Annotated in this window: 60 protein-coding genes, 1 tRNA gene and 2 pseudogenes (1 of these 63 only partly in view); 41 read left to right on the top strand and 22 right to left on the bottom strand. The window is 65.4% G+C overall.

The features are described 5' to 3' along the window. Positions 1-399 precede the first annotated feature (399 nt). Both HH308_RS17935 and HH308_RS17940 read right to left on the bottom strand, forming a co-directional pair. Positions 400-1,911 (bottom strand): PucR family transcriptional regulator, encoded by a 1,512-nt coding sequence (locus HH308_RS17935; protein WP_246284693.1) that lies wholly within the window; start codon positions 1,909-1,911, stop codon positions 400-402. A 31-nt stretch (positions 1,912-1,942) separates the two neighbouring features. Next, positions 1,943-3,286 (bottom strand): NAD-dependent succinate-semialdehyde dehydrogenase, encoded by a 1,344-nt coding sequence (locus tag HH308_RS17940; RefSeq protein WP_170195609.1) that lies wholly within the window; start codon positions 3,284-3,286, stop codon positions 1,943-1,945. A 129-nt stretch (positions 3,287-3,415) separates the two neighbouring features. On the opposite strand from HH308_RS17940, the gene HH308_RS17945 reads away from it, so the two are divergent. After that, positions 3,416-4,105 (top strand): TetR/AcrR family transcriptional regulator, encoded by a 690-nt coding sequence (locus tag HH308_RS17945; protein WP_312870678.1) that lies wholly within the window; start codon positions 3,416-3,418, stop codon positions 4,103-4,105. A 38-nt stretch (positions 4,106-4,143) separates the two neighbouring features. Further along, positions 4,144-4,731: a hypothetical protein gene (locus HH308_RS17950; RefSeq protein ID WP_211188587.1), complete on the top strand. Its 588-nt coding sequence runs from the start codon at positions 4,144-4,146 to the stop codon at positions 4,729-4,731. Between the two features lie 44 nt (positions 4,732-4,775). On the opposite strand, the gene HH308_RS17955 is transcribed toward HH308_RS17950, so the two are convergent. Next, complete coding sequence (locus HH308_RS17955; RefSeq protein ID WP_170195610.1) at positions 4,776-5,726, bottom strand: GlxA family transcriptional regulator; 951 nt, start codon at positions 5,724-5,726, stop codon at positions 4,776-4,778. An 82-nt stretch (positions 5,727-5,808) separates the two neighbouring features. Between HH308_RS17955 and HH308_RS17960 the strand changes: the two genes are divergently transcribed. The 4 genes from HH308_RS17960 (at position 5,809) to HH308_RS17975 (ending at position 10,602) form a co-directional block, all read left to right on the top strand. Beyond that, positions 5,809-5,997, top strand: coding sequence for a hypothetical protein (locus tag HH308_RS17960; protein ID WP_170195611.1), 189 nt, complete (start codon positions 5,809-5,811; stop codon positions 5,995-5,997). A gap of 111 nt (positions 5,998-6,108) precedes the next feature. Continuing rightward, positions 6,109-7,593 carry a hypothetical protein gene (locus HH308_RS17965; protein WP_170195612.1) on the top strand — a complete coding sequence of 495 codons (1,485 nt, stop codon included), beginning with the start codon at positions 6,109-6,111 and terminating at the stop codon, positions 7,591-7,593. A gap of 238 nt (positions 7,594-7,831) precedes the next feature. Further along, positions 7,832-9,652 carry an amino acid permease gene (locus tag HH308_RS17970; protein WP_170195613.1) on the top strand — a complete coding sequence of 607 codons (1,821 nt, stop codon included), beginning with the start codon at positions 7,832-7,834 and terminating at the stop codon, positions 9,650-9,652. Next, complete coding sequence (locus HH308_RS17975) at positions 9,652-10,602, top strand: universal stress protein (RefSeq protein WP_170195614.1); 951 nt, start codon at positions 9,652-9,654, stop codon at positions 10,600-10,602. Before HH308_RS17970 ends, HH308_RS17975 begins: the two co-directional genes overlap by 1 nt. A 51-nt stretch (positions 10,603-10,653) precedes the next feature. On the opposite strand, the gene HH308_RS17980 is transcribed toward HH308_RS17975, so the two are convergent. From HH308_RS17980 to HH308_RS17990, 3 genes are read right to left on the bottom strand one after another with little or no spacing between them, the layout of a single operon-like run. Next, entirely contained in the window at positions 10,654-12,327 is a 1,674-nt protein-coding gene (locus tag HH308_RS17980; protein WP_170195615.1) for a cobaltochelatase CobT-related protein, read from the bottom strand. Further along, on the bottom strand, positions 12,324-13,259 hold the full coding sequence (locus HH308_RS17985) for an AAA family ATPase (protein ID WP_170195616.1): 936 nt from the start codon (positions 13,257-13,259) through the stop codon (positions 12,324-12,326). The genes HH308_RS17980 and HH308_RS17985 overlap by 4 nt, the downstream gene beginning before the upstream one ends. Further along, a complete protein-coding gene (locus HH308_RS17990; RefSeq protein WP_170195617.1) occupies positions 13,256-14,092 on the bottom strand; it encodes an IclR family transcriptional regulator in 837 nt (278 codons plus the stop codon). Before HH308_RS17990 ends, HH308_RS17985 begins: the two co-directional genes overlap by 4 nt. Positions 14,093-14,294: 202 nt before the next feature. On the opposite strand from HH308_RS17990, the gene xsc reads away from it, so the two are divergent. Beyond that, positions 14,295-16,100: a sulfoacetaldehyde acetyltransferase gene (xsc, locus tag HH308_RS17995; protein WP_170195618.1), complete on the top strand. Its 1,806-nt coding sequence runs from the start codon at positions 14,295-14,297 to the stop codon at positions 16,098-16,100. A 783-nt stretch (positions 16,101-16,883) separates the two neighbouring features. On the opposite strand, the gene HH308_RS18000 is transcribed toward xsc, so the two are convergent. From HH308_RS18000 to ald, 3 genes are read right to left on the bottom strand one after another with little or no spacing between them, the layout of a single operon-like run. After that, positions 16,884-17,585: a phosphonatase-like hydrolase gene (locus HH308_RS18000; protein ID WP_376767231.1), complete on the bottom strand. Its 702-nt coding sequence runs from the start codon at positions 17,583-17,585 to the stop codon at positions 16,884-16,886. An 11-nt stretch (positions 17,586-17,596) separates the two neighbouring features. Next, entirely contained in the window at positions 17,597-19,069 is a 1,473-nt protein-coding gene (gene pdxR, locus HH308_RS18005; RefSeq protein ID WP_170195619.1) for a MocR-like pyridoxine biosynthesis transcription factor PdxR, read from the bottom strand. A 55-nt stretch (positions 19,070-19,124) separates the two neighbouring features. Next, positions 19,125-20,246: an alanine dehydrogenase gene (gene ald, locus HH308_RS18010; RefSeq protein ID WP_170195620.1), complete on the bottom strand. Its 1,122-nt coding sequence runs from the start codon at positions 20,244-20,246 to the stop codon at positions 19,125-19,127. A 191-nt stretch (positions 20,247-20,437) separates the two neighbouring features. Here ald and HH308_RS18015 point away from each other — a divergent pair, with 191 nt between their 5' ends. From HH308_RS18015 to HH308_RS18030, 4 genes are all read left to right on the top strand, one after another. Beyond that, positions 20,438-21,817 (top strand): aspartate aminotransferase family protein, encoded by a 1,380-nt coding sequence (locus tag HH308_RS18015; RefSeq protein WP_170195621.1) that lies wholly within the window; start codon positions 20,438-20,440, stop codon positions 21,815-21,817. Then, positions 21,814-22,815: a phosphotransacetylase gene (locus HH308_RS18020; RefSeq protein WP_170195622.1), complete on the top strand. Its 1,002-nt coding sequence runs from the start codon at positions 21,814-21,816 to the stop codon at positions 22,813-22,815. The genes HH308_RS18015 and HH308_RS18020 overlap by 4 nt, the downstream gene beginning before the upstream one ends. Positions 22,816-23,030: 215 nt before the next feature. After that, positions 23,031-24,371, top strand: a complete 1,341-nt coding sequence (locus HH308_RS18025) for a DUF2252 domain-containing protein (RefSeq protein ID WP_170195623.1) — start codon at positions 23,031-23,033, stop codon at positions 24,369-24,371. Between the two features lie 89 nt (positions 24,372-24,460). Continuing rightward, positions 24,461-24,534: transfer RNA gene (locus tag HH308_RS18030), tRNA-Pro, on the top strand. A gap of 226 nt (positions 24,535-24,760) precedes the next feature. Here HH308_RS18030 and HH308_RS30470 read toward each other — a convergent pair. The 3 genes and pseudogenes from HH308_RS30470 to HH308_RS18040 all read right to left on the bottom strand — a co-directional run. Continuing rightward, positions 24,761-25,057: pseudogene (locus tag HH308_RS30470) on the bottom strand (hypothetical protein); the annotation flags it as partial. Beyond that, positions 24,943-25,821: pseudogene (locus HH308_RS30475) on the bottom strand (tyrosine-type recombinase/integrase); the annotation flags it as partial. The pseudogenes HH308_RS30475 and HH308_RS30470, both read right to left, overlap by 115 nt. Further along, positions 25,802-26,344: a helix-turn-helix transcriptional regulator gene (locus tag HH308_RS18040; protein WP_170195624.1), complete on the bottom strand. Its 543-nt coding sequence runs from the start codon at positions 26,342-26,344 to the stop codon at positions 25,802-25,804. The gene HH308_RS18040 and the pseudogene HH308_RS30475, both read right to left, overlap by 20 nt. Before the next feature lie 86 nt (positions 26,345-26,430). Between HH308_RS18040 and HH308_RS18045 the strand changes: the two genes are divergently transcribed. The 11 genes from HH308_RS18045 to HH308_RS18095 all read left to right on the top strand — a co-directional run bounded on the left by HH308_RS18045 (position 26,431) and on the right by HH308_RS18095 (position 30,893). After that, positions 26,431-26,628 (top strand): helix-turn-helix transcriptional regulator, encoded by a 198-nt coding sequence (locus tag HH308_RS18045; protein WP_170195625.1) that lies wholly within the window; start codon positions 26,431-26,433, stop codon positions 26,626-26,628. Further along, the gene (locus tag HH308_RS18050; RefSeq protein WP_170195626.1) at positions 26,628-26,909 is read left to right on the top strand and encodes a hypothetical protein; all 282 of its coding nucleotides are present in this window, start codon (positions 26,628-26,630) and stop codon (positions 26,907-26,909) included. The genes HH308_RS18045 and HH308_RS18050 overlap by 1 nt, the downstream gene beginning before the upstream one ends. Next, on the top strand, positions 26,906-27,247 hold the full coding sequence (locus HH308_RS18055; protein WP_170195627.1) for a hypothetical protein: 342 nt from the start codon (positions 26,906-26,908) through the stop codon (positions 27,245-27,247). Before HH308_RS18050 ends, HH308_RS18055 begins: the two co-directional genes overlap by 4 nt. 1 nt (position 27,248) lies before the next feature. After that, entirely contained in the window at positions 27,249-27,431 is a 183-nt protein-coding gene (locus HH308_RS18060; RefSeq protein WP_170195628.1) for a hypothetical protein, read from the top strand. After that, positions 27,428-27,592 carry a hypothetical protein gene (locus HH308_RS18065; protein ID WP_170195629.1) on the top strand — a complete coding sequence of 55 codons (165 nt, stop codon included), beginning with the start codon at positions 27,428-27,430 and terminating at the stop codon, positions 27,590-27,592. Before HH308_RS18060 ends, HH308_RS18065 begins: the two co-directional genes overlap by 4 nt. Before the next feature lie 12 nt (positions 27,593-27,604). Next, a complete protein-coding gene (locus HH308_RS18070) occupies positions 27,605-27,859 on the top strand; it encodes a hypothetical protein (RefSeq protein WP_170195630.1) in 255 nt (84 codons plus the stop codon). Between the two features lie 76 nt (positions 27,860-27,935). Beyond that, the gene (locus tag HH308_RS18075) at positions 27,936-28,292 is read left to right on the top strand and encodes a DUF2742 domain-containing protein (RefSeq protein ID WP_170195631.1); all 357 of its coding nucleotides are present in this window, start codon (positions 27,936-27,938) and stop codon (positions 28,290-28,292) included. After that, on the top strand, positions 28,289-29,893 hold the full coding sequence (locus tag HH308_RS18080) for a hypothetical protein (protein ID WP_170195632.1): 1,605 nt from the start codon (positions 28,289-28,291) through the stop codon (positions 29,891-29,893). The genes HH308_RS18075 and HH308_RS18080 overlap by 4 nt, the downstream gene beginning before the upstream one ends. Further along, complete coding sequence (locus tag HH308_RS18085; RefSeq protein ID WP_170195633.1) at positions 29,890-30,036, top strand: hypothetical protein; 147 nt, start codon at positions 29,890-29,892, stop codon at positions 30,034-30,036. The genes HH308_RS18080 and HH308_RS18085 overlap by 4 nt, the downstream gene beginning before the upstream one ends. Next, a complete protein-coding gene (locus HH308_RS18090) occupies positions 30,033-30,401 on the top strand; it encodes a WhiB family transcriptional regulator (protein ID WP_170195634.1) in 369 nt (122 codons plus the stop codon). Before HH308_RS18085 ends, HH308_RS18090 begins: the two co-directional genes overlap by 4 nt. Before the next feature lie 129 nt (positions 30,402-30,530). Next, positions 30,531-30,893, top strand: a complete 363-nt coding sequence (locus tag HH308_RS18095) for a hypothetical protein (RefSeq protein ID WP_170195635.1) — start codon at positions 30,531-30,533, stop codon at positions 30,891-30,893. 361 nt (positions 30,894-31,254) lie between these two features. Here the strand turns inward: HH308_RS18095 and HH308_RS18100 are convergent, their stop codons facing one another. Beyond that, positions 31,255-31,494 (bottom strand): hypothetical protein, encoded by a 240-nt coding sequence (locus HH308_RS18100; RefSeq protein ID WP_170195636.1) that lies wholly within the window; start codon positions 31,492-31,494, stop codon positions 31,255-31,257. On the opposite strand from HH308_RS18100, the gene HH308_RS30230 reads away from it, so the two are divergent. The 5 genes from HH308_RS30230 (at position 31,487) to HH308_RS18125 (ending at position 35,432) form a co-directional block, all read left to right on the top strand. Next, positions 31,487-31,981 (top strand): phage major capsid protein, encoded by a 495-nt coding sequence (locus HH308_RS30230; protein WP_170195637.1) that lies wholly within the window; start codon positions 31,487-31,489, stop codon positions 31,979-31,981. The two genes, HH308_RS18100 and HH308_RS30230, sit on opposite strands and share 8 nt — an antisense overlap. Before the next feature lie 25 nt (positions 31,982-32,006). Further along, complete coding sequence (locus HH308_RS30235; protein ID WP_376767232.1) at positions 32,007-32,369, top strand: phage major capsid protein; 363 nt, start codon at positions 32,007-32,009, stop codon at positions 32,367-32,369. 2 nt (positions 32,370-32,371) lie between these two features. Further along, on the top strand, positions 32,372-32,542 hold the full coding sequence (locus tag HH308_RS18115) for a hypothetical protein (protein ID WP_170195638.1): 171 nt from the start codon (positions 32,372-32,374) through the stop codon (positions 32,540-32,542). Positions 32,543-32,970: 428 nt separating this feature from the next. Then, on the top strand, positions 32,971-33,699 hold the full coding sequence (locus HH308_RS18120) for a PaaX family transcriptional regulator C-terminal domain-containing protein (RefSeq protein ID WP_170195639.1): 729 nt from the start codon (positions 32,971-32,973) through the stop codon (positions 33,697-33,699). 92 nt (positions 33,700-33,791) lie between these two features. Then, positions 33,792-35,432 (top strand): acyl-CoA dehydrogenase family protein, encoded by a 1,641-nt coding sequence (locus tag HH308_RS18125; protein WP_170195640.1) that lies wholly within the window; start codon positions 33,792-33,794, stop codon positions 35,430-35,432. 807 nt (positions 35,433-36,239) lie between these two features. Here HH308_RS18125 and HH308_RS18130 read toward each other — a convergent pair. Beyond that, positions 36,240-37,154, bottom strand: a complete 915-nt coding sequence (locus tag HH308_RS18130; RefSeq protein ID WP_170195641.1) for an aminoglycoside phosphotransferase family protein — start codon at positions 37,152-37,154, stop codon at positions 36,240-36,242. 45 nt (positions 37,155-37,199) lie between these two features. Here HH308_RS18130 and HH308_RS18135 point away from each other — a divergent pair, with 45 nt between their 5' ends. After that, positions 37,200-38,081, top strand: coding sequence for a formylglycine-generating enzyme family protein (locus HH308_RS18135; protein WP_170195711.1), 882 nt, complete (start codon positions 37,200-37,202; stop codon positions 38,079-38,081). Between the two features lie 18 nt (positions 38,082-38,099). Here the strand turns inward: HH308_RS18135 and HH308_RS18140 are convergent, their stop codons facing one another. Both HH308_RS18140 and HH308_RS18145 read right to left on the bottom strand, forming a co-directional pair. Then, positions 38,100-39,083: a metallophosphoesterase gene (locus HH308_RS18140; protein WP_170195642.1), complete on the bottom strand. Its 984-nt coding sequence runs from the start codon at positions 39,081-39,083 to the stop codon at positions 38,100-38,102. A 29-nt stretch (positions 39,084-39,112) separates the two neighbouring features. After that, on the bottom strand, positions 39,113-41,557 hold the full coding sequence (locus HH308_RS18145) for a penicillin-binding protein (protein ID WP_376767233.1): 2,445 nt from the start codon (positions 41,555-41,557) through the stop codon (positions 39,113-39,115). Between the two features lie 245 nt (positions 41,558-41,802). On the opposite strand from HH308_RS18145, the gene HH308_RS18150 reads away from it, so the two are divergent. Beyond that, entirely contained in the window at positions 41,803-42,120 is a 318-nt protein-coding gene (locus tag HH308_RS18150) for a WhiB family transcriptional regulator (RefSeq protein WP_170195643.1), read from the top strand. A 591-nt stretch (positions 42,121-42,711) separates the two neighbouring features. Here HH308_RS18150 and bagB read toward each other — a convergent pair. After that, entirely contained in the window at positions 42,712-43,812 is a 1,101-nt protein-coding gene (bagB, locus tag HH308_RS18155; protein WP_170195644.1) for an ArsA family ATPase, read from the bottom strand. Then, on the bottom strand, positions 43,812-44,864 hold the full coding sequence (bagA, locus tag HH308_RS18160; protein WP_170195645.1) for an ATPase BagA: 1,053 nt from the start codon (positions 44,862-44,864) through the stop codon (positions 43,812-43,814). Before bagA ends, bagB begins: the two co-directional genes overlap by 1 nt. Positions 44,865-44,908: 44 nt before the next feature. Here bagA and sp36 point away from each other — a divergent pair, with 44 nt between their 5' ends. The 4 genes from sp36 to HH308_RS18180 are packed head-to-tail and all read left to right on the top strand — an operon-like array spanning position 44,909 to position 46,986. Next, positions 44,909-45,091 carry a Sp36 family protein gene (gene sp36, locus HH308_RS18165; RefSeq protein ID WP_211188588.1) on the top strand — a complete coding sequence of 61 codons (183 nt, stop codon included), beginning with the start codon at positions 44,909-44,911 and terminating at the stop codon, positions 45,089-45,091. 5 nt (positions 45,092-45,096) lie between these two features. Next, complete coding sequence (locus HH308_RS18170) at positions 45,097-45,567, top strand: RidA family protein (RefSeq protein ID WP_312870681.1); 471 nt, start codon at positions 45,097-45,099, stop codon at positions 45,565-45,567. Between the two features lie 15 nt (positions 45,568-45,582). Continuing rightward, positions 45,583-45,819, top strand: coding sequence for an NfeD C-terminal domain-containing protein (locus tag HH308_RS18175; protein ID WP_312870682.1), 237 nt, complete (start codon positions 45,583-45,585; stop codon positions 45,817-45,819). 48 nt (positions 45,820-45,867) lie between these two features. Next, positions 45,868-46,986 carry an SPFH domain-containing protein gene (locus tag HH308_RS18180; RefSeq protein WP_170195646.1) on the top strand — a complete coding sequence of 373 codons (1,119 nt, stop codon included), beginning with the start codon at positions 45,868-45,870 and terminating at the stop codon, positions 46,984-46,986. On the opposite strand, the gene HH308_RS18185 is transcribed toward HH308_RS18180, so the two are convergent. Beyond that, entirely contained in the window at positions 46,935-47,870 is a 936-nt protein-coding gene (locus HH308_RS18185; RefSeq protein ID WP_246284689.1) for a LysR family transcriptional regulator, read from the bottom strand. The genes HH308_RS18180 and HH308_RS18185 overlap by 52 nt on opposite strands. Before the next feature lie 82 nt (positions 47,871-47,952). On the opposite strand from HH308_RS18185, the gene HH308_RS18190 reads away from it, so the two are divergent. Continuing rightward, a complete protein-coding gene (locus HH308_RS18190; protein WP_170195647.1) occupies positions 47,953-48,924 on the top strand; it encodes a DMT family transporter in 972 nt (323 codons plus the stop codon). Here HH308_RS18190 and HH308_RS18195 read toward each other — a convergent pair. After that, entirely contained in the window at positions 48,856-49,515 is a 660-nt protein-coding gene (locus tag HH308_RS18195) for a helix-turn-helix transcriptional regulator (RefSeq protein WP_170195648.1), read from the bottom strand. The genes HH308_RS18190 and HH308_RS18195 overlap by 69 nt on opposite strands. Before the next feature lie 154 nt (positions 49,516-49,669). Here HH308_RS18195 and HH308_RS30240 point away from each other — a divergent pair, with 154 nt between their 5' ends. From HH308_RS30240 to HH308_RS18205, 3 genes are read left to right on the top strand one after another with little or no spacing between them, the layout of a single operon-like run. Next, positions 49,670-49,801 carry a hypothetical protein gene (locus HH308_RS30240; protein WP_281362988.1) on the top strand — a complete coding sequence of 44 codons (132 nt, stop codon included), beginning with the start codon at positions 49,670-49,672 and terminating at the stop codon, positions 49,799-49,801. 45 nt (positions 49,802-49,846) lie between these two features. After that, positions 49,847-50,044: a CsbD family protein gene (locus HH308_RS18200; RefSeq protein WP_170195649.1), complete on the top strand. Its 198-nt coding sequence runs from the start codon at positions 49,847-49,849 to the stop codon at positions 50,042-50,044. Positions 50,045-50,086: 42 nt separating this feature from the next. Then, positions 50,087-50,914, top strand: coding sequence for an MBL fold metallo-hydrolase (locus HH308_RS18205; RefSeq protein ID WP_170195650.1), 828 nt, complete (start codon positions 50,087-50,089; stop codon positions 50,912-50,914). Between the two features lie 427 nt (positions 50,915-51,341). Here the strand turns inward: HH308_RS18205 and HH308_RS18210 are convergent, their stop codons facing one another. Then, positions 51,342-52,016 (bottom strand): Crp/Fnr family transcriptional regulator, encoded by a 675-nt coding sequence (locus HH308_RS18210; protein ID WP_170195651.1) that lies wholly within the window; start codon positions 52,014-52,016, stop codon positions 51,342-51,344. Positions 52,017-52,182: 166 nt separating this feature from the next. Continuing rightward, positions 52,183-52,605 (bottom strand): hypothetical protein, encoded by a 423-nt coding sequence (locus tag HH308_RS29885; protein ID WP_246284690.1) that lies wholly within the window; start codon positions 52,603-52,605, stop codon positions 52,183-52,185. 44 nt (positions 52,606-52,649) lie between these two features. Here HH308_RS29885 and nth point away from each other — a divergent pair, with 44 nt between their 5' ends. The 4 genes in view from nth to HH308_RS18235 are tightly spaced (each overlapping or abutting the next) and all read left to right on the top strand, a layout consistent with a single transcriptional unit that may run on beyond the window. Beyond that, positions 52,650-53,339, top strand: coding sequence for an endonuclease III (gene nth, locus HH308_RS18220; RefSeq protein ID WP_211188589.1), 690 nt, complete (start codon positions 52,650-52,652; stop codon positions 53,337-53,339). Next, on the top strand, positions 53,336-54,022 hold the full coding sequence (locus tag HH308_RS18225; RefSeq protein WP_312870683.1) for a redoxin family protein: 687 nt from the start codon (positions 53,336-53,338) through the stop codon (positions 54,020-54,022). The genes nth and HH308_RS18225 overlap by 4 nt, the downstream gene beginning before the upstream one ends. After that, complete coding sequence (locus HH308_RS18230; RefSeq protein WP_170195653.1) at positions 54,019-54,816, top strand: NUDIX hydrolase; 798 nt, start codon at positions 54,019-54,021, stop codon at positions 54,814-54,816. Before HH308_RS18225 ends, HH308_RS18230 begins: the two co-directional genes overlap by 4 nt. Further along, positions 54,813-55,161: the 5' end (the start) of a MarP family serine protease gene (locus tag HH308_RS18235; protein WP_170195654.1), read on the top strand. The gene runs 851 nt beyond the window's last position; the window shows 349 of its 1,200 coding nt (coding positions 1-349); it begins with the start codon at positions 54,813-54,815; its stop codon lies off the right edge, out of view. The genes HH308_RS18230 and HH308_RS18235 overlap by 4 nt, the downstream gene beginning before the upstream one ends.

The following is a 55,161-nucleotide window of genomic DNA, read 5'->3' on the forward strand; positions in this document are numbered from 1 at the left end:
GGTGCGCTCGGTGGGTGGGGTGCGGTGCTCTGGTGTGCGGGACGCCCGGTTGGTTGCGTTGGGGAGTTCGGGTTGCGGCATCTCGTTACACCGAAGCTCGTGCCTCGCTTCGGCACTCGATGAGCGGGGAAGGTGCGCTCGGTGGGCGGGGAGTTCGGGTTGCGGCATCTCGTTACACCGAAGCTCGTGCCTCGCTTCGGCACTCGATGAGCGGGAGGGGTGCGCTCGGTGGGTGGGGTGCGGTGCTCTGGTTGCGTTGGTGAGTTCGGGTTGCGGCATCTCGTTACACCGAAGCTCGTGCCTCGCTTCGGCACTCGATGAGCGGGGAGGGGTGCGCTCGGTGGGCGGGGAGGGGTGCGGCACTCGATGTGCGGAGAGCGAGCGGGAGGCGGCCAGCCCCTACTCCAATTCTCGCGCCTGCAGTGCCAACCACAACTCCGATCGGTGCTGGGCGTCGTCGACGTCGTGGCCGGTTACCTCGCTGATCTTGCGAATGCGATTTCTCATCGTATGGCGATGAATGCCAAGGGAATTGGCGGAGGTGTCCCATTGGCCGCCGTATCGTAGGTAGGCGTGCAGGGTGGTCACCAGCGTAGTTGCGTTGGCGGCGTCGTAGTCGATCAACGACTGCAGCCCGCTGGACGTGATCAGCGCCGACCGTGACTCGGCGGGCTGGCCGAGAAGCAATGCGAGAGTGCCGATGTCGTCGATGTGGGCGGGGCGGGCCCCCACTTCGTCACGCGCGTGGGCTGCCGCGCGAGCTTGCCCGACGACGGTCCGCACCGTCGACAACATCGTCGGGCGACTGATGCCGATCCGTACCCGACGGCTCAGACCGCGTTGCGCGGCGTCGGCCGTCGCAGCACTGATCCGGTCGGCCGCGTCAGACGAAACCACCAGGGCCACACCGTCGTCCAAGGTCTCGAGCAGGTACGGGTCGCCTGCGGTGTCCACCGGCCGCTGGATCACCTCACGGACCACATCTGCCGACAATGCGCCGGCCGCGACGAACACGACGACGACCTGCGGGTCATTGGGGAAGCCCAACTGCTGCGACAGTCGGCGATCGAGCTCGCCGCCCGACCGGAGCAATGCGAGAGCTGCTGTGCGCAAACGTGATTCGGCGTCGAGAATACCGGTCGGTTTGGCCATCTCCAGCGACAGCAGGGACACCGCGTGGCCGACGAGTAGGCGCCCGGCGGCGTCGAGCGCAGTGGGCGATGCCACGGCGAGGTAACCGTGCGGATCGCCGGTGGCGGGCAGCGGATTGATGGTGATGATCCAACGGTCTTCGGCGAGCACACGTGCTCCACCGATGCGGCCGCTCTCGGCGTCGAGTCGTTCGACCACCCGGCGTCGAAGATCGGTCAACTCGCCGGACCGGGCGATCTGGCCGCCCGAACGGTCGACGACGCACACGCTCGCGGCCAGTCGATTACTGAGTGTTTCCACCAGTACGGTGAGGCCACCGCGTGCCGCTGCGCGGGCCAACAATTCCTGACCGTCGACCACCTCTTGCACGGTACGCAGTTGGTCGGCGGCGAGGTCGTCGATGACGGTGCGGGATACCGCGATGAACGGGGTCTGGGCCGGCACGCGAAGGACCGTGAAGTCGCGGTCGTCGGCGGCGTCGATGATGGCCTGCGGGATGTCGCGCAGGGTGGTGCCGGTGTCGATGGCGAGTGCCGCGACCCCGGCGTCGGCGAGGCGGTAGACGTAATCACGTTGTCCCGCAACGTCGTCGGGCAATGCGATGCCGGTGGTCATGACCAACTCGCCGCCGGAGAGCCAGGGGGTCGGGTCGAGCAGTTCGATGGCGTGGGCCCAGCTGACCGTCCGCCCGGCGCCCGACGACCCGGCGACGATGGACAGTCCCAATTTGGTGCGGGCGGCGAGTTGCCGCACGGTCATCGTCACCGGGTCGAGGCGATTGTCGTAATGATCAGCTGACGGTGCGGATCATCTTCTTGTTGATGAATTCTTCGATGCCGAACCGGCCCAGCTCGCGGCCGAAGCCCGAGCGCTTGATGCCACCGAAGGGCAGCTCAGCGCCCTCGGCGCCGACGCCGTTGATGAACACCATGCCGGCTTCGATCTGCTGGGCGACGCGCTGCGCCTGCTCGGGATCGGTGGTGAAGATGTAGGAGCCGAGCCCGAACGGGGTGTCGTTGGCGACGGACACGGCCTGCGCCTCGTCGGCGACGCGGTGGACGATGGCGACCGGTCCGAACAGCTCCTGGTGGTAGGCATCGGTGCCCGGCTGGACGTTGGTCAGCACGGCGGGCGGGAAGAATGCACCGTTGCGGGGGCCGGAACTGGCCAGTTCGGCACCCTGGGCGACGGCGTTCTGTACCTGCGCCTCGAGGCCTTCGGCGGCGCGCTCCGACGACAGCGGCGCGATGCCGTCGCCCGCGGCGAGCATCTTGGCGGTGAACTTCTCCAGGAAGGCGTCGTAGACGTCGTCGGCGACGATGAACCGCTTGGCCGCGTTGCAGGCCTGCCCGGTGTTGTCGAGGCGGGCGGCGACGGCGGAGTCGACGGTGGCGTCGAGGTCGGCGGAGGAGAAGAGGATGAACGGGTCAGATCCGCCGAGTTCGAGCACGCACTTCTTGAGATTGCGTCCGGCGACCTCGGCGACGGCTGCTCCGGCGCGCTCGGAACCGGTCAGTGACACGGCGGCGACGCGGGGATCGGCGATGATCGTCGCGGCCTGATCGTTCGTGGCGCGGATGTCGACGTAGGCGCCGACGGGGAACCCGGCGTCGAGGAAGATCTTCTCCAGCGCGGCGGCCGACTCGGGGCACTGCGGGGCGTGCTTGAGCAGGATGGTGTTGCCCACGATGAGGTTGGGGCCGGCGAAGCGGGCGACCTGGTAGTACGGGAAGTTCCACGGCATGATGCCCAGCAGCACGCCGATCGGGCCGCGGGTGATGAAGGCGCTGCCGGTGCCGTCGAGCAGCTCGACGGGCTCGTCGGCGAGGAAGGCCTCGGCGTTGTCGGCGTAGTAGTCGTAGATGGCTACGCAGAAGTCGACCTCGCCGAGCGACTCCTCCTTGGGCTTGCCCATCTCGCGGACGATGATGTCGGCGAGCTCGTCACGCCGTTCGGTGTGCAGCTGCCCCACCTTGCGAATCAACGCCGCGCGCTCGGCGACCGTCGTGGACCGAACCCATTGCGCTGCGCCTGCCGCCGCGCTGATCGCGTCGGCGATCTCGCCGTCGGTCGCGGTCGGGTAGGTGGCCACGACCTCGCCGGTTGCGGGGTTGGTGACTGCGTAGGTGGACATGGGATCTCCTGTCGGTGCCGGGGGGTGCAGAGAATGAGGTTGGCTTCGGAGGTGACTCGCCGCTGCATTAAATGAACTTCATTCATTTATAGGCTAACCTTGTGTGGGCGATTACACAAGGGAGCTGATGTGAATCCAAGCACTGATGAGAGCGGTGTGGGGTCGGTTCGGCGTGCTGGTCGCCCGCGCAAGAAAGTGCTGTCTCGTGCGAAGATCGTCGCCGAGGCGATGGAACTGCTCGCCGAGCGCGGGCCGAAGGGACTCACCATCGCGGCTCTCGCGGACTCGCTGGGCGTCGCGCCGTCGGCGATCTACAACCACGTCGGCTCCAAGCGGGAACTGCTCATCTACGTACAGGACCACCTCATCCACGGCGTCGACTATGCCGGTTTTGACGGGCTGAGCTGGGAGGGCGGCGTTCGACGCTGGGCTCGCTCGGCGCGTGACGCATTTGCCGGACATCCCGACCTCGTGCCGATGTACGCGGTGATGCCGGTGACCGACTCGCGTGCCGTCCTCGCGATGTATGACACCGTGATCGCCGGGTTCGCCGCCGCCGGATGGCCCGAATCGACGATCCTGTCCGCGGTCGTCGCCGTCGAATCTTTTGTTCTCGGATCGGCGCTCGACGCCAACGCTCCAGGCGATGTCTTCGACGCGGGCGAACTGACGGCCGAGTACGGCGCGCTCGCCGGCGCGGTGGCTGCCGACGCAACGCGGTCGACGCAGTCGCGCGCCGACCGCGCCTTCGACGCCGGTCTCGACGCACTGATCCTCGGACTGCAGTCGATGCTGGCAGCAACCCGAAACGAGACGTAGGTGTAACAGGTTCACCGCTGACCGGTACGGTGGCCGATGTGAACCTATGGGCATTCTCGATGGGGCTGGGGCTGATTGCGGCGACCGCCGCGATCATCGGATTCGTGCGATATCGCGCGCACGAGTCGGCGCGGCTTCGCGTCGACCTGGGATTGTCGGCAGATCTGCGGGGCGCGGCTGGGGCCGATCCGGTGCGACTGGCCGCCGTGGACGAGTTCGAAACGGGTGTCTACCGTCGGCTGTTCTACGTGAGCGTCGTCGGACCCCGGGTGCGTGGCGCGGCGTGGTCGTTGTTGGGGCTGATTCTGGCGGTCGCCGGGGCGCTCGCGGTGTCACCGCTGCGCGGCGGTCTGGCTACGACGGCGTATGTGCTGACCGGGGCGTTCGCCATTGTCTTCGGGGTCGCCGCCGCGGTGAATACGGGTCTGGCGATCTATCACACCGTCGCGACACCACGCGTGTCGTTCGACGAGGTAGAGACGCAAGAGGTCGAGGCGCAGGACGTCGAGGTACGGGACGTCGACGTACGGTCGGACGACTCGGCGACCGCCGGCGTCGTCGATGATTTCGAGTCGATCGATACCGCGCGTGACGCTCCACCCGGCGACGCAGTCGGCAAGGACTGACTGGGCATGTCCCAGCGAGAATCCGCGCCGCTGGATCACCGCTGCTAGCGCCCGGTGAATCGCTGTCGGTAGTTGCCCGGCGATACCCCGACCATGCTGCTGAAGTGGTGACGCAGCAGCGTCGCCGAGCCGAATCCGCAGCGTTTGGCCACGTCGTCGACGGTGATCGTGGTGGATTCGAGCAGTCGTTGTGCGTGCAGCACGCGCTGCTCGGTGAGCCAGCGGTGCGGTGACACGCCCACCTCGTCGACGAAACGCCGGGCGAATGTGCGCGGTGACAGGTGGGCGCGCCGGGCGAGGTCGTTGACGGCGATGTCGGCGTCGAGGTTCTCGATCATCCAGGCCAGCGTCGCGCCGAAACCGTCGGAATCACAGGTCGGTACGGGTGCTTCGACATACTGTCGCTGCCCGCCGTCGCGATGCGGCGCCACGACCATCCGCCGTGCGATGCGGTTGGCGACGTCGGGGCCGAACTCCTGGCGGACGATGTGCAGCGCGGCGTCGATGCCCGCCGCGGTCCCCGCGCTACTGGTCACGGGTCCGTCGTCGACGAACAGGACGTCGGTGTCGACGGTGAGCGCCGGGTACCTGGTCGCGAGATCGTCGCCGTAGCGCCAGTGGGTGGCACAGCGTCGACCGTCGAGAACACCGGCGGCCGCCGCGAGAAAGGCGCCCGTGCATACGGTGAGGATCCGTGCGCCGCGGTCGACCGCCGAGCGGATGGCGGCAAGCGCGGCGGGGTCGTAGTCGCCGTCGGTGCTGCCCGCCGGAATGGCGACGAGATCGGCGGTCTCGGCCGCCGAGTAGTCGTACGGCGGGACCACCTGCAGGCCGTGTCCACCGTCGAGGGCGACGCCAGCGGTGGGGCCGCAGACCAGGAACTCGAACGGAGGAACGCCGTCGGAGGTGCGGTCGATCCCGAAGACCTCGTGCACCACGCCGTATTCGAACATCGCGACATGCGGCTGTAGGACGGCGGCGACGGTGCGGAGCATGAACACAGTATGGCAGATTCTTTGCCAACATTGTCGATTCAGCCACTGGTGGCAGAATATTCGCGGGAGCACAGTTAGTGCCATGACAACCGTGATCATCCTCAGCATCCTGATCCCGCTCGTCGCAGCGACGGCGACGATCGTCTATCGCGTCGAGCGGCGCACTCAAGGCATTTCCCGTGTGCCGCTCAGGCGGCTCACCGGTCCCGACGCCGGGCGGATCGCCGCCGAACTGGACACACTGCTCTTGCTGCGACGCGATGGAGGGTAATAGGGACACTCCCCAGTCCGACCGTCGATGATCGGGCCGCTCGGCTGGTACGTTGTGTGCCGTTGGTGGTGGACATACCGGGCGTGAGATGTGGAGGTTCGATCGACGGTGATGGCGAGTGGTCGTAGACGGTGGACTCGATCCCGCACGGTGATGGCGGTCGTCGGGTTGATCGTCGTCGTCGCGGCGGTTCTCGCCGCCTCGTCCAACCGCTTCGACGCCGCGCCCGCCGCTGCGACGTCGACCGCCTCCTCGTCCGACGCCGCGACTCGCGTCGTTTACGGCGCTCCCGACGTGCCCGATTCGGTGCTCGTGAGTCGTGAATTGTTCTCGCGCGCACCGACTGTCGTGCTCATCTCGGCCTCGGCCGACAACGCGGCAGCGCAGGCCGCCGGACAGATCGCGCGGCGTCGGCACATCCCGATGTTCACCGTCGACGCCGGAACCGCGGGGCCGGTCCGCGACGAACTGACTCGGCTCGGCGCCCACGATGCGGTGATGCCGGCGGGCGGCAATGCGCTTGGGCTGACCGTCGTGCCGGAATCTGCTGCACAGCAAGCGGATTCGACGGTCGGGGCGAATCCGGACGTCGTGTTGGTCGCCGCCGAGACCGAAGGCGCACTCGCGACGATCGCGGCGGCCGGCGCATTCGGTGCGTCGTCGCCGACCGGAAATCCGCGTGACAGCACGTCGGCGATGGAGCTGCTCAAGGCGCATCCGAATGCGCACGTACTCGGCGTCGGCGGCGAGTTCGGCACTGCGACACTGCTTTCCCAACGTGTCACTGTTGCGCGTGCCGCGCCCGAACTGCCGGGCGGCGGCTACACGATATTCCCCGGGCGTCGACTCGTGGCCCTGTACGGATCGCCCGGGTCGCCGTCGCTGGGGCCGCTCGGCCGACAGGGGCTCGACCAGACCATCGACCGGGCGAGAAAGGTTGCCGCCGAATACGATTCGGTCAGCCCGGTCAAAGTGGTGCCGGCTTTCGAGATCATCGCGACGGTGGCGTCGGCGTCGCCGGGGCCGGGCGATTACTACACGTCGATCATCGATCCGGCCGTCATCCGGCCGTGGGTGGAGGCCGCGGGCAAAGCGGGCATCTATGTGACGCTCGACCTTCAGCCGGGACGCATGGACTTCCTTCGGCAGGCCAAGATGTACGAGAGCCTTCTCAAACTTCCCCATGTGGGTCTCGCCCTCGACTCCGAGTGGCGACTCAAACCCAACCAGGTGCATCTGGCCCAGATCGGTTCGGTGTCGGCAGCGGAAGTCAATCGCACCGCCGATTGGCTGGCAACATTGGTGCGCGACAACGGATTGCCGCAGAAGGCATTCGTGCTGCACGAGTTCGATTCGGATATGCTCGCCGACCGCAACACCATCGACACCAGCCATCCCGAGCTCGCGACGGTGATTCACGCCGACGGTCACGGCACTCCGCCGGTGAAGATGGGGACGTGGCGTCGACTGACCACCGACCTGCCGCCCAACGTGTGGATGGGCTGGAAGAATTTCTACACCGAAGACCACCCGATGTTCACTCCGGCGGAGACCATGCGAGTGGCCCCGGCGCCATGGTTCATCTCGTACCAGTAGGTATCGCGTACTGCACCGATCCGGCCGTTACGCTTCTGTGAACTGTGCGACGGTCTTCTTCCGCCGTGGTCGCCGGTATAGCAGCATGGCGTGCGGACCCATCTGGTACCAGGCGTAATGGGGAATCTGGCGCTAGGTGATCTGTCGATCTATTCCTAGTCTGTGTACCACAGCTTAGGTGATCGATGTCACACCGCCTGGCCTGGTCCGGCGGTCTGGTTGAACTGGAGGAATGTCCATGGGCGCAGGTCCGGAACTCAAGAAGTCGCTCAGTCAGCGTCAGCTGAAGATGATCGCCATCGGCGGCGTTATCGGCGCGGGACTGTTCGTCGGCTCTAGCGTGGTGATCCTGGATACCGGCCCGGGTGCGTTCATCACGTACGCGATGTCTGGCGTGTTGGTCATCATGGTCATGCGCATGCTGGCCGAGATGGCGGTCGCCAATCCATCCACCGGCTCGTTCGCCGACTATTCGCGCCGTGCCATGGGGAACTGGGCGGGCTTCTCCGTCGGTTGGCTGTACTGGTACATGTGGGTGACGATCGTCGGATTCGAAGCGGTCGCGGGCGCGAAGATCATCTCATTCTGGATTCCGAGCATTCCACTCTGGGTGCTGTCGTTGATCTTGTTGGTTGCGATGACCGCGACCAACATGTTTTCGGTCGCGTCCTTCGGTGAGTTCGAGTATTGGTTCGCCGGTATCAAGGTCGCCGCCATTATCGGGTTCATTGTCCTGGGCACACTCTTTGTTTTCGGGATATGGCCGCATAAGCAAATGAGCTTCTCCAACCTGACCAGCCACGGCGGACTGTTTCCGCTGGGGCCGACAGCTCTGACGGTTGGCGTGGTAGCCACGATTCTGTCCATGGTCGGTGCGGAAATCGCGACCATCGCCGCGGCCGAATCCGAGGATCCGGAGAAGGCGGTGGCCAAGGCGGCGAACTCTGTCATCGCACGTATCGCAGTGTTCTTCGTCGGCTCGACGTTCCTCCTCGCGGTGATTCTCCCGTGGAATGAAAATGTCGCGGGATCGTCGCCGTTCGTCGCGGCATTCGGCAAGATGGGCATCCCGTACGCCGACCACATCATGAATGCGGTGGTGCTCACCGCGGTGCTGAGCTGCTTGAACTCCGGGATGTACACCGCGTCGCGCATGCTGTTCGTGCTCGCGGCTCGTCGTGAGGCGCCGCCGCAGTTCGTGTCGGTGACCAAGCGTGGTGTCCCGATGGTCGCCATTCTCGTCTCGTCGATCGTCGGCCTGCTGTGCGTTGTGGCGGCAGCGATATCGCCGGATAAGATCTTCAATTTCATCATGAATTCCGCCGGTTCGATCGCTCTGTTCGTCTATCTGCTGATCGGGATTTCGCAGATTGTGCTTCGATACCGAACACCGGCTTCCGAACTCAAACTCAAGATGTGGGGATTCCCGGTGCTGTCGATCCTCACCGTGGCCGGCATCGGGTACGTCCTCGTGCAGATGGGAATGGACTCCGACACTCGTATTCAATTGATCTTGAGCCTCGGCGCCTGGGCCTTCATCATCCTGATGTATCTGGCCAACAAGTGGTATCTGAGCACTCGTCCGACCGTGGAGGGCGTGTCTTCGACCGAGCGGCCGAACCGCGTATTGGTGCTGGCGAATCAGACGGTTCAATCCACCGAATTGCTCGACGAGTTGCGTCGTATCGGTGCCGATCGCGCTGCCACTTACTATGTGGTCGTTCCGGCGAGTCCGGTGGAAACCGGAGCCGCGGCCGTTCACGGACCATTGGATATCACCGAGGCCACCGAGCGAGTCGCCAAGGAACGACTCGACCACACCCTGGAGACTCTACGTTCGCAGAATTTCGAAGCCGATGGCGCGTTGGGCGACTACCGGCCGTTCCGCGCACTGGCCGCCGCGGTGGACACTTTCCACCCGGACCAGATCGTGATCTCCACACTGCCTCCCGAGGAATCGACGTGGAATAGGTTCGATCTGGTCGACCGTGCTCGCGCCGAACATCAATTGCCGATCACCCACGTCGTGTCCCGCGTACCCACTGCGGAACCGGTCTGATGACGATCATTGCCGGTTTCAGTTCCAGTCGACAGGGCCGGGCGCCCCTGCACTTGGCCATGCAACTCGCGCGGACAACCGGGGAGAAGGTCATCGCCGCGGTGGTCGTCGAACGGTTTCTGCCCGTCGGGATCGATCGATTCGAGGATGAGTTCCAGCAGCATGTGATCACCCGGGCGACACAATCACTCGAGCACGTCGTCGAGTCGGTGCGTGACGATTGCGACATCGAGGTGGTGGTCCATCAGTCGAAATCGATCCCCCGCGGCCTGATGCAACTGGCGAAGAAGTACCAGGCCAGCGCGGTCGTGATCGGATCGTCGTCGTCGGGTCTACTCGGCAAGGTGGCACTGGGTAGTGTCACCGACCGCCTGGTCCACACGGCGTCGGTTCCGGTGGTGATCGCGCCGCGCGGCTACCCGAGGAGTCAACGACCGGTCGAACGACTGACCGCGGCCTACGGTGGTGCGGCGGACACGGTCGGGCTGATCACCACCTGCGCCGAACTGGCCGAACAGTGGAAGGTCGGCATGCGCATCGCGTCGTTCACGGTGCGCCCGCTCAACGCCTTCGGCGGTTCGGTCGAACCCTCGGCTGAGCGTCTCGTGGTCGGCCAGTGGGTCCAGCGGAACATGGACGCGGCTCTGAAGCAGCTCAAAGCGGCTCGCAAGAAGGTGGATATTCCGAAACTGGACGTCGTGGTGGGGGCGGGATCGGACTGGACCGAAGCCATCGGCGGCGTCACCTGGGAGGCGGGCGACCTGCTGGTCCTCGGATCGGGTGCGGCCGGGCCGATGTCCCAGGTGTTTCTCGGCTCAGTGGCGTCGAAGATTCTCCGGCACTCTCCGGTGCCGGTGATGATCGTGCCTCGGGAACGGAAATCCAAGAAGTCGGAGCGGAAGAAGTCGCCGAGTAAGAAGGCGAGCAAGAAGTCGTCGAGCAAGAAGTAGGCGAGCAAGAAGTAGGCGATCGATCGAAGTGCGGTGGTCGGGTAGTCAGGGCTACCCGACCACCGCCTTCGTGATCGTCGACAACACCGCACGGGTCACCGACCGGTTCACGCCGTCGGTGAGATCGACCGCGGTGCAATGGTCGTAATAGAGGCTGAGATCGACGCCGACACCGATGGCGGCGATCGCGACGCTCCGTTCGCGGGAAAGAACGTCCTGCAGGTGCCGGTGCAGGAATTGATCTCCGTTGGCCAGCGACGTAGCGCCGTCCATCGGACTGCCGTCGGAGATGACGACGAGAACTCGGCGGCGTCGCTCGCGGCTGGTGAGCCTGGCGCACGCCCACTCGATCGCCTCACCGTCGACGCCCTCTCGATACAGGTCGAGTTTCAACAGGCCGGCGATCGAGAGCTTTGCCGACCGCCACGGCGTGTCCGCATCTTTGATCACCAGATGGCGAATCTCGTTGAGCCGTCCCGGATTCGCCGGCCGACCGGAGCGCATCCAATCCTTACGTGTGCGACCACCGTTCCATGCGGCCGTGGTGAAACCGAGTATCTCGCAGTCGATATCGGCGAGATCGAAAGCTCGGGAGAAAAGATCGAGCAGGACCGCGACCGACTCGCTGTAGGCCTTCATCGAACCCGAGCAGTCCACGAGAAAGGTCACCGCGCCGTCGGACCGCGGCACCTGCTGCGGCACGCGAAAGATGTTGCGTTCGTTGAAGCTGGTCACCAGCTGGGGTAGTCGACGAGCGTCGAGATGACCGGCTTGATGGCCGCCCTCGGAGCTCTCGGCATGGGGCGCGGCGAACAGTCGCGCCAGTTGGCGCCCGAGGAGGCGGGGGCTGACACCGCCGGCCTGTGCCAGTGCGTCGATTCGCTGCCGATACTCCACTAGCAACTCGGCACGAACGAGCGCCGACATCAGTCGAACTTCGTCGTAGGCCCGGGTGAAAACGTGATAGTCGCTTCCGGCCGACGTCGGTTTGCGGTTCGAACCGGTGGCGACTGCGTTCGGGTCGGCCTCGACGTCGTCGGAATCGAGGTCGATCAACCAGCGGATCCCACTGACGGTGGTCGACGTGGGATCGGATTCGACCTGTAACAGCGGCAGATCCGCAATATCGGCGGCCACCTGCCGAGCGATCGCGCCGAAGCGTCGTTGGGAATGCCGGTTCCTACGCAGGTCGGCCAGGCTCGCGCCGAACGGCGTGAGCATGTCGAATCGCGTCTGCTCGATCACCCCCTGGGTGATCTCATCGATCGGCTCGGCGGTGATGCGGGAGCGGCTGACTTGAGACAGGGCGTACAGCAGCAGACCCGACGCCGTTTCGGCCGAGGGGGAAGCTTCAAACTCGACGGCCCACTGCCGAAACCGATCGCCGACGTTGCGGCGAACCCCAGCCCATTCCGGCGGAACGAGCGACTCGACGCGGAACTGTTCGAGCATCTCGAACACCAGCCGTTCGACGTGGTGCTCCGGCAACAGTTCCCGATGAACCTCGGGATCGGTGTAGAGCAAGCGCAGCGCCACGGCGTCGGCGGCACCGCGTTCGGATGGAGGGTTCAGGTGCGCTACCGACACGGGTATTCGACGCCGCGAGTCGTAGAGGTCCGTCCCGCGGAAGACGACGCCGCGATGTCCGCTCAGCGCCCGGATCGAGGACGCGCGAAGCTCGCGGATGCGCTGTTCGCGTCGGACCGCTGCGGCATCCTTGCTCATGCGACGTGTGTCGACGGCTGGTCCAACTCGCGGTCGAAGCATCGCTGGAAGTATTCGGCCACTATCGGCCGCTCGGCGTCGTCGCACTTGTTGACGAACGACAGCGCGAAGGCGAGCCCGACGTCGTCGAAGATGTCGACATTCTCCGCCCAGGTGATCACGGTGCGTGGCGACATCAGGGTGGAGAGGTCACCGACGCGGAAGCCGTTACGGGTCAGGTTCGCTACCGCAACCATGGCGCTGATCACCGAACCGTCGAGGTCAGGTGCTCGGGCCGACACGATCGTGCACTCCACGTCCGGCGGAAGATGATCGAGTGAGGCGACGATGTTCCACCGGTCGATCTGTGCATGGTTGAGTCGCTGTGCACCGTGGTACATGCCGTTGAGATTGCCGAGTCCGACGGTGTTCGCGGTGGCGAACATCCGAAACCACGGATGCGGGGTGATGACCCGGTTCTGGTCGAGCAGGGTGAGCTTCCCGCCATGTTCGAGGATGCGCTGGATCACGAACATCACATCCGGGCGCCCGGCGTCGTACTCGTCCAGTGTCAGTGCCACGGGTCGCTGGATGGCCCACGGGAGGATGCCCTCCTGAAACTGGGTGACCTGTTTCCCATCGCGCAGGGTCACGACGTCACGTCCGATCAGATCCATTCGCGTGAGCTGACCGTCGAGGTTGACTCGGACGCACGGCCAGTTCAATCGAGCTGCGACCTGTTCGATGTGGCTGGACTTGCCGGTGCCGTGCAGTCCTTGGATGAGGACGCGACGATTGCGCGTGAAACCCGCGAGCAATGCCATGGTGACGGACTTGTCGAACTGGTAAGCCGGATCGACCTCGGGAACATGCTCGTCTGATTCGTCGAAGACCGGCACCCGAAAATCGGTGTGGAAGCCGAAGAGATCGGCGGCGGGCACCATTCGAGTCATGCGTCCACCTCCGCTGCGAGCGCGTCGTCGACGACTGCGTCCTCCAGTTGGCCGATCGCCGCTGCCGCCCGATTGAGTGCCGGCAGCAGTTTCAATGCCTTGTCCGGGGTCAGCCGGATCATCGGCGCCTGTACCGCGACGGCGATGTTCGACAGTCCTACCGCAGTCGGAACCAGGACTGCCACACACACCAGTCCGGAGAGAAACTCCTCGTCGTCGATCGCATAGCCGTCGCGTCGGATCTGTTTGAGGTCGTCGTCGAGGCGGTCGACGTCGGTGACCGTCTTCGGGGTGAAGCGTTTGAGCGGTGCGGCCTCCAGGAGGCGCCGACGCTGAGCTGGAGAGAATTGGGCGAGGATGATCTTGCCGCTCGCCGAACAGTGAACCGGGACCCGCGAGCCCGGGCGCAAGGTGATCCGCAACGGTTCGGGTGTCTCGACGCGATCAAGGTAGACGATTTCGTCGCCGGATAGGGTGGTCACGTTGCACGTCTCGCCCAAGTCGTCGACCAAGTTGCGCAAGACAGCGTGCCGCGCGCCGTGGTGGGTGTCATTGATCAGCAGGTTCTCGGCCATCCGCCGCAAGCGGCCGCCGACGCCATAGAACCTGCCGTTGTGTTCGCGGACCAGCAGGCCGCCACTCTCAAGCTGTTGCAACATCCGGTGCAGCGTCGGTTTGGGGATACCGGTTTCTTCCACCAGGCCCTGCAGAGTGAACAACTGGTCCTTCGTCGCGATCAGCTCGAGCAGCCCGAACAGCCTCAGGGCGGGGGTATCCCCGGACAGCTCGCCAGCGGGTACCTGTCTGTCATCGATGCGGTCAACTTCAGACATCACTCTTCCTCAACAGTCGGCTCCTCACCTGTTGACCTCCGGGACGGTCATATTCCAGAAAGCGAGACCAATTGTACTCAAAAACCGGATCAGACTCTTGACTGACCGACCTTTGGTCGATAATCTAGCCTCGCATTCCGAATACTGGAACAATTCGTATGCAATTTTAACATACGGCTATATGTCGGTCGAGGAGGAACACATGGCCACACAGGATCGAGACGCACACGCCGCCGTGCAGGGGGTTACCCGAATGACCCCGTCCGAAGCGTTCGTCGAGACGCTGGTGGCAAACGGCGTCACCGACATGTTCGGCATCATGGGGTCGGCCTTCATGGACGCGATGGACATCTTCGCTCCGGCGGGCATCAGACTCGTGCCGGTCGTACACGAGCAGGGCGCGGCCCATATGGCGGATGGCTATGCGCGGGTCAGCAACCGGCACGGTGTCGTGATCGGGCAGAACGGACCAGGCATCAGCAACTGCGTCACCGCGATCGCCGCGGCGTTCTGGGCGCACAGCCCGGTCGTCATCGTCACTCCCGAAGCGGGCACCATGGGCACCGGCCTCGGCGGCTTTCAGGAGGCCAACCAGCTGCCGATGTTCCAGGAATTTACGAAATACCAAGGGCACGTGAACAATCCGCGCCGGATGGCCGAGTACACCGGGCGGTGCTTCGACCGGGCGATGTCGGAGATGGGCCCGACGCAGCTCAACATTCCGCGCGACCACTTCTACGGTGAGATCGAGACCGAAATTCCGCAGCCCAGCCGACTCGATCGCGGCCCAGGCGGCAGCAGCAGCCTCGATGCCGCCGCAGCGTTGATCGCCGAAGCCGAATTCCCGGTGATCGTGTCCGGAGGTGGCGTGGTCATGGCCGACGCCGTCGAAGAATGCAAGGCTCTCGCCGAACGACTCGGCGCGCCCGTGGTCAACAGCTACCTGCACAACGACTCATTCCCCGCCAGCCACCCGCTGTGGACCGGCCCCCTCGGATACCAGGGGTCGAAGGCCGCGATGAAGTTGATCTCGCAGGCCGACGTCGTCATCGCGTTGGGCACCCGGCTCGGGCCTTTCGGCACCCTGCCGCAGCACGGCATGGACTACTGGCCCAAGAACGCCAAGATCGTCCAGATCGACGCCGACCACAAGATGCTCGGTTTGGTGAAGAAGATCCACGTCGGAATCTGCGGCGATGCGAAGGCGGCCGCGGTGGCCCTCGTCGAGCGGCTCGCCGACCGCGAACTGGTCAGCGATTCGACGACGGCCGAGCGCGCCGCGACCATCCAGAGCGAAAAGGACGCCTGGGAATCCGAACTCGACGAGTGGACCCACGAACGTGATCCGTTCAGCCTCGACATGATCGCCGAAGCCGAAGGGGAAGAGGGCAATTGGCTGCACCCGCGGCAAGTGCTGCGCGAGCTCGAGAAGGCGATGCCGGCCGACGTGATGGTGTCGACCGACATCGGCAACATCAACTCCGTCGCCAACAGCTACCTTCGCTTCGAGCGCCCGCGGAGCTTCCTCGCGCCGATGAGCTTCGGCAACTGCGGGTACGCGCTGCCGACGATCATCGGCGCCAAGGCCGCCGCTCCCGAGCGTCCCGCTGTCTCGTACGCCGGTGACGGCGCCTGGGGGATGAGCATGAGCGAGATCATGACCGCGGTGCGCCACGACATCCCGGTCACCTCGATCGTCTTCCACAATCGTCAATGGGGCGCGGAGAAGAAGAACCAGGTGGACTTCTACGACCGCCGGTTTGTCGCGGGCGAGTTGGAGAGCGAATCATTCGCCGGTATCGCCACGGCGATGGGCGCCCAGGGCGTTGTGGTGGACAAGCTCGAGGAGGTCGGACCGGCTTTGACCCGGGCGATCGACGCGCAGATGAACGAGGGTAAGACCACCGTCATCGAAATCATGTGCACGCGAGAACTGGGAGACCCCTTCCGGCGAGACGCGCTGTCGAAGCCCGTTCGACTGCTCGACAAGTACAAAGACTACGTATAGCTGTACCGACTACGGATTGCTGTACCGACGAAGTGCCCGACCACGATAGATCCGGTGGCCGGGCACTGTCGGCTTACCGGCAAGGCGCGCATCTACGCACAGGAAGAGGTCCTCGACGTCGCAGCGAGGCGCCTCCTCCGCTGGTTGAGCCGGGCCCGACGAGCCGTGCTGAGCGAGCGCAGCGAGTCGCGCCACCCCCGCTGGTTGAGCCGGGCCCGACGAGCGCAGCGAGACGCGCCCGCGTCGAAACCACGGTGAGATGAATTGCCAACTGTCGCTGGGTGTTTGGTGCGTTGGCATTGTCGGGTTGCGTGGTTTCGACACGGGCCTTCGCTAGCGCTTCGGCCCGGCTCAACCAGCGGGGTGTACGGCGGTGGGCCCTTCCGCTGGTTGAGCCGTGAGGAGCGTGAGCGACGAGCGTGTCGAAACCACGGCGAGGCGAGTTGCCGACTGTCGCTGGGTGTTTGGTGCGTTGGCATTGTCGGGTTGCGTGGTTTCGACACGGGCCTTCGCTAGCGCTTCGGCCCGGCTCAACCAGCGGAGTGGGCGGCCTTCGCTAGCGCTTCGGCCCGGCTCAACCAGTAGAGTGTACGGCGGTGGGCCCCTCCGCCGGTTGAGCCGTGAGGAGCGTTAGCGACGAGCGTGTCGAAACCACGGTGAGGCGAATTGTCTACTGTCGCTGGGTGTTTGGTGCGGTGGCATTGTCGGGTTGGGTGGTTTCGACACGGGCCTTCGCTTGCGCTTCGGCCCGGCTCAACCAGCGGAGTGGACCGATCGATGTGACTATTCGTTGTGCGCTATGAGTAGGTCAGTGAATTCGACGACCGAACTGACGACATCAGTCGCTCCCGCGGCGATCAGTTGTGCTTCGTCGTGGGCACCGGTGAGCGTCCCGGCGGCGATCTTCGCGCCGGCCCGCCGTGCGGTTTCGACGTCGACCGCGGTGTCGCCGAGTACTGCGACATTGTGCACACCGTCGATCTGCAGGCGCATGAGTGCGGTGAGAATCATGTCCGGGTAGGGGCGTCCCCGCATGCCGTCGACGGGCGCGAGAACGAGATCGGCCAGCGACTGCCAGCCGAGCGCGGCGATCAGCGCAGCCTGGGTTCGTGGGCTGAACCCAGTGGTCAGCGCTACGCGTATGCCGTGGTCGCGGAGCTTCGAAATCGCCTCGGCGGCACCGTCGATGGGCGTGGCCAGGCCGTCGGCGATGAGCCGCGCGTAGGCATCCTCAAAGGCCGTGTTGGCCTGCAGTGCCGCCGCGTGCGAGCCGAGGAGAGCGCGGAAGACGATGATCTTCGATTGGCCCATGGTGTCGAGTACGTAGCGTCGGGCCTCGTCTCGTTGCGGTCCGACTTCCGGGATGCCCACGGCGGTGGCCGCCGCGTCGAAGGCGCTGATTACGAGGCCGTCGTCGGCTACGGTGGTGCCGGCCATATCGAGCACGGCCAATTGGATCTTGTCGGTAATGGACTTGTTTTTCACTCTCGCCTCGACTACCTGCCCGAGTGTCCGAGCAATTCGGCGCAGCAGTCACCCAGCACTTTGATTCCGGGCGCAATGGATCGTAGCGCGATAGCGCCGTAACCGATCCGGAATGTGTTGCGCGGTGGTTTGTCCTGCATATAGAAGATATCGCCACGCTCGATCAGTACGCCCCGGTGTCGTGCGAGGACAGCCAATTCTTCGCAGTCGAGCTCGGGTGGTCCAGTAACCCACAGGCTCACGCCGCCGGGAGGAAAAGAACCGGTGTCGAATGGTAGAAACTCACCCACTGCGGCAACCGTCTGTTCCCATTTTCGTTTCATCTTGGTCCGATGGTGACGGAGGGCTCTACTGTAATTTCCGCTGTCGATGAACAGTGCGAGTGCGCGCTGGATATGCCCGGGTGGGTGACGTATTCCATACCGCCTGACATCACGCAGTTCACGCACCAGATCTGGTGGACCGACCAGATAGCCGACGCGTAGGCCGGGAGCCAGGAATTTCGAGAATGTACCCAGATAGACAATGTCGCCGGTGTCGTCGAGCGCCTTGAGGGCTGGGCTCGGGCTGCCCTGATACCGGAACTCACTGTCGTAGTCGTCCTCGACAACGACAGTGCCCGACTCCCCGCTCAGCGCGAGCAGACGGCGTCGACGATCGATGCTGAGGGTGACATTGGTCGGATGGTGGTGGCTCGGTGTGACGTATAGCAGATCCGTGCCCGCCAGAGTCTCGGGCGGCCGGAGTCCGTATTCGTCGACGTCGACGCCGGTGACTGTCGCCCCCGTCCGAACGAATATGTGCCGGGCGTCCAGATAGCCGGGATTCTCAACCGCAACCTGGCGATCGGGTCCGAGCAGCACTCGGCTGACCAGGTCTAAGCCGTGCTGCGAGCCGACCGTCACCAGAATTTCGTCTGGGCTCGCCTCGACGCCCCGGGACAGCAACAATTCCTGCCGGATCGCATTGACGAGCATGGGGTCATCGGTGGCGACGGAGTCCTGCAGACTCGCATAGGCGTGTGGCGGATCGAGTGCGTCCCGGAGGTGGCGCACCCAGGCTTGCGCGGGGAAACTCCGGACGTCGACCTGGCCGACGACGAACGGATACGGATATCGATACCAATCGTGAGTCTTCTCGATTTCCGGGATATCGATGTCGGCACGCGATCGGATGCGTGCCGACCAGTCGATATGCGGGACCGTGGCGCGATTCTCCGTTGCCGACATACTGAACATTCCGGGATTCACAAACATCCCGGAACGTTCGTGGCTTCGAACGTAGCCCTCCGCGATCAATTCCTGATACGCCATATTGACGGTATTGCGCGACACCGCCAAGGCGATCGCGAGTTCACGAGAACTCGGCAATCGATGCTGCGCGTCGAAGATTCCCGACGATATCGCATGCTCGATGGCCCGACGTACCTGCCGATAGAGCGGGTCGTCGGCGTTTCTGTCGATCCCGATGAGTGTGTGTCGCAATCGACCTTCCTCTGCAGCGTCGAGGGGTACCAGCATACGGAGATTCGCCCGGGACCTACCCCATTTCGAGTGCTTCCGCGACGGGGACTGCCGCTATGCCGTGTGCGGCGCCGACGGCCTCGCAAGTGAGTCTGCCGGCGACGGTGCTGACTCCGGCACGTAGGGCGGCGCTGTCCTTAACCGCTCCGGCGAAGCCCTTCTCCGCCAGTTGAACGGCATAGGGCAAGGTTACGTTCGTGAGTGCATGAGTGGAGGTATGGGGCACCGCGCCGGGCATGTTCGCCACGCAGTAGAAGATGGAATCATGTACCTGGAACGTCGGATCGGCGTGTGTCGTCGGTCGGGTGTCTTCGAAACACCCGCCCTGATCGACAGCGATATCCACGAGTACGCTGCCGGGTTTCATCCGGGATACCAGTGAATTCGACACGATCTTGGGAGCCTTGGCACCCGGGACCAGCACCGCCCCGATCGCCAGGTCGGCTTCGATCATCTCTTGTTCGATCGAATACTGATTAGCGGCCAGCGTACGGATTCTGCCCTGGTACATGCGATCCGCGGCGCGCAGTTTGTCGATGTTCTTGTCGAACAGTACGACATCCGCCCAGGTGCCGGCCGCTACCGCGACCGCATTCATGCCGGACACACCGGCACCGATGACCACCACTCGCGCCGGTTTGACACCGGAGACACCACCGAGCAACACACCTCGACCGCCGGCCGGACGAGTCAGGCACTGCGCGCCCACCAGCGGGGCGAGTCGCCCGGCCACCTCACTCATCGGGAACAGCAGCGGCAATCCACCGTCGGGGCCCTGCACGGTCTCATATGCGATCGAGTTGGCGCCGGATGCCAGCAATGCGCTGGTGCACGCCGCGCTGGCGGCCAGGTGCAGGTAGGTGAACAGCGTCATGCCCGAGTGCAGTCGGTGGTACTCCTCGGCGACTGGTTCTTTCACCTTCAGGACCAGTTCCGCTGTCGACCAGACCGTGTCGGCGTCATCGATGATCTTCGCGCCGGCCGCCAGATACTCCTCATCGGAGATGGAGGAGCCCACGCCGGCGCCGCTTTCGACGACGACGGTGTGACCGAGCGACGTCAGCTCGTGGACGCCGGCCGGGGTCGCCGCCACGCGGTACTCGTGGGTCTTGACTTCCTTGGGGATACCGATCCTCATCGAACCTCCTAGATTGCGCATCGTCGCGGTGCATGCATCATGGGGGGTCCAGAAGTCGTTCGAAAAGAGCCAGAAGAGGCGCACCCAATAGGTCCAGACTGGATCTATTAGGACGGGCGTATCTGGCTCTAACTTCCGCTGCGAACTCAAGTTACCTTCGTTGACAAGCAAGAATTCTGAAGGAGGTAGCAGTGAACGGAGACGAGCTGAGGGCACGCGCCCGCCGGCACCTTGGACCGCATTTCACGCGTAAGGAGTCGTGGGATAGCGAATTTCCAGTATTCGTCCGAGGCGACGGCTGCTATCTCGTCGATACCGAGGGCGACCGGTACCTCGACGGCCTGGCTGGGCTGTTCTGTGTGAACATGGGTCACGGTCGCGCCGACGTCGCCCAAGCTGCCAGCGATCAGATCGGCACGCTCGCCTACGCATCGAACTGGGGAATGGCACATCCGCCCGCTATCGAAGCGGCCAGTCTGATCGCCGAACTGGCACCGGGCGATTTGAATACCACGTTCTTCGTCAATTCGGGATCGGAGGCCGCCGAGACCGCAATCAAATTCTCTCGTCAGTACCATTTGAGCCAGGGCCAGCCGGAGCGCACCAAGATCATCAGCCGGGAGTTCGCATATCACGGCACGACAATGGGTGCGCTGTCGGTTACGCAATTGCCCACCATCAAAGCGCCGTTCGGGCCACTGCTACCCGGGGTACGTTGTGTGCCGAACACGCTGGGCTACGTCGGTGATTGTGGACCGGCGAGTGAACTGCCGTGTATTGAGGCGATTGAGCAAGTCATTCTCGAAGAGGGGCCGGAGACGATCGCGGCCTTGTTCGCCGAGCCGGTGCAGAACGGGCGTGGCGCGTTGGTTGCACCGGACGGCTACTGGCAAGAGGTCCGGTCGATCTGCGACCGGTATGGGATCCTGTTGGTCTCCGACGAAGTGATCTGCTCGTTCGGCCGGCTCGGCCACTTCTTCGGCCACGGCGTCACAGGTGTCGTGCCGGACATCATCACCTTCGCCAAAGGATCGACATCTGGTTACGCGCCACTCGGCGGGATGATCGCACGCGAGTCATTGGTCCACGATCTGTACGGCTCGTCAAAGGGCGGCGTCTTCACCCACGGCGCCACCTGGGGCGGACATCCGGTGTCCACCGCCGTCGCCGTCGCCAATATCACTGCTATGCGAGACGAGAAGGTGCTCGACAACGTTGTCGAGCGTGGCCCGAAGATCAAGGCGGCACTCGATTCGTTGCGAGATGCACACCGATGCGTGAAGGACGTGCGTGGGACGGGCTTCTTCTACGCGATCGAATTGATGGCCGACAACAACTCCGGACGTGATCTCACCGAGGCTGAGGCCCGTGTCGTCTTACGCGAGGTGCTGCCGGAGTCGTTCAAGCGCACGAAGGTGATCCTGCGCGGCGACGATCGGGGCGCAACGATGCTGATGGTGTCTCCGCCTCTGGTCGCCGACGACGAGGTTCTCGGAGAGTTGCTACACGGGATCGATGCCATGCTGACCGACGTCGAGAAGGCGATAGAGCCCAATTCGCCGCTGCAATGACGAGCACCGCGATTGGTCCGGCGGCGCTGACCGGGCAATGGCATCAGGCGCTGCAGGGAACACGGCGAGTCATCGGCCTGAGTGACGGCGAGGACGTCCGAGCAATCGCAGCGGCGCACCGCCTCCGCCTGCAGGACCTGGTGATTCCCCGCCTTGTCGGACGCCCGGACGTCATTCTCCGGACTGCCGACGAGGCGGGGATAGGGCAGGTCGACGACCTTGTGCTCGACATCGAGAGCCTGGCGGCCGACGAGGTGATCCGCGCACTGATCCACGATCGGCTGGCGCAGCGCTCGCCCGATGAACGGGCGGCGGCCTCGCGCGACGCAGTCTTTCTGGCCGCGGCGGCCGTCCGAGCAGGACACCTTCACGGATGTGTTTCCGGTGCCACTCGGGCGACCGCGGATGTTCTGCGGGCCGGTCTTCGGGTCATCGGACTCTCTCCGGGTATCCGAACCCTGTCGAGTGCGTTCTTGATGGTGCTGCCGGACGGGCGCAGTCTCACCTTCTCCGATTGCGCGGTAGTCCCGGACCCCGGTCCAGCACAGCTCGCGGATATCGCATTGGCCGCCAGCACCACTCACCTTCAGCTGACGGGCGAGACACCCGTGGTGGCGATGCTCTCGTTCAGTACCTGGGGCAGCGCGAAGCACCCGCGCGTGGATCGGGTACGAACAGCCACCGAGATGCTTCGGGCGAGTACACCGGACTTGCAAGTGGACGGCGACCTGCAATTCGATTCCGCTCTGGTTGAAGAGATCGCTTCCGCCAAGGCACCCGGGTCCGTTGCCGCCGGGCGGGCGAACGTGTTGGTGTTCCCCAACCTCGATGCGGGCAATATCGGCTACAAGATCGCTCAGCGACTCGGTGCAGCGACCGCGATCGGGCCGATTCTGCAGGGGATCGGTGCTCCGCTGAACGACCTTTCGCGCGGATGCGACAGTCAGGACATCGAACTGATGGCCACGGTGAGTGCGGTGCAATCACTCACTACCTGAATCGGGCGGGATTCGTGATCGACGCGGGCCCGAGCATGGGGGCGCTGTGTGGGCCGGCACCGTTATGGTCCGAATGTGTGGACGGGCTGGAATACTCTCTGTTTGCCGAGGATCATCGGATGTTCACACCGGCAGAGACTGTGGATGTGGCGCCGGCGTGATGGTTCTCGCCTACCGGTAGATTCGTGAGAAGCGCCGTCTCCCAGGAGGATTCATTGCCAGCAACACTCGCCGAACTCGCCGAGGTGCCCGCGGCGTCGTCGCGGACCGATGCGTTGGCCATCCTCAGCGAACAGGCCGCGAGCCGCCTGCCCGATCTCGTTCCGGTGCGCAATGCGCGAATGGCCGCGACACCGTTCACCTTCTACCGGGGTGCGGCCGCGGTGATGGCCGCCGACCTTGCGGCGACACCGAATTCGGGTATTCGCACCCAGCTGTGCGGCGATGCCCACCTGTCCAACTTCGGCATGTACTTCACGCCGGAACGTCGAATGGTCTTCGACCTCAACGACTTCGACGAGACCTATCCCGGACCGTTCGAGTGGGACGTCAAACGGCTCGCGGCGAGTTTCGTCGTCGCGGCGCGTGAAGACGGCTTCGACGATGCCGAAGCGCGCAAAGTCGCCAAGCGTGTCGCGCGCGCATACCGCAAGTCGATTGCGCGCAGCGTCGGCAAGTCGACGCTGGAGTGCTGGTATGCGCGCATCGACACCGACCAGGTTCTTGCCGAGTTGGGGGAGAAGCTCGACACCGCAGCCGTCGAGCGCACCCGCAAGGGACTGGAGAAGGCGCGGCACCGCGACAGTGTGCACGCGCTGTCGAAATTGTGTGTCATCGTCGACGGCGTCGCGCACATTCGCAGCGACCCGCCACTGCTGGTGCCGCTGCACGAACTGCTGGGCGACGCCGCGGGCGAACTCGTCGACCACCAACTCACCGATCGGCTGGCCGAGTATCGAGAATCGTTGCCGCACAATACTCGTGAGCTGTTTGCGCAATATACGTTCGAGGAGGCCGCGCGCAAGGTCGTCGGAGTGGGAAGTGTCGGGACCCGCGCGTGGATCGCGCTACTGCTCGGTCGCGATCTGACTGATCCGCTCTTCCTGCAGATGAAGGAGGCGCAGCAGTCGGTGCTGGCGAAGCACGTGCCCGACGGTCCGGTCTACGACAACCAGGGGCGTCGTGTGGTCGAAGGGCAGCGGATGATGCAGGCGGCCAGCGATGTGTTTCTCGGGTGGCAGTCCGGCGTCGACCCGGATGGCGTGGTGCGCGACTTCTACGTGCGCCAGTTGCGGGACGGCAAAGGATCGGTGGTCATCGAAGCGCTGGAACCGGCCGGGCTGGAGATGTATGCGAAGCTGTGCGGCCGAACGCTGGCACAAGCCCACGCGCGCACCGCGCAGCGGCATGCGATCGCCGAGTACGTCGGGCGCACAAAGGAATTCGACGATGCCATCGCAGACTTCGCGATGGGTTACGCGGAACTCAACGTCGGCGACCACGCGGCGTTGGTCGCCGCGATCGCAGACGGGCGGATGCCGTCGGAGACACTCTGAGCCGACGCGGTGATTACCGCGCGGAAATCGCCCTGACCAGCCGATTTAATGTACGCGCGGGAGTACGGTAATCTAGTCCACGCTACACACGGGGTGTGGCGCAGCTTGGTAGCGCGCTTCGTTCGGGACGAAGAGGTCGTGGGTTCGAATCCCGCCACCCCGACGCTTTGGTTGAGAAGCAGTTGAGGCCCCTGACCGGGATCCGGTCGGGGGCTTCCTCGTATCTGTGGTGCGACGTCCGCAGTCGAGGCCGCCGTCCGCAGTGCGTCCGCAGCAGATTTGCGAGCGGCGTCGAGAGCGTCCGCAACACGCTCCAGATCGTCCGGAAACAGGTCGGCGTAGGTGTCCAGCGTGAGCGCCGCCGACGCGTGCCCCAGCATCGTCTGAACGGCCTTCACGTTCGCGCCGGCACTGATCGACAACGACGCCGCGGTGTGCCGTAGATCGTGGATTGTGGCCTTCGGAAGTCGCCGACGAGGTTCCCGTCGTCGTCGAGCGGACGGAGCGTCGCGATCGCCTTGTTGAACGTCCTGGTGCGGAACGTCGCCAGTCGCAGCACGCCACCCCCCGGTGCGGTGAACACCAGGTCGTCTCTGCCCTTGTCGACCATCAGCGCGGCGAGTTCGTCGGCGAGGAACTTCGGGAACGGCACCGATCGGCGCTCGTGATTCTTCGGCGACGACCACACGAGCTTGCCTTTCACCTCGGTGACCGACTGACGGACGTTCAGCCGGCGTCGCAGCATGTCGAAGTCGCCGATGCGCAGTGCAGCCATCTCGCCGTACCGCAGCCCGGTATACGCGAGGAACCGGATCACGGTCGCGTATCTGCCGGCCGCGACGGCGAGCAGTTCGACTTGGCCGTGAGTGAGGTAGGCCCGCTTCGTGTGTTCACGCCGCGGCGCCTTCACCCCATGACATGGGTTACGCGGTATCCGCCGATCCTCAACTGCCAGTTCAAGAATCATCCGCAGGACACCGAGCGCGTTCTCGATCGTCGCCGGGTTCGCGCCGGCATCGCGCATGTCCTGAACCCACGAGCGGACCACCGACGTTTGGATCTCGGCGACCTCGACGTCGGCCCACCGATCCTTCACGTGCGCGTTCCACGCCGATTCGCGCGAGGCTTGCGTCGTCTCCTTGATATGCCCGAACGTGCCGATCCACTGGGTGTGCATCTGCTCGACGGTGACGCGGCCGGCACCCGGCGCGACGTAGGTACCGGTGACGATCGTCGACGTGACGTCATCGAGCCATTTCTGTGCATCAACCTTGCGCGCGAACGCTTTCGAGTGCTCGTCGCCCGCAGCATCGACATACCTTGCGCGCCAACGCTTTCCCTTGCCATCGTTGGCGCTGGGTACGGTCTGTGTGTTTCCGGCCGCGTCGCGAATTGTCTTGCGCCAGCGGTCCTCGACGCCGGCCCGGCGGTTACGTCGTTGCATACTCATCTGGAAGCCCCAACAGCTCAACTATGGAAGTGCGTTCGTCGTCATGCTGTTCTAGCGCTGTCCGGATTGCATACTCAGATTCGAGGTCATACCTGAACTTGCGGTTCAGGAGGAGTCGTTTCAGCGCGGCGACATCGTCAGCGAGTGGTCCTTCGCGCTCCATTCGAACTATCAGCGCGGCGGCGTGGACGCGGGCACGGCCGTAGGTCCAGGTGGCGGTTTCTAGATTCGTCAGTCCGTCAATTAGCTCGGTGGATAGATGGCCGATGAACAGGTTTGAGACGCCTGAATCGGTATCTAACAGGTCGCCGACCTTGACGCCAAGAACTTCCGCAACCGCTACCGCCTCGGACAGTTTCAGCGGGCGTTTGCCGGTCTCAATTTTGGCGATCGTCTGTTGGGCGGTCGGGATGCCCAGTTTGCCTAGCCGATCCGCCAACTCGCTCTGTGTCATTTGGTCCGCTGCGAAGCGATACAGGGCGATCGCCTTGCCCGCGACTTCGTCTGTCGACATCTCTTCCATGGCGAACAACTCTAGGTAGTTGACCCCAACAACGTCAACGCGTACGCTCTCTCGTTGTTACATCAAACAACACAATGGAGTTGATTATGAATGATGAGTTTCTCACCACGAAGCAAGTGAGTCAGCGGTGGCCGTTTCCCGAGGGAACGCTCCGGTACTGGCGAAATGGCGGCACAGGGCCGGCGTCATTCCGAGCTGGTGGCCGAGTCCTATACCGACGCAGTGAAATTGAGCGCTGGCTTTCTGAGCAGGAGAAGACCACTACGCGTGGAGGTGCGGCGTAATGGCGGGCGGCGTCCGGCGTCCCGTCCGGTCGGCGAAGGTAGAGGGTATCCGCGATTGGGCGGCAAGCCCTGAGTACCAGAAGTATCTGGATGAGTGCGCCGAGACCGAGCTACGTGGGCGCGTTCGGTCGATGGGGCTGCGTGTGTCGAAGATTCGCTCGTCGACGGCGCTGAATCCGCAGTTCCGCGTGTTCGATCCGGCGTGCCACAACGCCATCGTGGCTGAGGGTGACGCCGAGTTCTGCATCGACGTACTCACGTCACGCGACGGTGCAGCATGATGCCGACTGACCGCTACGCCGACGCGACCCGCGGTGAAGACCTCGGCCTCGGAGCCGACGAGGTCGGCGTCCGCAGGTTCACGCGTGGCACCGACTCGCTCGACGTTGTGCAGTCGGCGCTCGATGCAGCTGCCGACACGGCGGCCGAGCGGTTCGAGCGCTACCGCGACGAGCACCTCGACGACCGAGAGTCGCCCGGCTACGAACTCGTGCGGACGGCGATGTTTGCCGCGAAGGATCGGGCCGACAAGTTCGCCCGAGAAACCACGAAACCCTCGACGCATCCCGCCAAGAACGTCGTCGAGGGCTCCAACACCAACACCCAACAGAGGAATTGATATGACACAGAATACCCCGTTGATCGAGGATGCGGTCACCCACGTCGGCATCGCGCTGAGCTTGATCAACAAGGCGCTCGCCGACGTCACTCCGCGCACAGTCGACGAGCTGCTGCAGCTCGCCGACATGGCCGTCGACGCCGGACGCGGTGCCCTCGACGTGGTCACGGCGGTGACCCGATGAACGTGTTCATGGTGAAATGCGTTGACCCGAGCGATCTTTCGGTGTTCGGTGTCAAGGTGGAGCGGCTCGACGTGCCGCCGATGTTCAAGCATGAAGCCGGCATTCTGTGGCGCAGTGCGGTGTGGATCTGTGTCTACGACGACGGCCGCATGTACGCGTAGATTCTCGGCCGCATGTCGACGCGCGAGATGCGCACCGTCTACGGGTTGGTTGAGCGGGCATTTCGGGCGGGTACGGCGCAGTGTCGACGCGACGGGTGGGAGCGATGCCGCAAGAGCAAGCATCGACCGCAAGGCTACTACCGCTTCCACTACTACGTCCGCGCCGATGACCGCGACCCGAATGCCAGGTCAGCTTCGGTCGCGATCGCGGCGCAGGGTCCCGACGTCGACGACCTGATCGACCGCGTCGCGCCAGATCTCTCGTAACCCCCATCGTTGCCCGGCGGGATACCAGCCACCGCCGGGCAACACCCCCATCATTCACAACGACGGAAGATGTTGCATGACAACGCAATTCGACCCGATATCGGGCGGCTGCCAGTCGCGTGAGATCTCATTCGCGCTCACGATCGAACGCCTCGCTCCGACGCTGCACCGCCTGGAGCGCCACGGTGTGCCGCCGACAATCGGCACTCACCGGTGGCTGGAGCTCCCAACCGGGAATCCGCTGTTCGTCGGCGCCGTCTACCGGGCGGCCGCGCAGTGGACGCTGTACCTCGACGACCTGCAGGCCGAGTCGGTCGCAACGTCGAATGCCGTTGCCGCGGCGGCTGATTGGCGCGGCGTCGCGAAGTTCCTGCGCGATCGATCCGAAGCCACCCGCAGCGGCATCTACATCCCTCGCGAGGTAACCGCATGACCGACGACGAATTCTTCACCGCCACAACCCAACTCCAAACGATCCGGCAGTGGGCACGAGCCCGCTACGCGGCACCGTGGGCAGTGTTCGGTGCTGTGCTGCTGCGCGTCGCAGCGTCGACCGAGCCCACCGTGCAACTTCCCGGCGTCATCGGCGGCCGCGCGTCGCTCAACCTGCTCTGTGCGTTCGTGTCCGCATCCGGTGGCGGCAAGGGCATCAGCGACAAGGTCGCGCGGCTCGCGTGGCCTACTGACATCATCGAGCGACCGATCGGCTCCGGAGAAGGACTGGCCGCGACGTTCATGCCGCCGAAGGGTGACGACGACAAGAAGGGTGACGAAGACAAAACGGTCAACCGCAAGCGGGTTACCCGAGCGATCGTGAACGTACCGGAAATCGACACTCTGGCCGGGCTCGCGTCGCGCCAGGGGTCGATCCTGCTGGCACAACTCAAGTCGGTGGCGATGGGCGAGCAGATCGGGCAAGCCAACGCGAGCGCGGCCACCACCCGCATCGTCGAGGCGCACAAGTACCGGCTGTGCATGTCGGTCGGCGCGCAGCCCGGGCATACCGGCGTCATCTTCGACGACACGACCGGAGGCACACCGCAACGCTTCCTCTGGTTTCCAACCACCGATCCGACGATGCCAGCCGACGCGGTCGATGATCCGGCGCCGCTCAACGTCGACCTTCCTCTCTGGTGTCCGGGTGAAGACGGCGTCGTCGAGATCACCTACGGGCCGACCGAGATCCGCGAACAGATTATTGCCGCGCACCTCGCACGGCAACGCGGACAAGCCGACGCGCTCGACGGCCACGCCATGCTGACACGGTGCAAGGTGGCTGCGATGCTGGCGGTCCTGCATCACCGCAGCGTCGTCGACGAACTCGACTGGGAACTGTCCAGTGTGGTGATGGAGCGGTCCGACGCCACGCGCGCGTGGATCGTCGGCGAGGCCAAGCGGGCGGCCCGGGCGAAGATTCGCGAACGCGCGATGGCGAAGGCCCGCGGCGAGGAATTCATCGCCGACCGCAAACTCGACCGCGCCAAGGCAGCGATTCTGCGGTGGCTCGAACGCGACGGCGAACTGTCGAAGCGAGACCTGCGCCCCAAGCTCAAAGCAGACATCCGTGACCAATTCACAACCGCGCTTGCCGAGTTGACCGCAGACGGATTGATCCTCGAACGCGAGGTTCCGAACGGGTCGAAGTACCGACTTTCGCAGGTACACGCGGTACCCGAGGTACAGCCCCTATCTTCGCAGGTCAGACACGCTGTACCCGAAGTACAGCGTGTACCTTTGCCCGCGACCGAACCGGACACGAACCCACACAAATCGGACAGCAAAGGTGAGCCTATGCAACCACAATTGAAACCGGACAAACGGCACCGCGGGCGCCTCTGTCAGTGCGGCATGACGCTGCCCGTCGCCAACACCGCTGGTCTCTGCGAGGACTGCGCCGACGGCACGTCGGCGTTCGTCAACCCACCGAAAACTGAGTGGAAACTGTGCGCGGTGTGCCAGCAGAAGATGAACGACGACGCCGACGAGAAGGCGGGCGTACACGCGCACTGCGCCGCACGGAAGGCAGCGTCATGAGCGACCTCGACGTCGATGCGATCGCCGAGCAGATGCGCCTGGTGCCGAAGACCCGCCCGCGCGTCGACTGGCCGAGGCACCGAGCGAAGGCTCGCGCCCAGCGACGGCGTCGAGCCGCGTTCGGTCGAGGACGGCTCGCGTGACGACGGCAGCGGCTCGCAAGGACCGCGATCTACTGCTCGACGGCTGGATCGCGTGCCTCGTGCGCGTGGTCGACGGCCTGCCGAAGCTCACCGGCGCGGCCTGCCGCGACCGGCCGGACCTGTTCGAGGCCGCACGGGTCGGTGAGACCGTCGAGGAGGTCGAGACGAGGCAAATCGAGGCTGAGATGCTCTGTGCCGCTTGTCCCGTGCTCGCTAACTGCCGCACCTGGGCTCAGGGTGAGCGTAGCGACGTCGGTCACGTGATCGCCGGCGTCCGGCCGCCACCGAGGACGACGCCGACCGAGCGGCCGACGCTGCGAACTCGTCGGTGGGACCGCCAGGAGGACCCGCACCGTGGGCGGTAGGACCCCGGTGGGGGAGGGCATGGCGAAACTTCAGAACGCCTCGAGGCCCGGGCACGCCGCGGTCCTTGAATTTCGCGCAGAACTGCTTTGAGTGTCACCTGTGCCATCACATTTCGAGAGGAAAACGTTATGACCAGCGAAAATGCGCCGGGAACACCGTCCCCCGACCGGCGTCCCCCGGGGGACCTACGACACATGTCGCGGCCGGCGTTGCTGGTGCTGCGCGCGCATCTCGACGACGTCGCGGCCACGGTCGGCGCGTGGCGTGATTGGGCGTCGGCTCAGTCTGAGGCGGTTGGTGACGAGCTGCTCCGCCGAGAGGCTCGCGAGCTGCTCGCCGACGAGTTCCTCGCGAACCTTGAGGGCGAGGTCGGCCACGACGCCGAGGTCGACGCGCTCCGCGAGGACTGGCGCCGGCGCGGACTGCTCCGGCTCGACGACGTGCCCGATACGTCGGGCATATCGCCTTGGGCTGATCCTGGCGTAAGCTGAGGTCAGCGAACAACCGCGGGTATTCCTGGCACTGGACAGCGGTGGAGGCCTGGCACTGGCTGAGTTTGCAGGCGTTGAAGCCTGGCACTGGCACCGTCGATCCATCTCATCATTCATGCCCGAAAACTGTTGCTGCAGTTGGGCATTCGCTTACCTGTGAAGGAATACCCCCATGACTACTACATCCGAACTGGCCGCTCGCGCCGAGGCGCGCATGCTGAAGAACCGGCGGCCGCGCGCCGAGCTCGACACCATGGCGCAGCGCGACGTTCGCATCCGTCGCCTGCTCGCCCGTGAGGCGCCTCTCGTCGCCAAGCGCAAGGCCGCGGTCGAGGCCGCCCAGCGCGAAGGCCGCACCGAGCTACGCGCCGACGAGGCCGAGGATCTCGACGACATCACCACCGAGCTGGCCGCGATCGGCGAACGGATCGGCGAGCTGGCCGACGAATTGTCGCAGTCGGAGACGATCAACCAGAACTCGCGCGGCGTCCGGGCTGCGCAGGCGGCTGCCAGCGGCCTCTATATCGAAGGCGGGCCGCGCGCTCGACGTCGCGGCGTGAGCTTCGATCCGGAGCACCTGCGAGCACTGCACAATGCCCATCGTGCAGCGCTCGTCGTTCTCGATCACCGAATCGCGCGACGCATCCCTTGGAATACCCGGATTGCTGCCCCCGCAGCTCGATCCGCTCGTCGTCGGCCAGATCCACGAGCCCAGACTCCTGGAGAAGTTGCCGACCATGACCATCGAGGCGCCGAGCTTCGAGTTCATCCGTCACAACTCGACGACCGGCGGACCCGGCATGGTCGCCGAAGGCGCGGCGAAGCCCGAAGCCGTGGCTGCGACGGATCGAGTCATTGTGACGGCGCGCAAAATCGCCGTGCATGGCGCCGTCACATGGGAGGCAATCGCCGACTTCGACGCCTTCGAGTCCTACTGGCAAGCAGAGTTGTTCGCCCAGGTCTTCGACGTCGAAGCCGCGCAGATCCTCACCGGCGACGGCACCGGTCAGAATCTCACCGGGTTGAACGCGACGAGCGGACATTCTGACGCACGCCGTCGACACTGCCGACGGCGAAACCTCGCTTGACGCAATCGAATCCGCGATCGCTCAGCTGCGCGTCGGCGCGGCCAAAGCCCAAGCGAATCTGCTTGTCATGCATCCGAGCGATTGGTCAAAGGTGCGTCGGTCGAAGGACGCGCAAGGTCGGTACTTGGTGGCGCCGGATCCCACGTCGGGCGAAGCGTCGACCGTGTGGGGCGTGGAAGTGTTCACCACCACGGCACAGACGTCCGGGTCCGCGTTCATGCTCGACACCAGCAAGTTCGGCAAGGTGTTGGTCCGGGACTCGCTGCGCGTCCTCGTCGGAACCAGTGGTGACGACCTGGTCCGCAACCTCACCCGCTTCGTCGTCGAGGAACGTCTCGCGCTCGCGGTCGAGCGGCCGGCCGCGGTACTGAAGTTGTCGGGGCTGTGATCATGAAAGTTGTTGTGTCCCGTGGTTTTCAGGTCGCTCACGACGGCACGGTGTTCGGGTCGGGCGAGGTCGCCGACGTTCCCGACGACGTCGCCGACGCGTGGATCCGCTCCGGCTGGGCCGACGCGATGAGTCGCCGGCCGCGGCCGAAGGCCCACACCGAGGCCGACTGAGAACTGGAGCGGGCCGCCGAGGGACCGCGGGGAGTCGTGCCCCCGTCGCTGGCGAAGTGCCCCCAAGCCGCAGCGGTCGATCCCGCGGCCCGCTCCACCCCCGTCCGCAGTGCGTCCGCAGTAGATTCGGCAGGACCCATATCGCGCCAACAACGTCAACCGTCTGACCTGGCGCTATTCGACGTCGCAAACCGCGTCAACGATCACAAACGCCCAGGTCAGGTGGTTCGGGACGAAGAGGTCGTGGGTTCGAATCCCGCCACCCCGACGCTTTGGTTGAGAAGCAGTTGAGGCCCCTGACCGGGATCCGGTCGGGGGCTTCCTCGTATCTGTGGTGCGGTGGGTTGCGTCGCGGAGTTCTGCCGAATACCTACCGCGGCAATGATCGGCCTGCCGGCTCGATCAGCGGGCGCACTAGGCTTATTGGTATGCCCGACGCCGCGCCACCGCGCAGACTCTCGGCTCGATCGGCGATTCTGAGCGCTCTTCTCGGAGCGCACCCCGGTGAGGCGACGACGAAGGGGATCATCGCAATCGGTGCGGGACTGGGGTATTCCGCATCGACCGTACGTGTCGCGTTGACCAGGATGGTCGCGGCGGGTGATCTGGAGCGGACCGACGGCGTCTACCGGCTCGCGCGCCGCCTCGTCGAGCGGCAGCGGCGTCAGGATGAGGCTCTGGAACCAGCCTGGACCGAGTGGACTGGTCGGTGGCGCATGGTGGTCGTCACAACCCCCGCGCTCGACGCCGCGGAGCGCGTCGCTACTCGAGAAGCATTGCTGTGCAACCACTTCGGTGAGCTGCGCGAGGGGGTGTGGATGCGTCCGGACAACCTTGCGTTCGTCGTCGGCCCGGTCCTCGCCGAGCGTGTGCGGATGTTCGCGACGATGCCCGACGCTGACTCGGTGGAGTTGGCGCGGGAACTCTTCGACCCGACGTCGTGGGCTGACCTCGCCCGGAAATTGCTCGCCGAGCTCGACGCCGCGTCGAGTCTGGCGGAACGATTCGTCGCTGCGGCGGCGGTGGTGGGGCACCTACTGCGGGATCCGTTGCTGCCCGCCGAACTATGTCCTCAGCCGTGGCCGGGCGAGTTGCTGCGGGCGGCGTATCGGGACTTCCGCGACGAGTTCACCGCCTACGTCGGGACCGCGATGTAGCTGTAGTGCTGTTCGGTTCGGACTGTGGTGTGGTGCCCGCAAGACGGAGTTACGCTATTGATTCGTGTGCTAGAAATCTGTAATAGTGAGGTATGTCTACTCATGCCGTGACCAATCAGGTGCCGCCCCTCGTCGACTTCGACGCTGCCGATCAACCGGTGATTCTCGATGCGCTGCAACGTAATCGGGTCGAACATGCGCTCGACGAACTGCACGCGGTGGGCCGGCTGGCCGGATCTGCGGCCGCGCTCGAACTCGGCGACCTCGCCGAAGCTCACCCACCCGTGTTGAAGACGCACGACCGTTACGGCAATCGCATCGACGAAGTGGTCTACGACCCGAGCTATCACCAGCTGATGCGGCACGCGGTCGGATTCGGTCTGCACGGCGCGCCGTGGGCCGAGGGACGCCCGAATGCGCACCTCGTGCGGGCCGCCAAGTTCAGTGTCTGGGGCATCGTCGACGCCGGGCATGGCTGCCCGATCTCGATGACCTACGCGGTGGTGCCGGCGCTGCGCGCCAACGCCGAGCTGGCCGACCAATACGAATCCCTGCTCTGCACAACCGAATACGATCCGGTGTTGTCGGTGCCCGCGGGCAAGCGCGGGCTGATCGCCGGCATGTCGATGACCGAGAAGCAAGGTGGCTCGGACGTCCGCGCCAACACCACGTCGGCGGTGCGCAATGCCGACGGCACCTACGCGATCACCGGCCACAAGTGGTTCACGTCGGCGCCGATGTCGGATCTGTTCCTGGTTCTCGCTCAGGCACCCAGCGGACTGTCGTGCTTCCTGGTGCCCCGTGTGCTGCCCGACGGCACGCGCAATACCTTTGCGCTGCAACGACTCAAGGACAAGCTGGGCAATCACTCCAATGCCAGTTCCGAGGTGGAGTACGACAACACCGTCGGGTGGTTGGTGGGCGAGGAGGGTCGGGGCGTAGCCACCATCATCGAGATGGTGAACATGACCCGCCTCGACTGCACATTGGGTACCTCGACCGGGATGCGTGTCGGCGTCATGAATGCGGCACATCACGCGGCGCATCGTCGGGCATTCGGTGCGGCGTTGATCGACCAGCCGTTGATGCGAAATGTGCTGGCAGACTTGGCAGTCGAAGCGGAGGCAGCGACCACGGCAGGACTGTGGCTGGCGGAATTGACCGATGACGCCGTCGCGGGTGACGAGCGGGCGGCGGCGCTGCGTCGAATCTCGTTGGCGGTCAGCAAGTATCACATCTGCAAGCGCGGGCCGATCCATGCGGCCGAAGCACTGGAATGCCTCGGCGGCAACGGATACGTCGAGGAGTCGTGGATGCCGCGGCTCTACCGGGAGGCGCCGCTGCTGTCGGTGTGGGAGGGATCGGGCAACGTCGCAGCGCTGGACGTGCTGCGAGCCGTCGCGAAACAGCCGGCGAGCCTGGAGGTTCTACTCGATGAGCTGGAGTGTTCGGTCGGCGTCGACGACCACTACGACGCCGGCCTGGCCGTGCTGAAGGCGCGGTTCGCCGGGTTGTCCGGCGACGTCGGCGAATTGCAGTACGGCGCACGACGATTGGTCGGGCAGATGGCGCAACTGTTGCAAGGATCGCTGTTGTTGCGGTTCGGGCATCCCGCTGTGGCGCAGGCGTTTACGGTGTCGAGGCTGGGCGCCGATCGTGGGGATGTCTTCGGGACGTTGCCGTCGGGGCTGGATGTCGCAAGCATCATCGAGCGGGTGACGCCGAAGGTGTGAGGGTCGTCGACGTTAACCCGAACGAAAGATGACGACCCGAACGGAAATTCCGTTCGGGTGTAGTTGTTTCTGTCGGGGTTACGCTTGGCCTCGAGCAGAGTGCGTCCCGAATCCTGTTTCCGGCTTGGTCTTTCGCCTCGCCGGCCCCTCGTTACACCGAAGCTCGTTCCTCGCTTCGGTACTCGGCCTGGATCCGCCGATGGTGGACCTGTTTCGCTGGTTGAGCCGTGAGGAGCGTTAGCGACGAGCGTGTCGAAACCACGGTGAGACAACAGATTTCGGTGAGTCGCGGCTGACCAGGACTGCAGCATCAGCGCGACCGTTGAATGCACTGGCTGGGTGCACGATTGGAGACGGTCCCACGATCGGAACGCGAGATGATCGGTCGCACGAAATCTGTTGCGGCACCGTGGTTTCGACACGGACCTCGGCTAGCGCACGGCTAGCGCTACTTCGACTCGGCTAGCGCCTCGCTCAGCACGGCGCTCGGACCGGCTCAACCAGCGGAGGGGGTGCCCGTCGGTGGATCCCGGCTCGGGGAGCGGGGGGTGGGTTCGCGTCTTCGTCTCGCCGGCCCCTCGTTACACCGAAGCTCGTTCCTCGCTTCGGCACTCGGGGAGCGGGTGGTGTCGCCTCGCTTCGGCACTCGGGGAGCGGGGTGGGTGGGTTCGCGTGTTCGGGTCGCCGGCCCCTCGTTACACCGAAGCTCGTTCCTCGCTTCGGCACTCGGGGAGCGGGTGGTGTCGCCTCGCTTCGGTACTCGGGGAGCGGGTGGTGTCGCCCGCTTCGGCACTCGGGAGCAGCGTCTTACGGCTGCACCGCCTTTGCGACGGTGATGCAGCGCGTGATCCAGTCGTGCTCGTCGGCGTCGAGCCGCCGGTGCGTCCGTGCCGCGTCCTCGACCGCCCAGTGCGCGTTGAGGACCATCCGGACGATGACCCAGTCGCGGGCTCGGTCTTCGTCGAGGTTCGCGGCGTCGACGACGGTGAAGAAGCGGCGCGCGACACCCGCGCGGGCGTCGTCGGCAATCTCGTCCCACCGGTTCCACAGCAGTGGCGCCACCTCGTAGTGCGGGTCGCCCGACATCGGGTTGGGATCGATCACGACCCACGGTTCGCGTTGTGCGGCAAGAACATTTTCGTAGTGCAGGTCGCCGTGGATGAGTGTGCCGGTGGAGTCGGGGTCGTCGGCGAAGGCGCGTCCCAGCTGCACCGCCTGGTCGATCATCCGGCGCGGCACCGGAACGTTTCGCGCGTCGAGAGCCAGGGCGTCGAGCCAGCGGGTCAGATAGCCGGTGAGCGGCCGGAACTGAGGTGTCGCCGGCCGGTGCAGCCGGCTGTACAGCCCGGCGGTGATCTCGCATGCCGCGACGTCGGGCACCGACGTCAAGTCGACGCCGCGCAGGCGCTCGAGGAGCAGTGCCCGGCGTCGGGGATCGGACCGGAACATTCGCACCGCGCCGCGACCGCCCCACTGCTGCAACGCGAGACCTTCGAGTTCGGACTCGTCGTCGCCGTCGAACCCGACTTTGAGCACCGCGGCGGATTTGTCGTCGGTGCGGACCGGCAGGACGATCGACGCGAATCCGTGCATCGGGTCGCCGTCGATCCGCAGCCCCCATTGCGCGAGCAACTCCGCGCAGAGGCGCGGCAGTCGGTCGAGCCAAGCCGCCCAGTCGGGTCCGAGTTTGCGTTGCGACTGCAGATCGACCGGGATGTCCACACGGGTGACCCTATCGGTAGGGTCGTTGAAGTGAATCGCACGGGAATGATCCGGCTCGACGGCGGTGAATTCACCATGGGCAGCAACGACTTCTACCGTGAGGAGATGCCGCCGCACCGTCGCGAAGTCGGTGCGTTCTGGATCGATCGACACCCGGTGACCGTCGCAGATTTCGGCAGGTTCGTCGCTGACACCGGTCACGTGACCGTCGCCGAACGTGCCCCGGATCCCAGCGACTACCCGGGGGTGGACCCGGCCGCTCTGGTCGCCGGCGGACTGGTCTTTGCGCAGCCGAAAACTCCAGTGCCACTGAATGATTGGCAGCAGTGGTGGGCATACCTGCCGGGCGCTCACTGGCGTCAGCCGTTCGGTGCGGATGCGAACCGCGTTGATCTGCAACGGCATCCGGTCACCCAGGTCGGTGTGCACGACGCCCAGGCCTACGCGGCGTGGGCGGGCAAAGAACTGCCCACCGAAGCCGAGTGGGAATACGCGGCGCGCGGCGGGCACGACGGACGGACATTCAGTTGGGGCGACGAGTTCGCCCCTGGCGGACAACGGATGGCGAACACGTGGATCGGCGCGTTCCCCACGGAATTCGTCCCGGAGCGACGTCAAACCGACCGCCCGGGCACCACCGCCGTCGGGCGCTATCCGCCCAACGACTACGGCCTGTACGACATGGCCGGAAACGTCTGGGAGTGGACCGCCGACGAATACACCGACGACCACTCGGCGGCGACGTCGTGCTGCGCGCCGGTGAGACCGCGCGCGGCGCGCAGCGGGTTGATTCGGAATGTGATCAAGGGCGGGTCATTCCTGTGCGCCCCCAACTACTGCCTGCGTTACCGCCCGGCGGCGCGTCAAGCGCAGGACAGCGACACCTCCACCTGCCACTTGGGGTTCCGCTGCGTCATCCGTGACTGACTCGGCCGGTCCCCGGGATCAGCTCATCTCCGACGCCAACTGCGGCAGCGACTGCTCGGCGTCGAAGTCGGCATCGCCATTGCTGACCGGAGTGAGCGTCAGCAGGGTGGCCTCCGGGCGGCAGCAGAATCGTGCGGGCGCATACGGCGACGTTCCGAGGCCCGCGCTGACGTGCAGCTTCATCGTCGAGCCCCAATTGGACACGCCCTTGACCCGGGACCGATCGATCTCGCAGTTGGTGACCAGCGCACCGTAGAACGGCAGGCAGAGCTGGCCGCCATGGGTGTGGCCGGCCATCACCAGGTCGTAGCCGTCGGCGGCGAACCTGTCCAGAATCCGGGGTTCCGGCGAGTGCGTGAGCCCGAGTCGTAGGTGTGCCAAGGGATTCGGCCGACCAGCGACGGTGTCGTAGCGATCGCGTTTGATGTGCGGATCGTCGACGCCGGCGGCGGCGATCCGCACTCCGTTGACCTCCAGCTCACGGATGGTGTGCGTGGCGTCGAGCCAGCCGCGTTCGGTGAACGCCGCGCGCAGATCCTGCCAGGGCAACGGGTCGCCGTGCACGCGCTTGTGGTCGGTCTTGAAGTACTTCAGCGGGTTCTTCGGTTTGGGAGCGAAATAGTCGTTCGACCCGAAGACGAACAATCCCGGCCGCGAGAGCAGGCCGCCGAGTGCCTGGATGACCGACGGCACAGCTGCCGGGTGGGAGAGGTTGTCGCCCGTGTTGACGACGAGGTCGGGCTCGAGTGCCTCGAGTTCGGACACCCACGCCTGCTTCAGATGCTGCCGCGGCAGCATGTGCAGATCCGACAGATGCAGTACCCGCAGCGGCGCAGCACCGGGCTCCAACACTGCAAGAGTGTTGTGCCGCAACGCAAATGCGTTGCGCTCGATCACCGTCGAATAGACCAGGCCGGCAGTTGCGAGCCCAGCGGCGCCCACTGTCACGCGGGCGCCGGTCGACGTGGAGGCGAGCAGTTTCCCAAAAGCATCCGAACGCATTGTTACAGGATACGCAGCGATCCTCGGTGCTACCCCGGGATCTGGATCACCACCGGCCCGACGCCGGGAACCTGCACGGTTGTCTGAGTGGGGCCGCTGCTGCCCGCGGCTCGACGCCCGTTGCTGACGTAGATCGTGATCGTCGAGCCGGGCATCGCCGAATCCGACGGCGCGGTGAACACGACGGTGCCCTGTGTCTGACCGCTGTCGACGTCGAGCTGGGTGACCTTGAAACCCGCCTCCTGCAGCCTCGACGTCGCCTGGCTCGCCGTCAGACCCGTCACCGCCGGGATGCGGCCGCTATCGCTGCCCGAGACGAATCGAGGGTCGTTCGGCGGCAGCGACGTGGGGCCGAACTTGTTGGCGACCGGCAGCATCGCGCCGTACCAGGTGCGGGCGGGCTCCATACCGCCATACAGGTTGCCGTCGTAGCACTGGCGCAGCGGTCCGCTGCAGATGCCGGACGGGTTGGGGCCGTCGTTGTAGGCGTAGGTGGCCGCGGCCAGGTTGTTGGTGAAACCGAGGAATGCCGCCGATCGGTGAGCCTCGGTGGTGCCGGTCTTCGCCGACACCGGAAGGCCCCAGCCGGTGGCCCCGGCCGCCGCAGCCGACGTGCCGCCGCCGCGGTCGTCGAAGCTCATCGCGTTGGCCAGCGTGTTGGCCAGCCCGGTCTCGACGACCTGTTCGCACTTGGGCGCGTTGAACGGCACGGTGGCCAGCGCGGGCCGATTGTCGGGTCCCATCACGGCATTGCCGTAGCGGTCGCGTTTGGGCTTGCTGATCGACGCGATCGGGTTGGGCGGGCACCACGTGCCGCCCGACGACAGCGTCGCGGCGACATTCGACAGCTCCAGCGCATTGATGGGCACCGGACCCAGGGTGAACGAACCGAGATTGCCGTCCTTCACGTACTGGGCGACGCTCTTGTCGCCGAAGCCCGACGTCCCGGGCGTGTTGTAGGACCGCATACCCAGCCGCACCGCCATGTCGACCGCCGACTTCACGCCGACCTGCTGCAGCAGTTTGACGAACGCGGTGTTGGGCGACTGTGCCAGCGCCTGGCTGATCGACATCATCGCCGGATACTTGCCGTCGTTCTTGACGCAGTAGTAATTCGCGGGGCATCCGTTGGCCCCGCCGCTGTTACCCATGCCGAGGACCGCGACGGTCGACGGCACCGGGATCGACGACGCCGACCCGAGCCCCTTCTCCATCGCCGCGGCCACGGTGAAGACCTTGAAGACCGAGCCCGCGCCGTCGCCGACCATCGAGAACGGCTGCGGTTGCATGGTCTGCCCGGCCTTGATGCTCAGACCGTAGTTGCGGCTCGATCCCATCGCGAGCACGTCATGCGACTGCTTGCCGGGCCGCACGACACTCATGACTTCCGCGACGCCGTCGGCCTGCGGAGAAGCATTGTTCTGCAGTGAGCGGACCGTCGAACGCTGTACCTCGGGATCGAGGGTGGTCCGGATGAGGTACCCGCCACGCAGCACCGAGTTGCGAGACAAACCGTTCTCCGCCAGGAACTGCAGCGCGTAGTCGCAGAAGAAGCCGTTGTTCTCCGCCGCGATGCAGCCCTGCTTGGGGATCTGCGGCGACGGCACCACGCCGAGCGGCGTCTGCTTGGCCGCGAGCAGCTCATCACGGCGAGCCGGGAAATTGTCGATCATGGTGTCGAGCACCGTGTTTCGACGAGTCAGCGTGGCCTGCGGGTTGGTGTAGGGGTTCAGCGCAGAACTCGACTGAACCATGCCGGCCAGCATCGCGGCCTGCTGGACCTTGAGGTCCTTGGCCGCGATGCCGAAATAGGTTTGAGCGGCGGCTTCGATGCCGTAAGCGTTGTTGCCGAACGGAACGACATTCAGATACCGCGTGACGATCTGCTTCTTGGCCTCCTGCTTGGCCGCGGCGTCGGACAGGCCGCGATCGCGCTTGGCCTGGTCGGTGAGCGTTTGCTCCAGCGTCAACGCCATCCGGACCTCGCGCAGCTTGCGGGCCGGTGTGGTCTCGATCGCCGCGTTCTTGTCCGCCTCGGTCCGGGCGAGGACGAGCAGCTGATAGTTCTTGATGTACTGCTGATCGAGCGTCGACGCACCCTGCTGCACCTCGCCCGACGAGGAGTTCTTCAGCGCCGCGCGGATCGTGCCCTTCCAGTCGACGCCGTCGTGTTCGAGGAAGCGACGGTCCTCGATCGAGATGATCGCGCGGACCATGTCCGGCGCGATGTCGTTGTAGCCGACCGGTAACCGGAACTGGTCGTAGAGCAGTGCAATCGGCTTACCCGCGGCATCGGTCATCGTCGTGACCTCGGGGACGGTGCCGTTCAGCAACTCCGACGACACGTTCTCCACCGCGCTGGCCGCGCGATTCGACGCGACCCCGAGCCCGCTGGCGACCGGAAACAGCAGGCCCGCGACCAGCACACCGGCCAACAGCGCGCATCCGGTGAGGGGGGCGAGCTTCTTCAGCAACAACGACACGTCCTACAGACTACGTGCCACCGCCAGCGAATCGGTCGAGCCCGGCGGTTCGACGCCGGGAAAACTGCGCTGGCCTGCACTGTTTGCAGAAGTTCGCACGCTCGTGCCACTTTCTTGGCGCCAGGGCTTGCAAAAAAGAGTGATCCATACCTAGATTGTCTGCAGAGTGTGACTCACATAACACTCGAAAAGCGTGATGTGAGTGTGTGGACAACTTAGAGACAGGGGTCTTAGGGATGACGCCAGCGACAGTGACGACCGGAGAAACAGAGGCTCGGCTTGCGTGGGTTTCCCAAGCCAAATGCAGGGGGGCGGACCCGGACCAACTGTTCGTCCGCGGAGCAGCCCAGCGCAAAGCCGCCACCATCTGCCGGCACTGCCCGGTTCAACTCGAATGCGGGGCCGACGCCCTCGACAACCGCGTCGAATTCGGAGTCTGGGGAGGAATGACCGAACGCCAACGTCGCGCACTGCTCCGCCAGCATCCCGAAGTCACCTCTTGGTCGTCATTCTTCGAAGCGCAGAAGCGCAGGACACGTCCGCACGCTGTTTAAGACCGGCTCGATGTGCTCGCAAGTCGGCGGGCGCGTGCTCTTCGCCACTTCTCCTCGTGCCAGAGTGCGACGCTCCGCCCGACGTTGATGCGAGTCCGTGAAACTGAAAACGCCGCTGAGGGTTCTCTCAGCGGCGTTTTCGGTTCCGGGGGTGGGTTGTTGGGTTGGGTTGGGTAGGTCGGGTCGCCGGCCCCTCGTTACACCGAAGCTCGCGAGCTCGCTGCGGCACTCGGGGAGCGGGGTGGGCTCGTTCCTCGCGGTCACTCAGCACAGCGGTTACACCGAAGCTCGCGAGCTCGCTTCGGCACTCGGGGAGCGGGGTGGGGCGGGTTGTTGGGTTGGGTAGGTCGGGTCGCCGGCCCCTCACTTCGTTACAACCGCTCGTTCCTCGCGGTCACTCAGCACGGCGGTTACACCGAAGCTCGTTCCTCGCTTCGGCACTCGGGGAGCGGGGTGGGGCTCGTTCCTCGCTTCGGCACTCGGGGAGCGGAGTGGGTGCCGGGCGCTCAACCAGCGGAGGGGCCCGCCGTCGGTGGATCCAGGCTCACAGAGCCGAGGCGGGCGGCAGCACTCGGGGAGTGAGGCCGCCCGTTATCCCCGGCTGGTGATCTGCTGCGCCACCGCGCGCAGGGCCTCCTGGTCGGCGACCTCGAAGGGCAGTGCGGGCACCCCGACTATCGGGACCGCCGGATGTGCCGCGGTGAACCGTTGCAGCACATGGAGTTCGCGCTTGCCTACGGCCGAGCGGTCCAGATGGATCTGCAGGGTTCCGCGGGTGAGATCGTCGGTGACCGTCTCCAACGCCGACGCCGCGGCGGCGTCGCTGATCGGTGTGAGCGAGGGGTGCGTGCGGTTGAGGATCAGCCCCGACAGCGGCATGTTCTCGCTGGAGAGTCGGTCGACGAAGAACGCGGCCTCGCGCAGGGCATCGGGTTCGGCCGCCGCGACGACGGTGAATTGCGTCCCCGGCTGTTTGAGCAGCGCATAGGTCTTCGCCGCGCGATCGGAGAATCCGCCGAACATCGAGTCCAGCGACTGGACGAACATCGCGACGTCGCGCAGTGTGTCGCCGCCGATGATCGTCGAGATGCCGCGCATCGCGATACTCATCGCACCGGTGAGCACCCGGCCTACCCCGCGTCCGCCGCCGACCAGCATCTTCATCAGACGCCCGGACAGGAAGGAGCCGAGACGCGCGGGGGCGTCGAGGAAGTCCAACGCGTTGCGCGACGGCGGGGTGTCGACGACGATGAGATCCCAGCGGTTCTCTTCGAGCAGTTTGCCGAGCTTCTCCATCGCCATGTACTCCTGCGTGCCGGAGAACGACGACGCCACGGTCTGATAGAAGCTGTTCTCCATGATGACGGCGGCACGCTCGGGCGTGGAGTATTCGAGGACCATGTCGTCGAAGGTGCGGCGCATGTCGAGCATCATCGCGTCGAGGCTGCCCGCACCGTCGCCGTCGAGCTTCACCGGCTGCGGTTCGTTGGTCAGCGACGACATGCCCAGCGACTGGGCGAGTCGGCGTGCGGGGTCGATGGTCAGCACGGCGACCTTGCGGCCGCGTTCGGCGGCGTAGAGCGCCATCGCGGCGGCCGTCGTCGTCTTACCGACGCCGCCCGCGCCGCAGCAGATCACCACGCGGGTCTCCGGCGACATGAGGATCGACGCCATTTTCAGCTCGAGGGGCATCACACACCAGCCTTCCGCAACGTCGTTGCGAGTTCGTAGATGGAACCCAGGTCGCCTTCTTCGAGGTTCGGCAGCTCCAGGGTCGGCACCTCGACCTCGTCGAGCTGCGCCCGCGCGACCTGTTGGGCCTGCAGCCGCGTCGCATGCTCGATGGTCTCGGTGAGCAGTCCGGCCAGATCGGCGTCGGACAAGCTCAGCCCGGCCGCTGCCAGGTTCTCCTTGATACGCACGGCGTCGATGGTGCCCGCGGCGATGTCGTCGACGTCCGCGGCGGGCAGATGCGTCGGCGCGACCCGGTTGATGATCAGCGATCCCAGGCGCAGCTCCTTGCCGCGCAGCTCGGCGACCGCCTCGACGGTTTCCTGGATCGGCATCGCTTCGAGCAGCGTGACGAGGTGTACGACGGTGTCCTCCGAATGCAGCAGCCGCACCACGCCGTCGCTCTGATTGCGGATCGGGCCGGTCTTGGTGAGCTCGGCCATCGCCGCGGTGACGTCGAGGAAGTTGCCGATGCGCCCGGTCGGCGGAGAATCGACCACCACGGCGTCGTAGATCAGTCTGCCCGGCTTGCGGGAGGTGCCGTCGGTGGCGATGATGCGTTCTTTGATCTTGCCGGTGATGATCACGTCGCGCAGCCCCGGAGCGACCGTCGTGACGAAGTCGATGGCGCCGATCTTGCGCATCGCCCGGCCGGCGAAGCCGAGGTTGTAGAACATGTCGAGGTATTCCAGCAGGGCGAACTCGATGTCGATCGCCAGTGCCCACACCTCACCGCCGCCCTCGGCGGTGGCGACCTTCTGGTCGATCGGCGGGAGCGGAGCGGTGTCGAAGAGTTGTGCGATGCCCTGGCGCCCCTCACATTCGACGAGCAACACCTTCTTACCCGACGACGCGAGCGCCAGCGCGATCGCCGCGGCGACGGTCGTCTTGCCGGTGCCGCCCTTGCCCGATACGAAGTGCAGCTTTGCGCGTGCAGCCGCCGGCGGCCAGGCATTTTGCTGTGTTGTCGTTTGCTCGGCGGACTTTGCGCCTGCAGCATCATCGTTGACCACGGGTCAACCCTATATATAGGGGCCGTACCGATACGCTGGAGTCCATGACAACACCATCAGCGATTCCTCACGTAAGCGCGTGGGAGTACGCGACCGTTCCCCTGCTCACCCACGCCACAAAGCAGATCCTCGACACCTGGGGAGCCGACGGTTGGGAGCTCGTCAGCGTGCTTCCCGGGCCGACCGGCGAACAGCATGTCGCCTACCTCAAGCGTCCGAAAGGCTGATCGCGGTGGGGCAGTGGTCGCAGCGTCTCGCTGAACTGGGTATCGAATTGCCCGCCGTGGTTCCGCCGCTGGCGAGTTATGTTCCCGCGGTGCAAACCGGAAATCTCGTCTACACCGCCGGGCAGCTGCCGATGCGCGACGGCGAGCTGATCGCGCACGGAAAAGTCGCCGACGGCGCCGAAGGCGTCGTGAAGCCGCCGAAAGCCGCCGAGGCGGCCCGGCAGTGCGCGCTCAACGCATTGGCCGCGGTCGACTCGCTGGTCGGCATCGATTCGATCGTGCGCGTGGTGAAAGTAGTCGGCTTCGTGGCGTCGGCGCAGGGATTCTCCGGTCAGCCCGGCGTGATCAACGGGGCGTCGGACGTGATCGGCGAGATCTTCGGCGATGCGGGCAAGCATGCCCGCTCGGCGGTCGGGGTCAACGAATTGCCCCTCGGCGCGCCGGTCGAGGTTGAGCTCATCGTGGAGGTTGGGTAGCGCAACGACGTTGCGGTGCAAGAAGATTGGGGTCAGGCGGTGACGTCGTTGATCGGTGCGACCGGGGATGTCACCGTCTCGATCGGCGGGGGTGAGCAGATCGGCGAGGTGGAATTGCTGATCGCGGGCGGCAGTGAGCGGTTTCTCGCGCGGTGCCCGTATCCGTTGGCCGAGGGAGAGTCGGTGCTCGTCGTCGGGGTACGGCCGGGGCGGGTCGTCGACGTCGAGCGGTGGAGTGTCCCGGGCTGGTGACCAGCCCGCAGCAGGTGTCCGTTTTTCGTTGCAAGCGAAGGAGTTTCGATGTTCGGTTATCACGTTCCCGAACCCGATGAGGCGATGATCATCTCGGGCAAGAAGGCGGCGGTCGACGGTGCGCCGTTCGTCGTCATCGTCGGACACGGCAAGTGGGTGATGCCGGTTCTGCGTAAGGTGCGCTATCTGTCGATGGCGCTGCACGAGGCCCAGATTCGGGAGGTCTGCGTCACTACGCAGGGTATTCAGCTCAATGTGCGTGCGGTGATCGCGCACAAGGTCGGCGGCGACATCGCCTCCATCGTCAACGCCGGTCAACGATTCATCTCAGAGCAGGAGGCGGAGATGAATCAGCTTACCGGGCAGGTCTTTTCGGGTCATCTGCGATCGATCGTCGGGTCGATGACGGTGGAGCAGATCATCCGTGAGCGCGATACGCTGGCTCGCCAGGTGGTCGAGGCGTCGAAGCGGGAGATGGGATCGATCGGACTCGTCGTCGACTCGTTCCAGATTCAGTCGATCGACGACATGGAGTCTGGATACATCAACGCCCTTGCGGCGCCCAACATTGCGAAGGTGCAGCGGGAGGCCGCCGTCGCCCGCGCCGAAGCCGACCAGCAAGCGGCTAAGGCTCAGCAGGAGTCGCTGCGCAACCAGGCCGACTACGAGCGCGAGACCGCCATCAAACGCGCGGGCATCAAGGCCGAGACCGACAAGGCGAATGCCGAAGCGGCGCAGGCGGGTCCGCTCGCCGAGGCGCGGGTGAACCAGGAGATCGCGCGCGAGCAGTCGCGGCTGGCCGAGGCGCAGGCCGAACTGCGTGAGCAGCAACTGCTTTCCGAGGTCATCAAGCCGGCCGAGGCGGAGGCGCGGCGTCGGGAGATCACCGCGACGGCCGAGGCCAAGGCCGTCGAAATCCAGTCGGCCGCAATGGCTCAGAACAATCGGATCGCTCTCGATCAGCAGTTGATCGAGCAGTTGCCGCGGTTGGTCGGCGAAGCGGCGAAGGGGCTCGGGTCGTCGAACCTCACCGTGTTCAACGGCGCGGAGGGCGTCAACGAGATCCTCACCGGCATCGTCACGCAGGGCGTGCAGATGTTGCGGTCGGTCCAGAATCAGGTCAATCGGGTCGACGGCGACGTGGTGGACCCGGGGCCGCGGGGCTGACCGGCGAGCTCCGACAGTAGTTCTCCCGTGCGGGTGATCGCCGGATCGTTCGCACGAGAGTCCTTGACGTACAAGAAGATCGAGCGCTGCGGCGTCGGATTGGCCAGCGGTACCGCGACGGTGCCGGCCGGAAGGTCGGCGGCGCCGAGCCGCGGGATCACCGTCAGCCCGACGTCGCGTGCGACGAATCGCAGCGCCGCCGGGTAGTCGCTCGTCTCGACGATGAACGTCGGCGTGAATCCTGCTGCGGCGCAAGCGTTCAGCATATTCTGTCGGCAGGGGCCCTCGTACGTGTCGCTGTCGATCCAGCGGTGCGCGGCGAGCTCGACCATGTCGATCGATAGCCGCCCGGCCAGTTCGTGATTGGTGTTCAACACCGCGACGTACGGCTCGGTCAGCAGTTCGTGGATGCAGTAGCCGGCGACCGTCGCGGGGCGGTCGAGCCCGACGACGATGGCGACGTCGGGGCGGGTGTCGCGCACGGCGTCGATGTCCTCTTCGATCCGCACCATCACCCGGGTGGCCGGAAACTCGGTGGTAAGAGCGGCCACGACGTCGGGCATCCAGGCCGTCACGGCCGACGAGAATCCGCTGAGCACGACGCGGTCGGTGGTGCCTGCGCGCAGATCCTCCACGGTGGCGGTCAATTCGTCCACCTGCTGCATGAGTTTGGTGGCGGCGTCGGCGAGCACCCGCCCAGCCGGAGTGGGCACGATTCCGCGGCCGGACTTCTCCACCAGCGACAGCCCCGTCTCCCGCTGTAGGGCGCTGACATGCTGCGATACGGCCGACGACGTGTAACCGAGGGTCGACGCCGCGCCACTCACCGACCCGGTCGCCACGACGGACCGGAAGATCATCAGGCGATGGGTGTCGATCATCATGCCTCCAACTGTTCAGTAGAACTGAATAATAGATCAGAAATAGTCGCTTGTGCTGATCTGTCGTTGGTTGGACAGTGGTGGCATGACTACTTCTTCCCGGTTGCCCGCGTCCCGGTTGCCTGCCGTCGCACTGGTCGCGGTCATGCTCATGTGGTCGTCGTCGTTCGTGGTGATCCGGTCGGTCGGCGAGCATGTGTCGCCTGCGGCGATGGCGGAGGGGCGGCTGGTGGCGGCGAGCATCGTCCTGATCGGCTGGTGGACGTGGCGGTTCCGCGGTCGGCTGCTCGCGACGGTTCCACGGGGCACGACGCTCGCGCTCGTCATCGCTTACGGTGCGCTGTGGTTCGCGCTGTACACCGTGCTGGTCAACGCGGCCGAACAGCACCTCGACGCCGGGACCACCGCGCTGCTGGTCAACATCGCGCCGATCGTCGTCGCGGTGCTCGCGGGAGTCGTTCTGCGCGAAGGGTTTCCGCCGCTGCTGATGGTCGGTATCGCGGTGAGTTTCGCAGGCGCCGCGGTCATCGCGCTGTCTGGTCCGGGGCGTCACGATCGCATCGGGATCGCACTGGCCATCGCGGCCGCGCTGATGTACGGCATCAGCGTCGTCGCGCAGAAGGTGGTTCTACGGCAGACTGACCCGCTGACGGCGACCGCCCTGGGGTGTTTTGTCGGCGCGCTCGTGCTCGCGCCGTACGTGCCCCGGCTCATCGTCGAACTGTCGGCTTCCCCGGCGTCGAGCACCGTCGGCGTGGTGTACCTGGGGCTCGCTCCCACGGCGGCAGGTTTCCTGCTGTGGGCGTACGCGCTCGCGCATATGCCCGCGAGTCTGACGATCTCGTCGAGCTACGCCGTCCCGGCGCTGTCGATCGCGCAGTCGTGGGTGTTCCTGGGCGAAGTGCCCAGCGCCGCAGGGCTGATCGGCGGCGTCCTGTGCCTCGCCGGGGTGGCGATCGCGCGGATCACGCCGCGGCGTCGAGCGTCGTCAGCCGACGGTCGGGTCGTCGATGCCGTCGCGGGAGATCCGGATACGGTCGGGCAGAAAGCCATGTGAGGCGCCCCAGGCAACGGCCTGGGCACGGGTGGTGACCCCGATCCGGCGGTAGCAACTGCGGATGTAGGTCTTGACCGAGTTGATCGATACTCCGGCCCGGTCGGCGACCTCCACATTGCTGAGGCCCTGCGTGATGAGGGCGAGAACTTCCGACTCGCGTTGAGTGAGCCCCTCCTCGCGTCCCGGCCAGTCACCTGAGACGACTTTGGCGTGGGTGTCGTCGAGGTGCGTCGTCGAGTCACCGCGATGTACCGACAAGAGTGCGCTCACCAGGGCCGATGCCGGAAGTCCCTTCGCGACATAACCGTGCGCGCCGTTCGCGATCGCCGCGTTGATCATGTCCGGCTCGACGTTCCACGAATAGACGACGACTTTGTCGATGAGGGGATTGGCGGCCAGCCATCGGACTTCGTCTTTGTCGCCCTGCGGGTTGGCGAACGAATCGTACAGAGCGATGTCGACGCGTTTGCCCACCAATGTGTTCGCGTTGAGTTCGACGATCTCGATCTCTTCGTGATACGACCGCAGCATCGACGCCAGACCCTGCACTACGACTTCATAATCGTCGACCAGAGCGACGCGGATGCCCATATAAAGATTCTAAGCCGACGGTGCCACACCCCTGCGGGTGAAGACCCACCGATGCCGAGCGGCTTACCGTATCAGTGGGCGTTGCGGTGAAAGATCCTGTGGCCCAGCGCCTATCGCGCGGCGGCACCGCGCCGGCGGACTGACGGGAGCGGCGGTGACACTGTCATTGAGTGTCGTCGGGTGGATCGCGATCGGCGACGGACGGCTGTTCAGCTTCCCGACGTGTCTGGCCGGTGCTTGCGTTCTGATCTTTCCGGTGGGTTCCCTCACCGGATGCAGAAGGTGAACACGTCTGTGCGGCAATCGAATCCGAGCATACGAGGAGAGCATCATGGGAATCGGCGACAAAGTGGGCAACAAGGCGGAGGAACTGAAGTGCCGCGCGAAGGAGGCGACCGGGTCGGCTGTCGGCGACGACGACCTGCGCAACGAGGGTAAGGCCGATCAGGCGTCGTCGGCGGTGAAGAAGACCGCCGAGACGATCAAGGACAAGGCGAACGAGGTGGTGGACAAGGTCACCGGCGACTGATCCCGCACTGAACAGCGTCGTCGGCGTGAGTAGGCTCTCACCATGGAGAGCCCCGCCGGCGACGCTGCGCCGTTAGTCCATCCCGCCTACGAGACACCGCGCGAAGTGACACCGTTCGCGTCGGTCCTGCTGTGTCGCAATCCCGGCGTGATGGAACTCGACGGCACCAACACGTGGATCCTGCGCGCGCCGGGCCACCGGGACTGCATCGTCGTCGATCCCGGTCCGCCCAAACATCGCAGCCATGTGGAGAACGTCGTGGCGCAAGGCAACGTGGTCCTGACGCTGATCACCCATCGCCATTTCGACCACACCGGCGCCATCAAGCGGATCCGCAAACTGACCGGCGCCCCGGTGCGCGCCCGGCTCGACGAACACTGCCGTGGGGCGGCGCCGCTGGCCGACCGCGAGGTCATCGAGGCGGCCGGGCTGAAGGTCACCGTTCTGTTCACACCGGGGCATTCCGGTGACTCGGTGAGCTTTCTCGTCGAGCACGACGGCCGACGCGCGATGCTGACCGGCGACACCATTCTGGGAAGCGGCACAACGGTTTTGGATCCGCGCGACGGCGGGCTGCGGGACTATCTGAACTCACTCAACCGGCTCATCGTCGAAGGCGAGGGGTGCACTCTGCTGCCCGGCCACGGCCCCGACCATCCCGAGCTGATTCCGGTGGCGCGGTATTACAAGGCGCACCGCGAGGAACGGATCGATCAGATTCGCGCCGCCCTCACCGAATTGGGGGTCAGCGCCGGAAAGGCCAAGCCGATGAAGATCGTCCGCAAGGTGTACGCCGACGTCGACAAGAAGGTCTGGCCCGCCGCACGGATGTCGGTCAAGGCGCAACTGGAGTACCTGCGTAGCGAGTAACGGGCGTCGGGGTCGGGGTTCAGCGCGGTTCGGGTCGGGTTGCGTTGTGCGGGAGGGGCGGCTTGGTGCTGGGGTGTGGTGGTTGCGTTGCGTCGTCGGCTTGCGACGCCTCGATACACCGAAGCTCGCGAGCTCGCTTCGGCACTCGGCGAGCGGAGGGGGAGGGGCGAGCGGGGGGAGTGGCGAGTAGAGGGGGCGCGGCGAGCGGGGGGCCGGTGGCGCGCGGCGAATGTTCGGCGAGCGGAGGGGTTGCGGCGAGCGGGGACGGCTTGCGGCGGGGGCGCGGCCGCCGGTCGGCGAGCGGAGGGATTGCGGGGCGGTTCGGGCGGGTTGCGTTGTTGTCCGGGAGGGTTTGGCGTTGTGTCGGGGCGGATCGCGAAGAACTCAGGCCCCGACGTCGGTGACGTCGGGGCCTGAGTGTTGGGAACTAGCGGGCGCGGCGCGCCAGACGCTCGGAATCGGCGATGAGGACGCTCTTGCCCTCCAGCCGGATCCAGCCGCGCTGAGCGAAGTCGGCGAGGGCCTTGTTCACGGTCTCCCGGGAAGCGCCGACGAGCTGGGCGATTTCTTCCTGGGTGAGGTCGTGGGTGACGCGTAGCGCACCAGCCTCCTGGGTGCCGAAGCGCTGAGCGAGTTGCAGCAGCTGCTTGGCGACACGGCCGGGGACGTCGGTGAAGATCAGGTCGGCGAGGTTGTTGTTGGTGCGGCGCAGGCGGCGAGCCAGCACGCGCAGCAACTGCTCGGCGATCTCCGGGCGCTCCTTGATCCACTCCTTGAGCGCATCGCGGTCCATCGAGACGGTCTGCACCTCGGTGACCGTCGTCGCCGACGATGTGCGCGGACCCGGGTCGAAGATGGACAGTTCACCGAACATGTCCGACGGTCCCATGATCGTCAGCAGGTTCTCGCGGCCGTCGGGCGAGCGTCGACCGACCTTCACCTTGCCGGAAAGAATGATGTACAGCCGGTCACCGGGCTCGCCTTCGTGGAAGATCACGTGGCCGCGGGGGAAATCTACCGGCGTGAGTTGCTTGGTAAGCGCTGCAACCGCTGTGGTTTCGACACCTTGAAAAATGCCGGCCCGCGCTAGTACTTCCTCCACCTGGAACCTTTCTGAGTTTGGCGCACTCGTCCGGCCTGAAATGGTCGGCGAGCTCAACACCGTGCAAGGGTACTCTCGTCCAAGCATAAGTGTTGAATTGGTCACTACGTGGCTATCATGCCCGAACGTGTCGCAGATATGTGTCGGATGTGACGGGCGGTTGAAGTCAGCCGGCGCGGCGACTGCGCAGTTCGTCGAGCGTGGGTGACACGTCGTCGAGGGGCGAAGCCTGGGACTGGGCGGCCTGGAGGATTTCCTCGACTTGATCGCCGGACACCGTTTCGGTCGACCGCTCGATGCGCGTCTGCACCTTCTCCATGCCCAACGCGAAGAGCATCAACATGGCGGGGAAGAGCAACGCGGCGAGACCTTGCATGTGGATCAGTAAACACAACTCGCAGCGCCGATGCCTACCTGGCGCGTGCGTCGTCACTGCATTGTTACCAAGCTGTGGCGGTGGTTTTTGCCAGTTTGCTGGGAATTCGGCCTTGCACTGGAGGCGGGCAACCGCGTCAGTACTCTGGATGAGTGAGTCCGAGCCGATCAGCAGCAAAAACCAGCGGCGATGCCGGTATCGTTCGTCGCTCACGTGCCGACGAGACTCGCCTCGGACTGGTCCGTCGGGCGCGCCGAATGGATCGGTCGCTGCAGGTCGCGTTTCCGCACGTGTACTGCGAGCTCGACTTCACGACGCCGCTGGACCTGTCGGTCGCGACCATTCTGTCGGCACAGTGCACCGACGTCCGCGTCAACCAGGTGACCCCGGCGTTGTTCGCCAAATATCCCACCGCCGCCGACTACGCCGGAGCAAACCGGGCCGAACTCGAAGAGATGATCCGCCCGACCGGCTTCTACCGCAACAAGACGTCGTCGATCATGGGGCTCGGCCAATCGCTCGTCGAACGATTCGACGGACAGGTGCCGGGCACCCTCAAGGAACTGGTGACCCTGCCCGGCTTCGGCCGCAAGACCGCGAATGTGGTGCTGGGCAACGCTTTCGGCGTCCCCGGGCTGACCGTGGACACGCATTTCGGGCGTCTGGTCCGACGCTGGGGCTGGACCGAGGAAACCGACCCGGTCAAGGTGGAACGCGCCGTCGGCGAGCTCCTCGAACGCAAAGAGTGGACCAACGCCAGCCACCGCATCATCTTCCACGGCAGACGGGTGTGTCATGCGCGCAAACCGGCGTGCGGGGTCTGCATTCTCGCGAAGGACTGCCCGTCGGTGGGGGAGGGCCCCATGGACAAACTGGCTGCGGCGAAACTCGTCAAAGGCCCGGAGACCGAACACCTCCTCGAGCTGGCGGGAGTTCCCGCCGAGTGAGCGAACCCACGCACAACTGGTGGTCGGCGCCCGCGCTGCGGTGGACGCTGGTGTTCGTCGTCGCAGTGATCGCGCTGGTCGTGGCGATCTGGCCGCGCTCGCAAGACGCGACGTCGGAGCAGGTGGCCCCCGATCCGTCGGTCGCCAACGTCACCGACGCGCCCGTCCCGGCGAGTCAGCTGGCGCAGGCTCGCGCGCAGGCGAAGGTGGCCGACTGCCCGACATCGGGTCTGGCGCAAGGGGTGTCGTCGGTGCTGCGCGGGGTGTCGGCGCCCTGTCTGGCGACCGGCGCTGCGTACGACGTCGGCGCGGGCACCGCGGGCAAGCCCCTGCTGATCAACATGTGGGCGGTATGGTGCCTGCCGTGTCGTCGGGAGTTGCCGGTCCTGCAGGACTACGCCAAACGCGCCGGTGACTCGGTCACCGTGCTGACCGTGCACGCGGTCGACGGCGCGAAAAATCCGTTCCTCGTGCTGAAGTTCCTCACCGAGATCGGTGTGACACTGCCGACCGTCCTCGACACCGACGCGCGGATCGCCGCGGCGCTGTCGGCGCCGAAGGTGTTCCCGTCCACGATCCTCGTCCGCCCCGACGGAACCGTCGCGAAGGTGCTGCCGCAGGTGTTCGAGAACACCGACGCCATCGCGGCGGCCGTCGAAACCAATCTGGGAGTGCGCACATGACACCGCGACCCGAAACGTCCGAGGTGGTGCCCGGCGCCCTCGTCGACGACGCCGCCATTCCGCCATGGCTGCGCGCGCTGACCGGCAACGTGACCGCGGTCAGTGACAGTGTCAACAACCGTGGCGGTGATCGCACGCGGATCGCCGCGATGCTGATGTCGGGCACGAAACGCCGCACGGCCGCCGTGCTGGTGCTGTTCGCGGGCAGCTGGGACGCCGACCCCGACTATCCCGGCGGCTTGCCGGCCGACGTCGAGGTGCTGCTGCTGCAGCGTGCGAGCACGCTGCGCCAGCACAGCGGCCAGGTGGCGTTTCCCGGTGGCGCACACGACGTCGGGGAGAGTTTCCCCGTCGACACCGCACTGCGCGAGGCCACCGAGGAGACCGCCCTCGACCCCGCCGGCGTCGACGTTCTGGCGACGCTGCCGAGTTTCCCGGTGCCGCCGTCGGGCTTCGACGTGGTGCCGGTGATCGGGTACTGGCGCAACCCGTCGGACGTTCATGCCGTCGACCCGGCGGAGACCGCGCACGTCGCGCGGGTCAACCTGCGCGAACTGCTCAGCGCCCGCAGCCGGTTTCAGGTGCAGCGCAAAGTGCTGGGCGGCAGCGTCTACAAGGGGCCCGCGTTCATGGTCGACGGCCTGCTGGTCTGGGGTTTCACCGGCGGGCTGATCGCTGCGATCAGCGACGCCGCCGGGTGGGACGTGCCGTGGGATCACTCCGACGTCCGCCAGCTCGACGCCGCCATCGCCGCGGCCGAGCGGTCGGCCGGCGTCGAAGGCAGTCCGCGATGAGCGGCGGCACCTGGGTCGACATCGTCATCATCGTCGTCGCGCTGATCGCCGCGGCGTCGGGCTACCGGCAGGGTGCGGTCGCGTCGGCGTTGGCGTTCTTCGGCGTGGTACTCGGCGCGGTCGCGGGGATTCTCCTGGCGCCGCGCGTCATTTCGCATTTCAACGACACCTCGGTGCGCCTCGCCGTCGGCATCGGAATGCTGCTTCTGCTGGTGGTCGTCGGCGAAGTCGCGGGCATGGTGCTCGGGCGCGCCGCGCGCGGGACGCTGCGGCTGCCCGCGCTGCGCTTCATCGACAGTGTCATCGGAGCGGTGCTGCAGGCGATCGCTGTCTTCGCCGCGGCGT

The sequence above is a fragment of the Gordonia asplenii genome, from assembly GCF_012933505.1.
Classification (GTDB): Bacteria; Actinomycetota; Actinomycetes; order Mycobacteriales; family Mycobacteriaceae; genus Gordonia; species Gordonia asplenii.

Excerpts from the sequence above, each read along its gene's own strand:
- HH308_RS17955 (WP_170195610.1), bottom strand. The coding sequence starts at position 5,726 with ATGCTCCGCACCGTCGCCGCCGTCCTACAGCCGCATGTCGCGATGTTC.
- HH308_RS18115 (WP_170195638.1), top strand. The coding sequence starts at position 32,372 with ATGAAAGTTGTTGTGTCCCGTGGTTTTCAGGTCGCTCACGACGGCACG.
- HH308_RS18200 (WP_170195649.1), top strand. The coding sequence starts at position 49,847 with ATGGGAATCGGCGACAAAGTGGGCAACAAGGCGGAGGAACTGAAGTGC.
- HH308_RS18135 (WP_170195711.1), top strand. The coding sequence starts at position 37,200 with ATGATCCGGCTCGACGGCGGTGAATTCACCATGGGCAGCAACGACTTC.
- HH308_RS18120 (WP_170195639.1), top strand. The coding sequence starts at position 32,971 with ATGCCCGACGCCGCGCCACCGCGCAGACTCTCGGCTCGATCGGCGATT.
- HH308_RS18080 (WP_170195632.1), top strand. The coding sequence starts at position 28,289 with ATGACCGACGACGAATTCTTCACCGCCACAACCCAACTCCAAACGATC.
- HH308_RS18125 (WP_170195640.1), top strand. The coding sequence starts at position 33,792 with ATGTCTACTCATGCCGTGACCAATCAGGTGCCGCCCCTCGTCGACTTC.
- HH308_RS18050 (WP_170195626.1), top strand. The coding sequence starts at position 26,628 with ATGGCGGGCGGCGTCCGGCGTCCCGTCCGGTCGGCGAAGGTAGAGGGT.
- HH308_RS30230 (WP_170195637.1), top strand. The coding sequence starts at position 31,487 with ATGCCCATCGTGCAGCGCTCGTCGTTCTCGATCACCGAATCGCGCGAC.
- HH308_RS18065 (WP_170195629.1), top strand. The coding sequence starts at position 27,428 with ATGAACGTGTTCATGGTGAAATGCGTTGACCCGAGCGATCTTTCGGTG.
- HH308_RS18100 (WP_170195636.1), bottom strand. The coding sequence starts at position 31,494 with ATGGGCATTGTGCAGTGCTCGCAGGTGCTCCGGATCGAAGCTCACGCC.
- HH308_RS17985 (WP_170195616.1), bottom strand. The coding sequence starts at position 13,259 with ATGACTCGAATGGTGCCCGCCGCCGATCTCTTCGGCTTCCACACCGAT.
- HH308_RS17935 (WP_246284693.1), bottom strand. The coding sequence starts at position 1,911 with ATGACCGTGCGGCAACTCGCCGCCCGCACCAAATTGGGACTGTCCATC.
- HH308_RS18085 (WP_170195633.1), top strand. The coding sequence starts at position 29,890 with ATGAGCGACCTCGACGTCGATGCGATCGCCGAGCAGATGCGCCTGGTG.
- HH308_RS18095 (WP_170195635.1), top strand. The coding sequence starts at position 30,531 with ATGACCAGCGAAAATGCGCCGGGAACACCGTCCCCCGACCGGCGTCCC.
- HH308_RS18230 (WP_170195653.1), top strand. The coding sequence starts at position 54,019 with ATGACACCGCGACCCGAAACGTCCGAGGTGGTGCCCGGCGCCCTCGTC.
- HH308_RS18205 (WP_170195650.1), top strand. The coding sequence starts at position 50,087 with ATGGAGAGCCCCGCCGGCGACGCTGCGCCGTTAGTCCATCCCGCCTAC.
- HH308_RS17980 (WP_170195615.1), bottom strand. The coding sequence starts at position 12,327 with ATGAGCAAGGATGCCGCAGCGGTCCGACGCGAACAGCGCATCCGCGAG.
- HH308_RS18190 (WP_170195647.1), top strand. The coding sequence starts at position 47,953 with ATGACTACTTCTTCCCGGTTGCCCGCGTCCCGGTTGCCTGCCGTCGCA.
- HH308_RS18045 (WP_170195625.1), top strand. The coding sequence starts at position 26,431 with ATGAATGATGAGTTTCTCACCACGAAGCAAGTGAGTCAGCGGTGGCCG.
- HH308_RS17975 (WP_170195614.1), top strand. The coding sequence starts at position 9,652 with ATGACGATCATTGCCGGTTTCAGTTCCAGTCGACAGGGCCGGGCGCCC.
- HH308_RS18040 (WP_170195624.1), bottom strand. The coding sequence starts at position 26,344 with ATGGAAGAGATGTCGACAGACGAAGTCGCGGGCAAGGCGATCGCCCTG.
- HH308_RS17965 (WP_170195612.1), top strand. The coding sequence starts at position 6,109 with ATGGCGAGTGGTCGTAGACGGTGGACTCGATCCCGCACGGTGATGGCG.
- HH308_RS18180 (WP_170195646.1), top strand. The coding sequence starts at position 45,868 with ATGTTCGGTTATCACGTTCCCGAACCCGATGAGGCGATGATCATCTCG.
- HH308_RS18060 (WP_170195628.1), top strand. The coding sequence starts at position 27,249 with ATGACACAGAATACCCCGTTGATCGAGGATGCGGTCACCCACGTCGGC.
- xsc (WP_170195618.1), top strand. The coding sequence starts at position 14,295 with ATGGCCACACAGGATCGAGACGCACACGCCGCCGTGCAGGGGGTTACC.
- HH308_RS18070 (WP_170195630.1), top strand. The coding sequence starts at position 27,605 with ATGTCGACGCGCGAGATGCGCACCGTCTACGGGTTGGTTGAGCGGGCA.
- nth (WP_211188589.1), top strand. The coding sequence starts at position 52,650 with ATGGATCGGTCGCTGCAGGTCGCGTTTCCGCACGTGTACTGCGAGCTC.
- bagB (WP_170195644.1), bottom strand. The coding sequence starts at position 43,812 with ATGCCCCTCGAGCTGAAAATGGCGTCGATCCTCATGTCGCCGGAGACC.
- HH308_RS18020 (WP_170195622.1), top strand. The coding sequence starts at position 21,814 with ATGACGAGCACCGCGATTGGTCCGGCGGCGCTGACCGGGCAATGGCAT.
- sp36 (WP_211188588.1), top strand. The coding sequence starts at position 44,909 with ATGACAACACCATCAGCGATTCCTCACGTAAGCGCGTGGGAGTACGCG.
- HH308_RS18055 (WP_170195627.1), top strand. The coding sequence starts at position 26,906 with ATGATGCCGACTGACCGCTACGCCGACGCGACCCGCGGTGAAGACCTC.
- HH308_RS18075 (WP_170195631.1), top strand. The coding sequence starts at position 27,936 with ATGACAACGCAATTCGACCCGATATCGGGCGGCTGCCAGTCGCGTGAG.
- HH308_RS18150 (WP_170195643.1), top strand. The coding sequence starts at position 41,803 with ATGACGCCAGCGACAGTGACGACCGGAGAAACAGAGGCTCGGCTTGCG.
- HH308_RS17940 (WP_170195609.1), bottom strand. The coding sequence starts at position 3,286 with ATGTCCACCTACGCAGTCACCAACCCCGCAACCGGCGAGGTCGTGGCC.
- HH308_RS18185 (WP_246284689.1), bottom strand. The coding sequence starts at position 47,870 with ATGATGATCGACACCCATCGCCTGATGATCTTCCGGTCCGTCGTGGCG.
- HH308_RS17960 (WP_170195611.1), top strand. The coding sequence starts at position 5,809 with ATGACAACCGTGATCATCCTCAGCATCCTGATCCCGCTCGTCGCAGCG.
- ald (WP_170195620.1), bottom strand. The coding sequence starts at position 20,246 with ATGAGGATCGGTATCCCCAAGGAAGTCAAGACCCACGAGTACCGCGTG.
- HH308_RS18140 (WP_170195642.1), bottom strand. The coding sequence starts at position 39,083 with ATGCGTTCGGATGCTTTTGGGAAACTGCTCGCCTCCACGTCGACCGGC.
- HH308_RS17970 (WP_170195613.1), top strand. The coding sequence starts at position 7,832 with ATGGGCGCAGGTCCGGAACTCAAGAAGTCGCTCAGTCAGCGTCAGCTG.
- HH308_RS18195 (WP_170195648.1), bottom strand. The coding sequence starts at position 49,515 with ATGGGCATCCGCGTCGCTCTGGTCGACGATTATGAAGTCGTAGTGCAG.
- HH308_RS17990 (WP_170195617.1), bottom strand. The coding sequence starts at position 14,092 with ATGTCTGAAGTTGACCGCATCGATGACAGACAGGTACCCGCTGGCGAG.